Genomic DNA, 53,708 nt, shown 5'->3' on the forward strand with positions numbered 1-53,708 from the left:
GGCGACCCAGGTCCTCACCCTGCCGCCGGCCGCGCCGCCGCCGCCCGCGACGGACGGCCGGATCCGGCCCGGCAAGATCGAGTACGTCACCGTGCCCGGCAGCCCAGCCGTACGGCGTCAGCCGCCGTCTCCCGCCGAGCAGCAGCAGCCGGCCACCGCGGGCTCGCCGACCGCGCGCTACGAAGAGGCGATGACCGCCTCGACGCTCGGGATGGACATGTACTCCTTCGCGCCACCGCCGGACCAGGCCGACCGCACCCCGAACGGCCTGAAGAAGCGAGCACCGCGGGCCCGCAAGGCGACGTCGGCACCCGCCCAGCCCGCCGGCGCGGTCCCCACCCGGACGGCCGAGCGACCCGCGCCCGTCAGCGACTCGCCGGACGAGGTGCGCGCCCGGCTCACCGCCTTCCGCAGCGGCATGCAGCGCGGCAGCAACGACGCCACCGACCGACCATGACCGCCGCCCCTCCCCACCCCCGCGACGAGGCCGAAAGAAGTTCCCATGAGCGTTGACACGTCTGCCGACCGGCACCAGTTCAACTGGCTGCTGGGCAACTTCGTCCACCAGACCGACGGGGTCCGCGACGCGGTCGCGGTGTCCTCCGACGGCCTGCTGATCGCCAGCTCCGACGGGCTGAGCCGGGCCGAGGCCGACCATCTGGCGGCGATCGTGTCGAGCCTGGCCAGCGTCGCGCGCAGCGCCTCCCGGCGCTACGACTTCGACGGGCTCAAGCTCATCATGATCGAGATGCGGCGGGGCTTCCTGCTGGTGTCGGTCATCGCCGGCGGCAGCTGTCTGGGTGTCGTCGCGGGCGGCGACAGCGACGTGGGTCTCGTCGGCTACGAGATATCCCTGTTGGCGGAGAGGTTCGGCGCCCTGCTCACCCCGGCGCTGATCTCCGAATCCCGGCAGTACCTGCCGCGATGAGTCACAGGGGGGAGTGGGGGCCGGACCCTCGCATGATCCCGTACGCGGAGCCGGTCGTGCCCTCCCGGCGGGAGCCCCCGCCCGCGCCGGCCCACGCGGCCGCGGAACCGGGTGACGACCTGGTCGTCCGCCCCTTCATGCTGACCGGCGGGCGCACCCGCCCGCTGCACGACGGGCTGCGGATCGAGACCCTGCTGCACGCGGCCCCGGCCGCGTTGTCGGCTCCGCTGCGTTTCGAATCGCGGCGCATCGTCGAATTGTGTCAGGCACCGATGTCCATCGCGGACCTCTCGGTGGCTCTGCGGGTGCCGCTCGGCGTGGTCCGGGTCATCGTCGCCGACCTGGTGACGGACGGCTACCTGCGGATCGAGGAGCAGCTCGGGGAGCTCCCCATCGCATTGATCGAGAGGATCAGGGATCGTGTTCGGGCGCTCTAGTGAGCCGGCGCCGCTGCCGCCGGTGGCGGTCAAGATCGTCATCAGTGGCGGCTTCGGTGTCGGCAAGACCACCTTCGTCGGTGCCATCTCGGAGATCGAGCCGCTGGTCACCGAGGCCGAGATGACCGAGCGGTCGATCGGCATCGACGACACCTCGGCGGTGTCGGGCAAGACCACCACCACGGTGGCCCTCGACTTCGGCCGCATCACGCTCGACGACGCGCTGCTGCTCTACCTGTTCGGCACGCCCGGGCAGGACCGGTTCGCCTTCCTCTGGGACGACCTGGTCGACGGCGCGCTGGGCGCGATCGTGCTGCTGGACACCCGGCGCATCGAGGACTGCTTCCCGGCGATCGACTACTTCGAGGAGCATGACATCCCCTTCCTGATCGGGGTCAACACCTTCGACCAGTCCCAGCGCTTCGACCTCGAGGAGGTCCGCGACGCGCTGGGCATCGACCCGAGCGTGCCGGTGCTGGAGTGCGACGCGCGCTATCGCGAGTCGGTGAAGCACATCCTGGTCGCCCTGACCGAGGAGGTCCTGGCCAAGCGGCTGAGCCGGGAACGGCCGGTGCCGACGTGGTGAAGCCGCTCATGACTGTGAAACGGAGAACGATGCGCGCACGCACCGCGGCCGCCCTGGTGAGCGTGCTGGCCCTGACCGCCTGCGGCAACTCGTCCGAGGCGATCGTCGCCCCGCCCGGCGTCGAGCGCACCTCCTGCGGCACCGTGTCGATCGCGGTGAACCCCTGGGTCGGGTACGCCGCCAACGTCGCGGTGGTCAGCTACCTGCTCAAGCAGGAACTGGGCTGCACGGTGGTGGAGAAGGACCTCACCGAGGACGCCTCGTGGGAGGGCCTGGCCAGCGGCGAGGTCGACGCCATCCTGGAGAACTGGGGTCACGACGACCTCAAGAAGACCTACATCGACGACAAGAAGGTCGCGGTCGAGCAGGGTCTCACCGGCAACAAGGGCGTCATCGGCTGGTACGTGCCGCCGTGGATGGCCAAGGAGTACCCGGACATCACGAAGTGGAAGAACCTCAACAAGTACGCCGACGAGTTCAAGACGAACAAGTCCGACGGCAAGGGTCAGCTGCTCGGCGGTGACCCGTCGTTCGTCACCAACGACGCCGCGCTGATCAAGAACCTGAAGCTGGACTTCACGGTGGTCTACGCGGGCAGCGAGGACGCGCTCATCGCGGAGTTCCAGCGGGCCGAGAAGGACAAGAAGCCGCTGATCGGCTACTTCTACACGCCGCAGTGGCTGCTGTCGGAGATCAAGCTGGTGCACATCCCGCTGCCGATCTACAAGCCCGGCTGTGACTCCGACCCCAAGACGGTGGCGTGCGACTACCAGCCGTACGACCTCGACAAGATCGCCCGCAAGGCGTTCGTCGACTCGGGCAGCCCGGCGGCCGACCTGATCAAGAACTTCCGGTGGACCAACGACGACCAGAACCAGGTCGCCCGGGACATCACCGTCAAGAAGCTGTCCCGCGACGACGCGGCCAAGCGCTGGCTGGACGCGAACCGTGCCACCTGGCAGGAGTGGCTGCCGGCCCGCTGAGCACCGATCGGCTGAGGGGCGGGATCAGGTGGTGGCCCGGCCGAGGACCAGGACCGTGTGGACGCCGGTGAACAGGCCGCTGTCGTCGGGGTCGGCGCGCGCCCAGTCCACCGGGCGGTCGTCGACGGTCTGAGCGGGATCGACGGCTTGCATGATGCGGTCGATGGCCTGCTGCTGCGGCGGTTCGGCGTACCCGTGGCGGTTGTGGAAGATCGCCAGCGTGCCGCGCGGCACCAGGGCCGCGTGCACCCGCCGGCCGCGGGTCGCCGGACGTCGTCGTACAGGGCAGCGACCTCACCGAAGACTCGCGACATGCCGCCACCCTAGTTGTGCGCCGGTCACCACTGGCCGGGCTCAGGGTGAGGGGCTCGGGGCCGGCCTGGGGGAACCCGGCCGGTCGCAGGCCACGCCGACGGCGAGCAGACCGAGCAGGCTGGTGAGCAGCAGGACAGCGACGGCGAGCTCCACCTTGTCGCGCCGCCGGACGTGGTGTCGCGGCCGGACGGGCTCGGGGTCGTACCATGAGGATTCCGACACCGGTCCAGTCTCGTGGCCGCCGTCGCCGAGGTCGATCGGTGAAAGAACCAAAAAGATCTGACCTCTTTCGGCGCCACTCGGGCGGCCGTTCGCTCGTTGTGCTCTGGTTCCATGGTCGGATGGATCAGACGGCCCTGCTCGCGGCCGCCCGCTCGGGCGACGCCGACGCCTTCGGCAGACTCGTCGGCGGGCACCGCGCCGAGCTGCTCGCGCACTGCTACCGGATGCTCGGCTCGCTGCACGACGCCGAGGACGTCCTGCAGGAGTCGCTCGTGCGGGCGTGGCGCGGGCTGTCCACGTTCCGGGCCGGCGCCCTGCGGCCGTGGCTCTTCCGGATCGCCACCAACCGTTGTCTCACCCTCATCGAGCAGCGGGCCCGCAGAGAACTGCCCGCCGATCTCGGGCCGGGGGCGCCGCTCACCGAGGTGGCCTGGCTGGAGCCGTACCCGGACCGGCGGCTCGGCCCGGCGGCGACCGCCGAGCAGCGGGAGAGCATCGGGCTGGCGTTCGTCGCCGCGCTGCAGCACCTCTCCGGGTCGCAGCGGGCCGCGTTGCTGCTGCGTGAGGTGCTCGGCTTCTCCGCCGCCGAGGTCGCGGCCCAGCTCGGCACGACCGTGGCGGCCGTCAACAGCAGCCTGCAGCGCGCCCGCGCCGCCCTGGCCGAGCGGCGGCCCGCGCCCGGCGATCCGGTCCCGGCCGAGGCCGACATCAAAGACCTGGCTGACCGGTACGCGTCCGCGTGGCAAGCCGCGGACGTCGACACGATCGTGGCCCTGCTGACCGACGACGCCACGTACTCGATGCCGCCGCTGCCCGAGTGGTACCGCGGGCGGGCCGCCATCCGCGAGTTCCTGCTGGCCGGCCCTTTGCAACATCGGTGGCTCTTCCGGCCCGCGCATGCCAACGGTCAGCTCGCCTTCGGCACGTACCTGTGGGACGAGAAACGGCAGGCGTACGTCTGGGCCGGGCTCGATGTGCTGCGCCTCGACGGGACGGGCATCGCCGAGGTGGTCTCGTTCCTCACCGACGGGTTGCACCGCGAATTCGGTCTGCCCGATGAGTTCGCGGCCCAGCCCGGGTTGTAGAGGGGAGAGAGAGAAGGAGACGACACATGATGCTCGACGGCAGAACGGCAATCATCTACGGCGGCGGCGGATCCATCGGTGGCGCGATCGCCCGGGCGTACGCGGCCCAGGGCGCCCGGGTCTTCCTCGCCGGCCGGACCCGCGCCACCCTGGCCGCGGTGGCCGAACCGATCGGTGCGCAGATCGCCGAGGTCGACGCCCTGGACGAGCGAGCGGTCGACGCGCACGCCGACGAGGTGGCGGCGGCCACCGGCGGCATCGACATCTCGGTCAACGTGATCGGCGACAGCGACGTGCAGGGTACGGCCATGGTCGACATGCCGGTCGAGGATTATCTGAGCCCGGTCGTCACCTCCGTACGCTCGAAGTTCCTGACCGCCCGGGCCGCCGCCCGGCACATGAAGCCCCGGCGATCCGGGGTGATCCTGACCTTCGGTGGCTCCGGCGACCGCACCGCGGCGGGCCGGTATCTGCTCGGCGGCCTGGTCACCGGCTTCGAGGCGATCGAGGCGATGCGCCGGCAGCTCGCCACCGAGCTGGGCCCGTACGGGATCCGGGTGCTCACCCTGCAGACCGGCGGCGTGCCGGAGGCGATCCCGGCCGCCTTCGAGGGTCGCGCGGCGATCGAGGCGGAGCTGACGGGGCAGACTCTGCTCGGCCGCACGGCGACCCTCACCGACGTCGGACATGTGGCGGTCTTCGCCGCCTCGGACCGGGCCCGCACGATCACCGGCGCCGCCCTCAACATGACCTGCGGCGCCGTCCTGGATTAGGCCGCCTGGATCAGGGACACCGCGAAGAGGTTCGCCGGGTCGGTCCAGAAATGGCGCAGCGCGAAGCCCGCCGCGGCCAGCTCGGCGGAGAGCCCGTCCCGGCGGAACTTCGCCGAGATCTCGGTGCGCAGTTCCTCGCCGGCGGCGAAGTCCACGGTCAGGTCCAGATCGCGGATGTGTACGCGCTGGGCCGAGCCGGCCCGCAGCCGCATCTCGATCCACTCCTGCTCGGCGTTCCAGAGCGCGACGTGGGCGAACGCGTCCACGTCGAAGTCGGCGCCCAGCCGGTGGTTGACCACCCGCAGCACGTTGCGGTTGAACTCGGCGGTGACCCCGGCCGCGTCGTCGTACGCGGGCACGACGATCGCCGGGTCCTTGACCAGGTCGGTGCCGAGCAGCAGCCATTCCCCGGGTTGCAGCACGGCCCGCAGCCGGGACAGGAACTCGGCACGTTCGGCCGGGACCAGGTTGCCGATGGTGCCGCCGAGGAACGCCACCATCCGGTTGTCGCCGTCCGGGATGTGCGCCAGGTGCCGGGTCAGGTCGCCGACGACACCGCGGACCGCCAGCCCGGGGTAGCGCACGGCGAGCCGGTCGACGGCCTCGCCCAGCGCGGAGGCCGACACGTCGAGCGGGACGAAGGCGCCCAGCGTGCCGTGCGCGAGCAGCGCGTCCAGCAGCAGCACCGTCTTCTCCGAGGAACCCGAGCCCAGCTCGACCAGGGTCTTCGCCTCGGTGATGCGGGCGATCGCGGCGGCGTGCTCGGTGAGGATCGCACGTTCCGTACGAGTCGGGTAGTACTCGGGCAGCCGGGTGATGTCCTCGAACAGCTCGCTGCCCCGGGCGTCGTAGAACCATTTCGGGGGCAGCCACTTCGGGGTCGCGGTCAGCCCGGCGGCCACGTCGCCGCGCAGCGTACGGTCGAGGTCCTGATCGTCGAGATGGATCTCCAGCGCGCTCATGATCTCCCTAAGACGGTGATGTCCAGACCGGACGGGGTGGCGACGAGCAGACTGCCGTCCGGCACGGCTCGCCAGGCCGGGCCGGGATCAAGGGGTTCGGAGCTGACCAGCACGGACGCGGGGCCGGTGCGCACGGACAGGGCGTGGCCGGCGGTGCTGGCGATGATCTGCTGCCCGTCGGTGAGCAGCAGGTTGAGCCGGGAGCCGGGCGCGGCCGCCGAGACCTCCACGACCGTCTCGGCCACCGCCCGCGCGGCCGGCACCCCGGCCCGCAGCCGGTCGCGGACCAGCGCCCAGAGCAGCGCCGCGTCGGTCGGGGCGTCGAGGGTCAGCAGGTCGCGCACCGGCAGCCGGGCGGCCGGCCCGGCCACCGAGTCGGGCCAGCCCCGCACGACACCGTTGTGGCTGAACAACCACGGTCCTTCGGCGAACGGCGCGGCCGCCGTCTCGACCACCGGCATGCCGAGGGTGGCCGAGCGGACCGCCGCCAGCACCCCGCCCGCCACGGTGTGGGCGGCGAGCGCCGGCAGGGCGGCGTCCGACCAGAGCGGGGCCGCGCTGCGGTAGCGCACCGGATCGGCGTTACCGCCCGGATACCAGGCCACGCCGAAGCCGTCGGCGTTGATGGTGCCGCCGCCGCGCATGTCCTGCGGCGCCCACGCCTGCCGGGCGAGGGCGTGCGGCGCCTCGAACAGCAGCTCCGCCAGCGGTACGGGTGATCCGAGATAGGCCAGGTGCCGGCACATCAGTGGGTGCCGGGTCCGGCATCGCGGGCACAGCGGAAGCCGCTGAAGATCTGCCGCCGGATCGGGTGGTCCCAGTTGCGGAAGGTGCCCCGGCAGGCGGCCCGGTCGGTGCCGAACGAGCCACCGCGCAGCACCTGGTAGTCGCCGCCGAAGAACACCTGCGAATACTCCTCGTACGGGAACACAGCGAACCCCGGGTACGGGTGGAAGCCGGAACTCGTCCACTCCCACACGTCGCCGACGAGCTGGTGCACGCCCAGCGGCGAGGCACCGTCCGGATAGGCACCGACGGGCGCGGGCGACAGGTGGCGCTGGCCGAGGTTGGCGTGCCGAGCCTCCGGCGCCTCGTCGCCCCACGGGAATCGCCGGGAGCGGCCGGTCGCCGGGTCGTGCCGGGCCGCCTTCTCCCACTCGGCCTCGGTGGGCAGCCGGCGCCCGGCCCACGCCGCGTACGCCTCCGCCTCGAAGAAGCACACGTGCACGACCGGCTCGTCCGGCACGATCCGCTCGGTACGCCCGAACGCCGTGGCCGCCCAGCCGTCCCCGTCCCGCCGCCAGTGCAGCGGCGCGGTCAGCCCGGCGGTCTGCCGGTGCGCCCAGCCCCGCTCGCTCCACCATTGCGGATCGTCGTAGCCGCCCGCGTTGATGAACTCCGCGTACCGGCCGTTGGTCACCGGGGCCGCGTCGATGAAGAAGGCGGGCACGTCCACGGTGTGCGCGGGCCGTTCGTTGTCCAGCGCCCACGGCTCGGTGTCGGTGCCCATGGCGAACGGGCCGCCCGGGATCAGCACCTCGCCGGCGACGGGCACCCGGGCCGGTGGCGGTGGATCGGCCGTCAGCACCGGCGCGCCGGCCCGCAGCTGGTGGGTGGCCAGCATGGTCTCGTCGTGCTGCTGCTCGTGCTGCACGATCATGCCGAAGGCGAACCCGTCGGCCAGCAACGGCCGGCTCTCGTCCAGCCGGACCCGGTCCAGCACGTCGAGGGCCTTGTCGCGCACCTGCTCCACGTAGGCGCGGGCCTCGGCCGGACCGAGCAGCGGCAACGCGGGCCGGTCGCTGCGCGGGTGCTTGAACGCGTCGTAGAGCTCGTCGATGTCGCGGCGTACCGGCTCGCGGCCGCCGACGTCGCGGACCAGCCAGAGCTCTTCCTGGTTGCCGACGTGGGCCAGGTCCCAGACCAGCGGCGACATGATCGGTGAGTGCTGCCGGACGAGGTCGGCGTCGTCCACGGCGTCGGTCAGCAGCGCCGTGCGGGCGCGGGCGCGCTCCAGCTCGGCGGCGACGGCGAGGCGCAGGTCCTGAGTCATCGGTGCGCGTCCTTCCGGGTGCCGGCGCGGTGCAGGCGCCGGTCGACGATGTCGGTGACCACGTCCCGCAGCGCGGGCGGTAGGCCGGTGCTGTCGAGGTTGCGGCAGGCAAGATCCAGCAGGTCCGTCGCGGTGCGCCGGATGTCGGGGTCGGCCAGCCCGGCGCGGGCGGCGGTCACCCACTGGCCGGCGGTGGCGGCCACGACGGCCCGGGCCGCGTCGGTGGTGGCGTCGTCGGCGAGCAGGGCCGCCACGACCGCGGCCGGGGCGATCCACTCCGTGCCGGGCTGGGTGTCGAGGTAGCGGACCTCGAGATAGCCGCGCGGGCGGACCGGCGGGAACAGCGTGCTGAGGTGATAGTCGAGGTCGTCCACCCGGGGCGGGCCGGGCAGCGCGCCGTCGATCCAGTCGGCGAAGGTCACCCTCGCCGGCACGTCCCACGACTGCTCGCCGCGGCGCACACACAGCACGGGTGCGGCCAGGGCGTAGTCGGCCCAGCCGGTGGCCAGATCGCCGGGGGTGCTGACCGGTCTGGTGCGGCGCGGGTCGATGCCGTACCAGGTGGCCATCCGGGCCGAGGCCCAGCCGGTGTCGCGGCCCGCGTGCCGGCCCGAGGTGGCGAAGGCGGCCAGCAACGCCGGCCCCGCTTCGTGCAGGGCTCCCCAGCGGTGCGGTAGCTGCTGCTCGGTGCCGGCGTCGAGACAGATCTGCAGGCCGGCGGTGCTGCACATCATGGTCCGGCCGTGCCGGCCGCGGGCGTCGAAGCTGCGCTGCATGGCGGCGTACCGCGGGGTCTGCAGCATGCGCCGGGGCGCCCGGTGCGGATCGAGGCCGGTCTCGCCCAGGACCAGGCCCGAACGGGCCAGCAGGGCGGTGAGGTGCGCCTGATCGGCGCTGAGGGATTCGTACAACTCGGTGAGGGAGCCGGCCGGTGCCGAGGAGATCTCGAGCTGGCCGCCGGGCTCGACGGTCACCGCGCCACCGCCGGGTAACAGTGCGCCGGGGTGGGGATTGCCGAGTGCGGTTGGTGCGTACTTGCCTAGGGCTGTGCGGAGGTCCGCGGCTTCCAGATAGGCCGCCGGGGCGTCCGAGCGATGAACGGTCCATTCCAACTCGACGCCGATGCGCCGAGGTGGGCCGGTCTTGAAGCAGATGCCGGAGATGTGATCGGCGGCCTGGGCGAGCTGCCGCAGGACGCCTTCGGACAACGGGCGCTTCGCACTGAAGGTAGCCATGCCCCTCCCCGGAGTAGTCAGTCCATCCGGACATTACCCACAACGGATCAGTCCGGACAGGTGGGCTGCGCCACTTTCACCGATTGTTCAGGGGCGGCCGGCCTGCACCAGGAACCGGTGCGCGGCGGCCGTGTAGTGGCCGTGTGTGCGGATCAGCGCGTCTATCCGGCGCAGGGCCCGCTCGTACCGCTGGGGAGTGAAATCGCGGATCTGCCACGGCACCGCGCGCAGCTGATAGACCAGCGCGCCGACGTCGTGGAAGGTCAGCGGCGGGCGTTCCTCGCGGACGTCGGTCACGATCAGTCCGGCCGCCTCCAGCGCCGCGACCGCCTCCGTCGCCGTCCAGCTCGTCGCGTACGGCGGCGGGGCGCCCAGCTCGGCGTTCAGGTCCCGCAGGTCGTCGCTGCCGACCTGCTGGCTCAGCAGCGTCCCACCGGGCTTGAGCAGGCGGGCGATGTCCTCGGCGGGCAACCGGCCGTGCCGGCTCAGCACCACGTCGAACTCGTTCTCCCCGCCCGGCAGCTCGGTGAGCACCGACACCCCGAACGGCGCCAGCCGGTCCCGCGCGACCGGCACATTCGGCGCCCAGCCCTCCACCGCGACGGTGTGCGGGGGCAGCGGCGCCAGCTCCACGAGCAGCTCACCGCCGCCGGTGTCCAGGTCCAGCAAGCTGCTCGCCTGCCGCAGCAGAGGACGGGCCAATTCGGGGTAGGACCAGGACGGATCCGAGCCGACCGCGCGGCCGTCGAGCCAAGCGAACTCCCACCCGGTGATCGGCACCCCGGCGGCCTCGCCGACGAGGTTGTCGTACTCCGCAGAAGAACGCATGCCCGACGGTAACCGGGTGGCTCCGGCCCGCGCGACCGGGATACGCCCGGTCTACGATCCGGACATGGTGCGCCTCGGCGGTCGGACGGAAGTTGCAGCGATCGATGCGCGACCGTTCCTCGCCGCCCTGCCCGAGCTGCTGGCCGGGTGGCGCGCACTGGTCTTCGTCGACGGCGTGGTCCGGCATCCGGTCACCGAGCGGGCCCACGGCGGGCTGCGGGTGATCGACGGCCGGCATCCGTACCCGGGCGTGGCCTACCGGCTGGTGCTGCGCGAGGACGCGGTGCCGGCACCGACGGCGGAGGAGGCGGCGGTCGCGGCCCGGCTGGTGCACGCCGATGCGATGGCCGCGACCGAGTGGGAGCGCGGGCGGATCGCGGCGGCCCGGGCCACCGGGCGGGTGGCGACAACCTGGCACACGTACGCGATCACGCTCGAAGCCGACGAGCGGGAACGGACATGCTTCACGGTGCACCACACCGACACGGACACCCGGGCGCGGGTCGAGCTGTCCCCCGGGCCGGTCGGCCTGGTGCTGGAGGTGCCGGACTGGCTCGGGGTCCGGGGGCTGCTCAGTGGGGTGGTGACCGTGCGGATGTCGGTCGATGCGAGCCGGCTGCCGCCGTACGGGAAGGAAGAGCCGCAGCTGGTCGCGACGGTGACCCACCCGCGGGCGCTGGCGACCGGGGAGCTGACGGTGGCCGCGGCCTCGCCGGGCCGCTGGTCGGTGACCACCCGGGCGAGTGCTCGCGGGGTGGGGTGGCTGCGGCCGCTCGTCGGGCTGATCGCGCCGCTGGTGAAGGGGCCGGTGCAGCGCGGGCTGGACGATTTTCTGGCGGCGTTGCCGGGGCGGTTCGAGGCTTTGAACAGGGAGATCACGGCGCGCTATCCGACGCCGCCGGATCCGCGGACGCTGGCCGGACAGGTGCTGGCCGACCTCGTCTCCGCTGTCCCGACAACCGTCCCCGCCCCGGCTTGACTCGCCCGCCGCGCCGGCTGACCCGGCCGCGCCAGCTTGACCGCCTGGCCTGATTGCGGCGGCTCAGGTCAGGGCGGGCTCGATTCGGCGGAGCAGGCCCGGCCAGCCGCTGCCCATGCCCTTCAGCGAGATGCTGCCCGGGACAAACCCGGCATGCCGCAGGAACAGCCGGGTCCCGGAGCCCTCGGGTTCGAGCCGCCACGTGATCGTGGTGTCGAGGCTGCCCTCGGCGAACGTGTACACCAGCAGCCGCTCCGGGTCGACCTCCAGCACCTCGCACGGCTGCTGCCCCCAGCTGCCCATGTCCATGGTGAAGCGGTGGCCCACGATCGGCTTGATGTCGCCCGCGGCCCACCACCGGGCCAGCAGCTCCGGCTCGGTCAGCGCACGCCAGACGGCGGCGGGCTCCCGGGCGATGAACTGGTCCAGTTCGATGTCGGTCTTGTCGGTCACCGGTCGTCTCCCTCTTCCTCGACGAGATCACGCAGCGCGACCAGCCGGTCCCGCCAGTAGCGCTCGAACGGGTGCAGCCATTCCTGGACGTCGGCGAGCGGCTCGGCGGCCAGGTGGTAGTAGCGGTGCCGGCCGCGCGGCTCCTCGCGGACGAGGCCGGCGTGGCGCAGGACCGCGAGGTGCTCGGAGACGGCGGGGCGGCTCAGCTCGAAGTGCCCGGCCAGCTCCCCGGCGGCGCGAGGACCGTCCCGGAGGGCGACCAGCAGCCGGCGCCGGACCGGATTGGCCAGCGCCGCGAACACATCACCGTCAGGCATGCCGCCCATGATGCGTCGGAGATCCCCGACATGTCAACAATCCCCGACGCATTTGGGTCGGGGTATGGATCGGGTTTTCGTGCACGGCTCCTGCGTCGAGGACGGCGAGCTGACCGAGGAGCTGTTCCTGCAGGACTGCGACCCCGCGGCCATCGAGGGCCCAGGCCCGGCTGACCCGTCAGTCGGCGGTGGCCACCCCCGTGGCAAGCCATCCCGAGCACCTACCCGGTGTGCGCCGAGGACCGCGCGACCCCGCCGGAGCCGCAGCGCACCCAGGCCGCCCGGGCCCGCCGTACGGTGGAACTGCCCACCGGCCACCACCCGATGCTGTCGCACCCGGACCTGGTGGCGGCCGAGATCCGCACCGCCGCGGGGGTCACTCGCTGATCGTGTCCAGGATCTTGCGGGCGTCGTCGTCCAGGTGGACCCGGCGGGCCGTCATGTTGTCGATCAAGTGGCCCAGCGACGAGGTGCCGGGGATGAGCAGCACGTTCGGGGCCAGCTCGAGCAGCCAGGCCAGCGCCACCTGGGAGGGCTGGGCGTCCAGCCGTTCGGCGACGGCGATCAGGTCCGGGTGGGTGAGCAGCCGGTTGACCCCGCCGAAGGCCGAGCCGAGCGGGAAGAACGGGACGAACGCGATGCCGAGCTCCTGGCACTCGCGCAGCAGCGGCAGCGACTCCCGGGCGAGCAGGTTCAGCGAGTTCTGCACGCACACGATCTCCGTGCGCTGGACCGCGTGCACGAGCTGCTCGCGGGTCACGTTGCTCAGCCCGATGCCGGCGATCAGACCCTCGTCCCGCAGGGCGATCATCGCGTCGAGCTGCTCGTCGAACGCGCCGCCGCCGTCCATCAGCCGCAGGTTGACCGCGTCGAGCCGGTCGACCCCCAGCGAGCGCAGGTTGTCCAGCACGCCGGCCCGCAGCTGCTCCGGCTCCATCGCGGGCAGCCAGCGCCCGGTGCTGTCGCGGGCCGCGCCGACCTTGCTGACCAGGACCAGATCCTCCGGGTACGGCCGCAGCGCCTCCCGGATCAGGTCGTTGACCACGTCCGGCCCGTAGTACTGCGCGGTGTCGATGTGGTTGGCGCCCAGCTCCACAGCCTTGCGGAGGACGTCGAGGGCGGTGTCGCGGTCACGCGGTGGCCCGAAAGCCCCGGGCCCGGCGAGCTGCATCGCGCCGAAGCCGATCCGTCGCACCGAACGGTCGCCGAGCGGAAAGGTGTCGTCAGTCACGACCCTCACTCTACGATTCCCACCCGATTCCGCCAGGCGACGCCGAAATGCCCGACCCCGGCGTCAGCCGCCGAGGCTGACCGGCCGCGACCGCGGAGGTCGACCGGCCGCAACCGCGGGAGCCGGGCCCGGCGTCAGCCGCAGAGGCCGGCCAGGATCTCCGTGATCGTCTCGGGCTTGTGCCGAAGGGTCGCCCGCCCGACGGGCAGCTCGCAGCGCACCACCTCCGGGTCACCGGTCTCGACCGCGTTCGGCCACACCCACAGCCCGGTCTCCTCGGAGATCCGCTTGGCCTTCATCCGGAAACGTTCTGCCGTGGTCGCGAACAGCAGATGCATCATCGGCGTCTGCGGCGGGTCCGGCACGACCCGCACCTCGGGCACCCCGGCCAGCGCCGCCGCGATGGCCCGGGCGTGCGCCAGCCGGGCCGGCATCTCGGCCAGTGTCGCGTCGAGCAGCCCGAGAGCCGACGACGCCGCCGGCCACATCGCGAACAGCGTGCCGCCCAGCCGCCCACGCCACTCGCGCACCTGGGCGATGTCCTCCTCCGGCCCGGCGACGCAGCAGCCCGGCAGCGCCCCGACGCCCTTGTAGAACGAGACGTACACGGTGTCGAACAGCTCGGCGATCTCGGCGGGTGACCGTTCGTAGCCGGCGGCGGCCTCCCAGAGCCGGGCGCCGTCGAGGTGCACGGCCGCGCCCCGGTCGCGGGCCCACGAGGTCTGCGCGACCAGGTCGTCCCACGGTGGCAGCGTCCCGCCGAGATCCCGCTGCGGCAACTCCAGCACGAGCGCCGCCACCGGCTCGGCCACGCTCCGCAGGTCGGTACGCCGGATCAGCCGTTCGAAGTCGCCGACCGGCCGCCCGACGAGCTGGTGCAGCCGCGCATAGGCCTGGCCCTCGTGCCGTTCGAGGTGCGAGTACGGATGCCAGACGACCGTGCGGCTGGTGCGCTGATCGGCGTGCACCCGCAGGACGGCGCCCTGGGCCATCGTGCCGCTGGGCAGGAACACGGCGGCCGGCTTGCCCAGCAGTGCGGCGACATGCTCCTCCAGCTCGGCCACCACGCCACCCTCGCCATACAGGTCCGGGCGGGCGTCGGGGTCGATCGAGGCGAGCAGCTCCGGCGGCCGCACCAGCCCGTTGCCGAGCAGGGAGTCGGTGCAGGCGGCCCGCCTTGCGCTGATGTCGTCATCCACCGGGCCAGTGTGTCGTGTTCCCGTGCTCGTGTCAGGCTGGTTAGCGGCGCACCGGCATGAGGATCGAGAACGTGCCGCTACCGCGCACGGCCAGGGGTTTGATCGGTCCGTCCAGCTCGAGGACGAGCTGGCCCGCGCCGCCGGCGTCGAGGGCCTGGAGCAGGAACTCGCGGTTGACCGCCACGTGCGCCTCCTCGTCGGCGGCCCACTCCGCCTCGGCCGCCACCCGCAGCGAACCGGCCGGGTCCACCGCCAGGACGGTCAGGTCGAACGGCTTGCCGTTGTGCTCACGCGACACGGCCGGCACTTCCTCGACCGCCGCGCGCAGGGCCGCCACGTCGACCGTCACCTGGCGGCTGCCGGCCGCGCCGAGGTCGACCAGCCGGTGGTGGTCGGGGAAGCCCACGTCCAACGGCTTGCCCTCGATGCGCCGGCCGCCGACCTCGGCCCCGAGCAGCTCGGGGGTCAGCAACAGCACCACCTCGTCGTCGCGGGTGAGCAGCCGGCGCAGCTCGTCGACGAACGGAAGGGGAGCGACGAGCCTGGCCGGTGGCCCCGAGACGGCGGCGGCAGCCTCGGCGACGGCCAGCCGGTAGCGGTCCGTCGTCACCACGGTCAGCGCGGCGGGCTCGGTCTCGAACAGCACGCCGCCGAGGATGGGCAGCTCGGGGTCGGTGCAGGCGGCGAAGCGGACCGCGTCGAGCGCGGCGGCCAGGGCGGCGGCAGGCAGGGTGATCCGGGTCATGGTGGTCTCCTCGGGATCCAGCAGGGCGTGGACGCGGGAGAGCTCACGACGGGCATCGGCCAGGCCATCCTCCAGCCGGTGCAGGTGCTCGTCGAGCAGCTTGCGGACCGCCGGGGGATTGCTCAGCTCGGCGACCGCGCGGGTGATCCCGGCGACCGGCATCCCCACCCGGCGCAGGCCGGCCACCAGGCGGGCGGCCCGCAGCTGCTCGTCGCTGTAGCGGCGGTAGCCGGTCAGGGCGTCGACCTCGGCCGGCACCAGGACGCCGGCGCCGTCGTAGAACCGCAGCGCGCTGATGCTCAGCCCGCTGGCCCGCGAGATCTCCCCGATGCCGTACATGTCGTCGCTCTCCACACCTGGAACCCTGCTGCCTCGACCTGCTCGAGGGTCAAGTGCCTGTGCGATCGTGCAGGCATGGCACGTGACGTGGTGATGGTGAACGGTCTGCCGGGATCGGGCAAGAGCAGCCTGGCACCCCGGCTCGCGGCCGCGCTCGACGCCGCCTGCCTCGGCAAGGACCGGATCAAGGAAGCCCTGGCCGACGCGGTGGTGACCGAGGTGCCGCAGCTCGGCGCGGTGGCGATGGACACGGTGTGGACCCTGGCCGCGGCGGTGAGCGGCATGGTGGTCGTGGACTCGTGGTGGTTCCGGCCGCGCGACCTCGAGCAGGCCCGCGCCGGCCTGGCCCGAACGGGAGCGAAGGCGACCGTCGAGATCTGGTGCGACGTGCCCGCCGAGCTGGCCCGTTCCCGCTACATCTCGCGCAAGCGGCACGCGGTGCACGCCGACGCGGAGAAGCTGGCCACCGAGTGGACCGGCTGGGCGGCGGCCGCCGTGCCCCTGGCCCTGGGCCCGGTCATCCGGGTCGACACCGCTCGTACGGTGGACATCCGCGCCCTCGCCGACGACGTACGGGCGGCCTTGTGGACGAGCTGAGCCGCCTGCGCCGCGCCCGCGACCGGATGGACCGTGACTTCGCCCAGCCGCTCGACGTCGCTGCCCTGGCGCGTACGGCACACATGTCACCGAGCCACTTCAGCCGCCGGTTCCGGGCCGCGTACGGCGAGTCCCCGTACGGTTATCTGATGACCCGCCGCATCGAGCGGGCCAAGGCGCTGTTGCGCCGCGGTGACGTCAGCGTCACCGACGCCTGCGTCCGGGTGGGTTGCACCTCGCTGGGCTCCTTCAGTGCCAGCTTCACCGCCCTGGTCGGGGAGACGCCGTCCGCCTACCGAGCCCGCGAGCACCGGGCCGCCGCCGTCATCCCCGGTTGCGTGCTCAAGCGGCTGGGGCAACCTGGTCGGTTTCGAGAAGCGGCCGGTTCGCGATCCTCCTAGCGTGGTCGGCATGACTCTCTCGCTGTCGCACTGCTTCCTCGTCGTGCACGACTACGACGCGGCACTCGCCTTCTATCGCGACGTCGTGGGCCTCGAGGTGCGCAACGACGTGACCTTCGAGGACAACCGCTGGCTCACGCTGGGCGCGCCCGGGCAGCCCGTCGAGATCGGGCTGGAGATCCCGGGCTACTTCCCGCACACCTCCCCGGAGGACCGGCAGGCGACGGCCGATCTGCTGGCCAAGGGGCTGCTACCCGGCATCATCTTCCGTACCGGCAACTGCGACGAGACCTTCGAGAAGGTCCGGGCGGCGGGCGCGGACGTGATCCAGGAGCCGATCGACCAGCCGTACGGGGTCCGCGACTGTGCCTTCCGCGACCCCTCGGGGAACATGGTCAGGTTCTCCGAGGGGTAGCGGAACCAGCGTCAGTCGGTGACTGTTCCGGTCACCGTGCCCAGCTCGGGCGCTTCCTCTTCCCAGCCGAACACCTGCGGGTGGAGCTGCACCACCTCGTCCGGCTCGGCCGCGGAGTCGGTGACGGTCGGGACGGTCAGGTCGGCGGTCAGCTCACCGGCCTGCACCCCGGTCCACGGCATCAGATAGGTCTCCGACAGCGGCCGCGACGGCAGCGGGTCCTCACCCGAGTTGTCGGTGAACCAGGTCGGGTCGACGTCCGTGGTGGACAGCTCGGTCCCGGTGGCCGGCGGCTCGACGTCGCCCTCGACCCAGATCGGGGTCTCGGCCACGGTGGAGAGCCGGATCCGCCAGGTGAGCGTGCCGCCCTCGGCGACCCGGTCGGCGACCGGCTCGACGGTGATCTTCGGCGCGGGGTCGTCGTTGGCGGCGAAGACCGCGCCCTGGTAGTCGCCGATCACCGTGCCGCGGACGGCCTTGGCGTTGAGGGTGGAGGCCTCGCCGGCGCCGAAGAGCGTGTCCCCCGTGACCTTGACCGGGACCTGGATCGTGCTGCTGCCGGGCCGGACCGTGGCCAGCCAGGACTTCGTCTCGAACGTGGCCGAGTCGGTGAGGAACAGCCGCACCTGACCGCTGCCACGCCCGGTCACCTTGACCGGCACCTGGTACGTGCGGCTGCCCGAGTCGCCCTCGACGACGTTCAGCTCGCCGATGTCGATGCGGGGCAGGGCGACGGGCCGCGCCGCCGGAGTGCCCGGCCGCCAGCCCCACGCGTCGATCAGCCAGGCCTCGCCGGTGGCGCTGCGCGGGATCAGCTCCAGCTTCGCCACCTTGCCGCGGACCTGCTTGAGCGGCACCCGTACCTCCTGACCCCAGTACGAGGTCGTGTTCTGGCTGCCGGGCAGGCCGTCGAGGCGTACCTCACCGAGTGCGGTGCGGCGGCCTGCGGTGTCGGTGACGGCCACGCCGAACCGGTTGCCGGTCGTGTTGGGCGGCACCACGAGCCGCATGGCCAGCTCACGTGCGCCGGAGACGCTGACCGGCCGGCTGGGCCGCAGTGTGACCGCCTGGCCCGGGGCGGACCACTTCAGGTCGACGGCGTAGCGGCCCGGCTCACGGGCGAAGCCGAACGGGACGAAGTGCGGCGACGGGCTGAACCAGCTCTCCGTGGTCAGGCACGCCTTGGTGGCGTCGTCGGTGACCTGCTCGCAGAGCCGGCCGCCGGTGACCTTGACGGACTCGTCGGGGATCAGCGCCGCCGTACGTCCGGCGCCGATGGCGTGGCTGAGCACCCGGGCGGGGCCGGCCGACGGGCCGCGTACGCCGGTGCCGTCCAGCAGCGGCCGGACCCGGTCGTCGCCGCCGACGAAGAGCCGCGCGGCAGCCGCGATGTACGTCGCACCGACCGTCTGCTCCTGCTGGGCCGTGAGCCGCGTCGCGGTGCCCGGCGAGCACACCGGATCGGGCTCGTCGCCGGTGAAGAAGTCGTCGAAGGACGGTGCCTGCGACTGTCCCGGCGTCCACTCGGTGTTGAAGAAGTTGTGGTTGGCGCCGATCGCGTACAGGGAGCTGTGCAGTGCCTTGCCTCGGCTGACGCCGCGGGTGGCGTCGACGAAGATCTGTCCCTGCAGGTCGGAGACGTCGCCGTCGCAGCCGGGCAGGATCGTCGCGGACGGCACGTCCGGCACCGGGTTCTGGCCGAAGATGGTCGGGCCGATCAACAGCATGCCGCGGATCGTCCAGCGGACCTTGCCGTGGTAACCGTCGGCGGCTGCCGGCGGCGGGGTCAGGCTGTCCATCGCAGCGCGGCTGACGCCCTCGCCGCCGCGGGAGTGACCCATCAGAAACACCTTGGACAGGTCGGCCCGCGGCGCGGACTTCACGACGGCGGGGGCGTTCGCCCGTCCGGCGCCGGCCCAGTCGGCCCAGCGGGCGAGGTGCTGGCGGACCAGCGAGGAGCGGGCCTGGGCGCCGCCGTCGGGGGCGGCGAAGTCCTGGCCGTTGATGCCGTTCGCCGAGATCGAGACGGTGACGTAGCCCTGCGAGGCCAGCAGCTCCTGGGCCTGGAGGTAGCCGCGGTGGCTGGGCACCGGCTCGGTGCCCGCGCCGCACGGCCAGTCGCCGGTCAACGCTTCCTCGTCGGCGCCCTTGAAGCAGGTGTAGTGCCGTCCGTGCAGGAACAACGCGAGCGGACGGTTGCCGGGCGCTCCCTGCGGGGCGACCACGACACCCTGCATCTCCACGGGCTCCGGGAAGTCCGGCAGCTTGACCCCGGCCAGCGAGTACTCGCCGGTGACAGTCCGGTACGGCCCCTTGACGCCGGGATCGACCTTGTTCGCGGGCAGCGTCCGGGGTGCCGGCACCGCGGCCGCCCGCTTGCGCGCCGCTGCCGGGGCATCGGCGTCGAGCCGCTTGCCACCCGCGCGTACCTGGAGGTCACGCAGGTCCTCGGCGTGCTCCAGCGGCAACCGGAACGTGCGGTCGTCGGCCGCCGCGCGCGGCCGGCCCAGCAGCCGGTCGCCGGCGTAGAACTCGACCGCCGCGTCGCCCATCGGGATCCGTTCACCGGACCGCCAGGTCAGCTGGCCGTCGGTCACGGACCAGCCGTCGCCGGCTGCCGGAGCGGGTGGCGCGGCCCAGGCCTGCCCCGCCCCGCTCACCAGTAGTGCCGCGGCCAGCGCCGCCGATACGAGGAGTCTTCGCATGCGCCGTGTATACCGAATACCTGCAAATGGTTCGATTGATGGCTAAACAAGCAGAGTGGTGGCGACGCCGGCCATCACCACGGCGATCAGGCCGTCCAGCACCCGCCAGGCCGCCGGCCGGGACAGCACGGGGGCCAGCCGGTGCGCACCCAGGCCCAGCGCGGCGAACCACACGCCGCTCGCCACCGCGGCGCCGATCCCGAACAGCCACCGGTGCGGGTGCTGCTGGGCCACCGAGCCGAGCAGCAGCACGGTGTCGAGGTAGACGTGCGGGTTGAGGTAGGTCAGAGCGAGGCAGGTCAGCAGGGTCGCGCGCAGGGTGGCCGGGGCCTGATCGGTCGGCTTCAGTGTGCCGGGCCGCCACGCCCGCTTCGCGGCCAGCGCGGCGTAGGTGAACAGGAACGCGGCGCCGGCCCAGCGGATGACGGTCACGGCCGTCGGCCGCGCGGTCACCACCGCGCCGAGCCCGGCGATCCCGGCCGCGATCAACATCAGGTCCGAGACGGCACAGGTCAAGACCACCGGGAGTACGTGCTCCCGGCGCAGACCCTGGCGCAGGACAAAAGCGTTCTGGGCGCCGATGGCGACGATGAGCACGAGGGAGGCAGCGAAGCCGGCGACGGTGGAGGTGAGCACGCCATCGACGCTAGGGCGGATACGTGATGTACTCCAGCTAAAGATTCTTCACGAACATTAGGGAATGTGTACGTGGACGCGGTGCAGCTGGCGACGTTCCAGGCGGTGATCGAGGGCGGCAGCTTCGAGGCCGCCGCTCGTACGCTGCACGTCACCCCGTCCGCGGTGAGCCAGCGGATCAAGGCCCTCGAGCAGGACGTCGGGCAGGTCCTGGTCCGCCGGGCCAAACCCTGCGAGGCCACCGAGGCGGGGCAGGCGCTGGTCCGGCTGGCCGGCCAGATCGCGCTCCTCGAACGCGAGGCGCTGGCGGCGGCCCGGGGCGTGCCCGGCGGCGACGGCCGGACCCGGATCTCGGTGGTGGTCAACGCCGACTCGCTGCACACCTGGTTCCTGCCCGCGCTGGCCGCGCTGCCGGCCGAGCCGGCGCTGAGCTTCGAACTGCATCAGGACGACCAGGACCACACCGCGGAGCTGCTGCGCGCGGGTACGGCGATGGCCGCCGTGACCGCACAACACGTGGCCGTACAGGGTTGCCGGGTGGAGAAGCTCGGCGCGATGCGCTACCTGGCGGTGGCCGCGCCCGGCCACTTCACCGGTTTCGCCACCACGCCGATGCTCGTCTTCAACCGCAAGGACCGTCTCCAGCACCGCTTCCTGGAGGCGCTGGGCAGCGGCGACCTGGAACCGCCGATCACCTACATCCCGGCGGCGCACGCCTTCGTCGAGGCGATCCGGCTGGGCCTGGGCTGGGGCATGATCCCCGAGCAGACCGCCCGCGAGGACATCGCCGCGGGCCGGGGTGTGGATCTGGCGCCGGGCCGGCACCTGGACATCCCGCTCTACTGGCAGTACTGGCGGATGGAGTCGACGGTGCTGACGGCCCTGACCAACGCGGTCAAGGCCGTCGCGGCCGGGGCGCTGCGTTAGTCGTTGGCGTGCAGGGCGGCGTTGAGCTCGATGCCCGTACCCTTGCGCGGCCGGGCCTCCAGGGCGCCGGTCACCGAGTTGCGCCAGAAGAGCAGGCCGTTGACGCCCGACAGCTCGCGGGCCTTGACCACCCGGCCGTCCGGCAGCGTCAGCTTCGACCCCGCGGTGATGTAGCAACCGGCCTCGACCACGCAGTCGTCACCGAGCGAGATGCCGATGCCGGCGTTGGCCCCGAGCAGGCTGCGCTCACCGATGGACACCTTGTCCTTGCCGCCGCCGGAGAGCGTCCCCATGATCGAGGAGCCGGCACCGACGTCGGAACTGTCACCGACGACGACACCCTGCACGATGCGCCCCTCGACCATCGAGGTGCCGAGCGTGCCGGCGTTGAAGTTGCAGAAGCCCTCGTGCATGACGGTGGTGCCGCTGGCCAGGTGTGCACCGAGGCGCACCCGGTCGGCGTCGGCGATCCGCACCCCGGAAGGTGTCACGTAGTCGGTCATCCGCGGGAACTTGTCGACCCCGTAGACGGCGAGATGCCGGCCGGCGGCGCGCTCGATGAAGCGCAGCTCGTCCACCCGGTCCGGCGGGCACGGCCCGGCCGACGTCCAGGCGACGTTGGCCAGCATGCCGAAGATGCCGTCGAGATTCTGCTCGTTCGGCCGCACCAGCCGGTGCGACAACAGGTGCAACCGCAGGTACGCGTCCGAGGCGTCCTTGATCGGGTCGGCGAGCGAACCCACCTCCACCCGCACCTCGACCGTGGCCAGTCCGGCCAGCGCCTTCGGCCCCGTGAGACCGGCGGGCAGCGTGGGCGCCGCCTCCGGAACGGTGCCGAGACCGAGGAAACCGCTCGGGAACCAGGTGTCGAGCACCTGACCCTCGGCGGCGACGGTGGCGAGGCCGATGCCCCAGGCAGGCGAGGTCGAAATCGCGGTACTCACGCAGCGAACCCTACTAGGACGGGACAGCGCCCGTGGCGCCGGTTCAGTAGGGTCCGGCCGGTGAGAAGGGTGTTGTCGTGGTCGCTCGCCGTAGCGATCCTGCTGGCGGGCGGCACCTGGGCCGCCGTCGCCCTGCAGGAGCGCGCGACCTTCGGCACCAAGATCACTGAAGACGACCTGACCGTCGAGGTCGACGAGGGCGACCGCTTCTCCCTGGCCGTCCCGGACCGCGGCGCCTCCGTCGGCGACAGCTGGACCGCCACCGTCGCGCCCGCCGGCAAGCTGGAGCCGGTGGCGGAGCGCAAGGTGCCGGAAAGCTGGTGGACCCGCCTGGTCGGTCGCGACGGCGACGTGGCCGGCGGTGGCGGCGGCACCACCTACTTCGTCTACGAGGCGAAGGAGTCCGGCACGGCGGTCGTCACGGTCGCCAATTGCTTCCAGGGCTGCGACCAGCAGTCACCGCTGTCGCGCACGGTGATCTGGCAGGTCAGCGTTCGCTGAGGCGGGCGTCGACGATCGCCGCCACGGCGTCGAGCCAGCGTGCGAAGCACCGGTCGGCATCGCCCGCTGCAGCGCGGGCCAGCCATGGCCGGATCAGTGCCGACTGCTCCGCCGTGGGGAGCGGCGAAGGAAGCTGGACCGCGTAGTCGCTGCCGCCGCGGCGGACTATCTCCGCCAGATAACTCAACGAGCGGGGCAGAATGCCCGCCTGATCCGCCTGGATCGCTGCCGGGACCGCGCAGACCGTCATGAGATGTCGTGCGGGATCGGGGCTCCGCAGGGCCTCGGCGATCGCGGTCGCCACGTCCACCGACACCAGCTCTTCGTCGGTGCGCACACCCGGTCTGCTCATCGACCCACCTTCTCCGGCAACCGGACCGTGCTCGGTGTGGAGGGGATCTCGGCGTCGATGCCGTCCACGTGACCGTCGATGAACTCGCGCTCGGTGATCCAGTAGGTGTAGCCCCACGGGTTGTACACCTGCAGCTGATACTCGGAGTGGCCGATCACCATCAGCTGATGGGTCTCACCGTTCTCATGGGTGAAGAAGGGGACCGGATAACCCTCGTCGACCGCTCGCTCGATCGACGCGACCGTGGCCTCCCGGGCCGCGCGATCCTCCAGCCTGACGTTGCTGTACTCAGCTCCGGTCCGGGCGGCGATCTCTTCGTTGGCCACGGTCGCCGACTGCTCGGACGTCATCCCGTCGTCGCCGAAGTGGTCCTGGAACCACGTGCGGCCGCCGTCGTAGACCTGTTCCTGCTCGTCCCGCAGCCGGTGCGCGAACGCCTCCGGATTGTCGAACTCCGGATCCCCGGGATGGCCACCTGTCGTGAGCTGCAGCGCATAGAGCGGGTCGACCGCGGCGCGCGCGGTGACCGTCGACGCGGCCACGCAGGTGGGGCGGTTTCCCTGTTCCCACCGGGCGGACTCGAACGCGTTGTGGTCCTTGCCGGGCGTGGGGTTCTCCACGTCCAGGGACAGCGGACTCAGATGCTCCCGCAGCCACCCCGGATCGTCACCGTGCCCGGCGATCAGCTGGTCGAACCCCGCCACCTCACCCACCGCATACCCCGCCGCCAACGTCTTCAGCAGGTACGCCCGATGCTCCGGCGAGTAAGCCGTCGCCAGCAGCCCGGTCATCCGTTCCCGGTCCTCGTCGTTCAGGGCCGCCAGCGCCTCGGCCGCCCGCTGGTCCATCGCCGGGGTCAGCACCGGCGTCAGCGGCACCATGGTCCGGGTCCAGCCGGCGCCCGCGATCACCACCTCGTCGACCGCCGACAGCGGGGAGTCGCTGAGCCGGCCGGTGCGGGCCTGCGTCTCGATCTCGTGCATGGCCGTGGCGAAGTCCTCCGCGGCGTTGCGCATCGAGATGTGCTTGTCGACGCGGCCGTCGATGTGTGCGATCGCCTGCGCGTGCTGGTCGCGCATGACCTCGCCCTCGTACTCGAGGTTGGGCACCGGGCCCCAGCTCATCGCCCCGACCGTGGTGGCGATCTCGGCCAGCGCGGCCGCGTTGCCGCGGTCGCCGGGCTCCTGCTGAACCAGGTCGGCGTGCTGCCGTACCTGGTCGCTGATCTGCCGGAACGCCGTCAGCGCGCGGAACATGTCGTCGGCGAGCGCCCGCAGCGCGTCGTTCGCGGTGACGTGGGTGTCGCCGGCCCACACGTCGCTGATGCCCTGCTCGCGCAGCACGTCGGCGGCGTCCAGGGCCTTCTCCACCGACTGCGCCACCGTCCGGCAGTCGTCCGCGATCAGGCGCAGCGCGTCCGCGTCACCACCGAAGGCCGGCACGGCCGCGGCGGCGGCGCAGGCCTCCGCGAGCTCGTTCGCGCCCCACACGCCGTGCGCGTCGTGGATGTCGTCCTGCAGGTCCTGCAGCCGGTCCAGTTCGTCGCTCATCGGCTGCCGGCCAGCCGCCCGGCGCCGCGGGCGTCCGACGCGTCGTAGTCGGCGGCGGCCGCGTCGAGCGCGTCGGCCAGCTGCCGGGCCGCCTCGGCCAGGACTTCCGTCTCCTTCTCCCAGGCGGCGATCGCCGACCGGTACGGGCCCGCCGTCGTGTACGTGTCGAAGGCCCCGGCGACCCGGAAGTCCCGTTCGGGCCCGCCGGCCTGGATCCCGGCCCGGCGCAGGTGCTCGGCCACCTCGTCCCGCAGCTTCGTCGCGGCTGCCCGTAGCTGTGTCGTGTCGACCTGCATCGTCCGTGCGCCTCCCCAGGTTCCGGACCCGAAAGCCTAGTGGGAAAACACCGCCCGTGTCGGTCCGGTCTCGCTCCGCGCATCGGCGTACGGCTTCATGTCCGGGCGGTAATGTGCCGCTCATGGCGAACCCGCTTACCCCTGACGTGCTCGTCGACCCCGTCGTGCTCACCCGCACCCTGGTCGACATCGAGTCCGTCTCCCGCGACGAGAAGGTCATCGCCGACTGCGTCGAGGACGTCCTGCGGCAGTCGCCGCACCTGCACACCGAGCGGTACGGCAACACGGTCATGGCCCGCACCGAGCTGGGCCGCGAGCAGCGGGTCATCCTCGCCGGCCACCTGGACACCGTGCCGATCAACGGCAACTTCCCGTCCACCGTGGTCGACGACCTGATCTACGGCTGCGGCACCTCCGACATGAAGTCCGGCGTGGCCCTGGCCCTGCACCTGGCGGCGACCCTGTCCGAGCCCGGCTACGACGTCACCTACCTCTTCTACGAGGCGGAGGAGATCGAGTCGCAGTTCAACGGCCTGCACCTGGTCTCGCAGGAGCATCCGGAGTGGCTGCGGGCCGACTTCGCGGTGCTGCTGGAGCCCACGTACGGCGTGGTCGAGGCGGGCTGCCAGGGCACGTTGCGGGCGCGGATCCGCACCCACGGGCGGCGGGCGCACACCGCGCGGGCGTGGCGCGGAGTGAACGCGATCCACGCGGCCGGGGAGGTGCTGCGCCGGCTCGACGACTACCGGCCGCGCACGGTGACCATCGATGGGTGCACATACCGTGAGGGGCTGAACGCCGTACGGATCTCCGGTGGCGTGGCCGGCAACGTGGTCCCGGACGAGTGTGAGGTCGAGGTCAATCTGCGCTTCGCCCCGGACCGTTCCGAGAAGCAGGCGCTCGATCACGTGCACGAGGTCTTCGCGGATTTCGACATCGAGGTGACCGACTCGGCGCCCGGGGCACTGCCGGGGCTCGGTGCGGCCGCGGCGCGGGAATTCCTCACCGCCGTCGGTGCGGAGCCGGCCGCGAAGCTGGGCTGGACCGACGTGTCGCGGTTCGCGGCGCTGGGCATCCCGGCGCTCAACTACGGGCCCGGTGACCCGGCGCTGGCGCATGCGCCGGACGAGCATGTCGAGATCGGCAAGATCCGCGACGGTGCGGCCACGCTGCACCGATGGCTGACCGCGTACGAGTAGGGGTCAGGCCGGGTCGGCAGCGGGCCGGGGTATCTCCACGGTGGTCTCCGGGTCGAAGGCCGGGTCCGCCCCCGGCGGGGGCAGGGCGAGAGCCATCCGGCGTTCCTCGACCACCAGCCGGATGCGCCGCTGCATGCGGCGCTGCATCTTCATACGCTCGTAACGGGTCATCACGGTGGCTCCTCTGCCCAGATGCCCGGCGGTCAGCCGGGCGCCGTGCCTGCGCCGTGCGGGGTTCGGTAACTGTACAGACGCTCCAGAGCTACCGTCCGTTGCTTCAATCTGGCAAAAAGGCCGCCCCGTCGCAATCCTCTTGCCGAAACCCAACCGGTTATTCACCGGTTACGGACCGTCCGCACTACCGTGGTTGCCATGACGGACAGCACCAACGGTCGCAGGCGCGTACCCCCGGAGCGTCATCGCGGCGCCGTCACGCTCCGGCGTGAATCGATGCCCTTGAGCACCGCCGACGAGAAACTGCTCGACTCGCACCATCGCGGTGAGTGGAAGACCAAGGACGCGTGGCGGGCGCTGCGCATCCTGTCGGAGTTCGTCGAGGGCTTCGACACCCTCGCCGACCTGCCGCCGGCGGTGAGCGTCTTCGGCTCGGCCCGCAGCACCCCGGACAGCCCCGAGTGTGAGCTGGCCGCGGACCTGGGCGCGGCCCTGGCCGAGGCGGGTTATGCGGTGATCACCGGCGGCGGACCGGGCGTGATGGAGGCGGCGAACCGCGGCGCGACCGAGGCCGGTGGCATGTCGGTCGGGCTGGGCATCGAGCTGCCGTTCGAGCAGGGCCTCAACGACTGGGTCGACATCGGCATCGATTTCCGCTACTTCTTCGTGCGCAAGACGATGTTTGTCAAGTACGCGCAGGCGTTCGTCGTGCTGCCCGGCGGCTTCGGCACTCTCGACGAGCTGTTCGAGGCGATCACGCTGGTGCAGACCAAGAAGGTCACCCGCTTCCCGGTGATCCTGATCGGCACCGAGTACTGGGGCGGCCTGCTCGACTGGATCAAGAGCCGGCTGCTCGTCGACGGCAAGGTCAGCCCGGAGGACATGGACCTGCTCATCCTGACCGACGACGTGGAGGAGGCCGTGCAGTTCATCGTGGACGCGGACGCCGCACTGGCCGAGAACGGGACCAGGTGACGTGGCGGCGATCTGCGTCTTCTGCGCCTCGTCCAGCACCCTCGACCAGCAGTGGCTCGACCTCGCGACCCAGCTCGGCAAGTCCCTCGGCCCCCGCGGTCACAGCCTGGTCTCCGGCGGTGGCTGCGTCGGCATGATGGGCGCCGTCGCCGACGGCGCCCGGGCCGGCGGAGCCCACACGCTGGGGGTGATCCCGCAGACGCTGGTCGACCTGGAGGTCGCGGACACCCGGTCGGACGAGCTCGTCGTCACCACGGACATGGGCGCCCGCAAGAACATCATGATCGAACGGTCGGACGCGTTCATCACCCTGCCCGGTGGCCTGGGCACGCTCGACGAGCTCTTCGAGGTCTGGACGACCGCGACCCTCGACCTGCACCGCAAACCGATCGTCCTGCTCGACCCGACGGGCTTCTACGACGGCCTGTGGAGCTGGCTGTCCGGCCTGGCCGACACGGAGTTCGTCCGCCGCCCGGCGCTGGCCCAGGTGACCGTGGTGAGCTCGATCGAAGCCGCGCTGGACACGATCGAGGCAGCCGCCCGGCCGTGACCGGCGGATCGGTGAGACGTCACGCCGGGGCAGGAAGACCCGCCCCGGCGTGACCAGGACCTCGGCAGCCCGCCGGGCGACTCGGGGGCACGCCGAGGCACGCCGCTCGCGCGCGGCGCCCGCGCATCGCCCCGGGGTCCGCGCGGCGACTTCGATGCTGCCGAGGCAGGACCGGTGTTGCCGGGCCCTGCCGGACCGGTGCGACACGGGCTGCCGGTCCGGCAGGGGGCTCCGAGTGGAACCAGCTGCTAGATGGGTTTAGCGTGACGTTGCTCCTCCCGCCGCCGCCCGTCAAGGGTCCCGATTTCGCCAAAGGCGCGCATCGGCGGCCGTCAGTTGGCCGGCGCGTGGAAGACTTCGGTCATGCCGCCGCAACGGGTGACCCTGCTGCAGGTCGCACAACGGGCCGGCGTGTCCCGCAGCACGGCGTCGTTCGTCCTCGCCGGACGCCACGTGGACATGCGCATCTCCGAGGACGCCCGGCAACGGGTGCTGCGGGCAGCCCAGGAGCTGGACTACCGGCCCAACCTGATGGCCCGCAGCCTGCGCACCAAGGTCACCAGGACCATCGCGCTGGTCTCCGACACGCTCGCCTCCGACCCGTACGCCGGCCGGGCCATCCACGGCGCCCTGGCCGCCGCCGTCGCCCACGGCCACCTGCTGTTCATCGGCGAGACCGAGGGCGAGTCCATGATCGAGGAGAGGCTGATCTCCGACTTCCTGGACCGGCAGGTCGACGCCTTCGTGTACGCGAGCATGTTCACCCGCTACGTGCGCGTGCCCAAGCTGCTCAAGGGCCGGCCGGTGGTGCTGCTCAACTGCCTGACCCGGGCCGCGAAACCGGCTCACCACTCGATCATCCCGGACGAGGTCGGGGCCGGCTGGAGTGCTGCCAAGGTGGTCATCGAGTCCGGGCACCGCGAGGGCATCCACCTGGTCGGCAACCTGGCCCACCACGTCTTCGCCGGCCGTGAGCGCCTGGCCGGCATCCGCGAGGGCTTCGGCGCGGCCGGCATCAAGCTGGCCGGGACCATCGACTGCGAGTGGTGGCCGGACTCGGCGTACGAGGCGGTCAGCGCGGCGCTGGCCGGAGGATCGCGGCCGAAGGTGCTGATCTGCCTCAACGACCGGGTGGCGCTGGGTGCGTACCAGGCGCTGCGCGAAGCGGGGCTGAGCATCCCCGGCGACGTCTCGGTGCTCTCCTTCGACGACTCCGACCTGGCCGCCTGGCTGCGTCCCCAGCTGACCAGCATCTCGCTGCCGCACTATCAGCTGGGCTGGCAGGCGGTGGAGACACTGCTGGACGCGGCGGGCCGGACCGAGCCGGAGGTGCGCCGGGTGCCGATGCCGGTCCGGTTCCGGGCGTCGATGGGTCAGCCCTGAGGGGATTCCGTCGTACCCCCGTGGTCTCATTGGTGCCGTGACCTCGACCCCCGCGGCGGTGCGCCGGCCGGCGTACCGGCTCGTCCGCCGGGCCGCCACCCCGGCGGACACGCTGCGCGACGACCCGCTGCAGCGGTATGTCGTCGGCCATACCGACGGCCCGCTGCTGGTGGTCGGCGGCCCCGGCACGGGCAAGACAACAGTGCTGGTCGAGGCGGTCGCGGCCCGCATCGCCGAGGGCGTCGACCCGGAACGCATCCTGGTGCTGACCTTCGGCCGCCGCGGCGCGGGCGCGCTCCGGGACCGGATCGAGGCCCGCATCGCGGGCCCGACCTACCACGAGCCACTGGTACGCACATTCCACGCGTACGCCTTCGGTCTGCTCCGCCGCGCCGCCGCCGACCGCGGAGAACCGTCACCACGCCTGCTCACCGGCCCCGAGCAGGACCTCATCATCCGCGAGCTGCTCGCCGTGGTCGGCGAGGCGGACGCCGAGGACACGGTCCGCTGGCCCGACGCGCTGCGCCCGGCGCTGCCCACCCGCGCCTTCGCCCAGCAGCTCCGCGACCTGATGCAACGCGCGGCGGAACGCGGCGTCGGCCCGGTCGAGCTCGCCCGCCTGGGTGAACGCCTCGGCCGCGACGACTGGCCGGCCGCGGCCCGGTTCATCCGGGAGTACGTCGCGGTGCTGGCCCTGCGCGACGCGACCACCCGCGGCTCGACGGCCTACGACCCGGCGGAGCTGGTCCGGGCCGCATCCGGCCTGCTGACCGAAGACCCGCAGCTATTGGCCGCTGAACGTCGCCGCCTGGCCTACGTGTACGTGGACGAGCTGGCCGACACCGACCCGGCCCAGATAGAACTGCTGTCTCTGGTCGCGGGCGGCGGCACTCCGCTGGTGGCGTTCGGCGACCCGGACTCGTCGGTGTACGGCTTCCGCGGCGCCGACCCGGAGGCGGTGAGCTCCTTCCCGCAGCGCTTCCGGACGGCCTCGGGTGCGTTGGCGGAGGTCATCACGCTGCACACGAGCTACCGGGCCGAGGCGCCGGTGCTGGCGGCGACGGCCCGGGTCTCGCGGCGCATGCGGGGTGCGTCCCGCCATCGCTTCCTGCACCCGCCGCCCCCTGCCGCGCCGGCCCAGCTCGATCCGGGCCGGCTTGGCCCCACTCACGTGGACTCGCCTCCCGGCGACGTGGCCGGCATCGGGCCGGCTGGGTCAGGCGCTGTGCTGCTGCCGCCCGACCCGGGCCGGCACGAGGCCGGGTCGGCCCGCCCCGGTTCGGCCGGCGAGGCCATGGCCGGGGCCGGGGCGGACAGCAAGGGCACGGATCGAGGAGAACCGGCCGACCATGGTTCTGCCGAGACAGGGCCGACCGGAATCGAGCCGACCGGCGTGGACGGTCCCGGGTCGACCGGCGCCGGCGAGGGGGGAGTCGGGCCCGTCGGTGCCGAGCCGGCCGATCGTGAAGCGGCCAACTCCGAGCTCAGCGATTCCCTGGCCGGGAGCGAGAAGGCGGACTCGGCCGATGATCGGGAGCCGAGCAGCGACGACGGTCCGGAGGAGGCCGACGCCGGGCGGCTCATCGAGGGTGCTGTCGTGCGGACGTTCCGGTCGCCGACCAGCGAGACCGCCTACGTCGCCCATGCCCTGCGAGAGGCGCACCTCCTGCACGGTGTGCCCTGGTCCCGGATGGCCGTCGTGTTGCGTTCGACGACCTTGCAGCTGCCGTCCGTCCAGCGCGCCCTCGCCGCCTCCGGCGTGCCGACCGTCACCCATTCTGAAGATCTTCCGCTGCACCTCCAGCCCGCCGTCGCGCCGTTCCTCCTGCTCCTGCGCTGTGCACTCGAGCCCGACGTCCTCGACGAGGAAGCAGCCGTCGCGCTGCTGCACTCGCCGCTCGGTGGCGCCGATCCGCTCGCCGAACGCCGGTTGCGGCAGGGCCTGCGGGCGCTGGCTCTCGCCGCCGGTGACCGCCGGCCGTCCGGTGAGCTGCTGGTCGACGCGCTGCGCGACCAGGCCGGGCTGGACGTCGTGGAACGCCGCTGGGCCGTACCCGCGCAGACCGTGGCCCGGCTGATCGCCGTCGCCCGGGAGGCCGCGGCCGCGCCGGGCGCCACCGCCGAGCAGGTGCTGTGGGCGGTCTGGCGAGCGAGCGGCCTCGCCGAACGCTGGTACGCACTGAGCACCCGCGGCGCCCCGGTGGAGCCTGGCGGCGAGGGCGGCCGGGCCCGGCAGTGGCGCGCGGAAGCCGCCGACCGTGACCTGGACGCGATCGTGGTCCTCTTCGACGCGGCGGCCCGGTTCGTCGACCGGCTGCCCGGCGCCCGCACCGAGGTCTTCCTGGACCACGTCCTCGGCCAGGACCTGCCCGCCGACTCGATCGCCCCGAGCGCCGACCGCGGCGAGGCGGTACGGCTGCTCACCGCCCACGCGGCCAAGGGCCTGGAGTGGGACGTGGTCGTACTGGCCGGCGTCCAGGAAGGCATCTGGCCCGACCTGCGGCTCCGGGGCAGCCTGCTCGGTTCGGAACGACTGGTGGACTTCCTGGCCGGCCGCGCCGCCTCGGGCGCGGCGGCCGTCGTCGGCCAGACCTCGGCCCTGCTCGACGAGGAACGCCGGCTGTTCTATGTGGCTGCCACCCGGGCCCGGCGGCAACTGATCGTGACGGCAGTGGCCTCGGCCAGCGTCGGCGGTTCGGACGGCGAGGAGCAACCGAGCCGATTCCTGGCCGAACTGGCCCTGCCGGACCGCCGCAGCGGCCCCGACCCCGACCAGCCCCCGGATCCCGGCCCGACCGACCCCGACGACCCGGGCCCCGAAGACCCCGGTCCGGACGATCCGGGCCCGGCCGACTTCGACCCGGACGATCCGGGCCCGGCTGGCTTCGGCCCGGATGACGCCGGCCCAGCTGATCCCGGCCCGGCTGACTTCGGCCCGGACGGTAACGGTCGGGGCAGCGGAAACCTGGACGGTGACGGCCGGGACCACGGAGGCCCGGACGGCGACAGCCGAGCCGGCGCCGGCGCCGACATCAGCGGCCGGGCAGACGCCGGCCCGGACAGCCCGGGCCCCGATGATCTCGGCCCGAACGATCCCGGCGGGGGCGACACACCGACGGACAACACCGAGCTCGTAGCCGACGAGCCCGACGTCGAGGTCCCGGTAGGCCGCCCGCCCCGCGCCCTCACCCTGTCCGCGCTCGTCGCTGAGCTCCGTACCGCCGTCGTCGCCCCCGACGCCTCCCCGGCCCGGCGGCATGCCGCCGCGGCCGAGCTCGCCCGCCTCGCCGCCGCCGGCGTCCCCGGCGCCCATCCCGACGAGTGGTGGGGTCTCCGCTCGCTCTCCGACGACCGGCCGCTGGTCGACGAGGGCGAACCGGTCAAGGTCACCCCGTCCTCGATGGAGAGCGCCCTGCGCTGCAGCCTGCGCTGGCTGCTGGAACGCCACGGCGGCGCGGCCCCGGCCGGTCCCGCCCAGCGTGTCGGCAATCTGGTGCACGCCGCCGCCATGCTCGCCGAGGACGCCAACGCCGACCGGGAGCGGCTGGTCGAGTACGTCTCGGCCCGCTTCGACGCGATCGAGCTGGCCGCCCGCTGGCTGGCCGGCCCCGAGCAGGAACGCGCCCAGGGCATGGTGGACAAGCTGCTGCGCTGGCTGGCCAAGAACCCGCGCCGGTTGCTCGCCATCGAGCACGAGTTCACCGTGCGGCTGGACGATCCGAGCCGGCCGATCCAGCTCACCGGGCGGGTCGACCGGCTGGAGGTCGACGAGCAGGGCCGGCTGGTCGTCATCGACCTCAAGACCGGCAAGAGCACCACCGTCACCACCGGCGATGTCGAGGAGCACGCCCAGCTCGCCGGCTATCAGGCCGCCGTCGACGCCGGCGCTTTCGACCAGTTCGGTGATGAGAGCGGCGGGGCTGCCCTGGTCCAGCTCGGCCCGACCAAGGAGGCCCGCGAGCAGATGCAGCTGCCGCTGGCCGAGGCCACCGATCCGAACTGGGCGTACGCGATGGTCCGGCGCACCGCCGACACCATGGCCGCCTCCACCTTCTCGGCCGTGGCCAACAACAAGTGCCGGGTCTGCCCGGTCAAGACCAGTTGTCCCATCTCCGGTCAGGGCCGGCAGGTCGTCGAGCCGTGACCCAGCCCAGCCTCTTCACCGACCTCCCCGCCCGGCCGCGCCGCCGGGCTGATTCCGGGCCGCGTTACACCCCGGTCGAGCTGGCGAAACTCCTGCGGCTGCATGCGCCGACGCCGGAGCAGGCCGCGATCATCGCGGCGCCGGTCGAGCCGGTCCTGGTCGTCGCCGGCGCCGGTTCCGGCAAGACCGAGACGATGGCGTCGCGGGTGGTCTGGCTGGTCGCCAACGGGTACGCCCACCCGGACGAGATCCTCGGCCTCACCTTCACCCGCAAAGCCGCCGGTGAGCTGGCGCACCGCGTCCGCACCCGGCTCGGGCAACTGGTCCGGCGCCTCGGTCAGCAGGATTCCCTGGCCGGCGAGCCGACCGTCTCGACCTACCACTCGTACGCGGCCCGCGTGGTCACCGAGCACGGCCTACGCGCCGGGTACGAGCCGTCGGCCCGGCTGCTCACCGAGGCCGCCCGCTGGCAGATCGTGGATTCGCTGGTGCGGTCGTACACGGGGGAGATGACCGGGCTGAACCGCGCGCCCGGCACCGTCACCGATGACGTGCTGGCGCTCTCCGGTGAGCTGGCCGAGCATCTGGTCACGCCGGATGATCTCGCCGCGTGGACCGGCCGGTTCTTCGCCGAGGTGCAGTCGCTGCCCGGCCGGGTCTACAAGGACGTCAACGACATGCTGCTGCGCCAGCGGCACCGGCTCACCCTGCTGCCCCTGGTACGCCTCTACGACCAGCGCAAACTCGACATCGAGGCGATGGACTTCGGCGATCAGATGGCCCGCGCGGCCCGGGTCGCCCGGGATCATCCCGAGGTCGGGGCGATCGAGCGCGGCCGGTTCAAGATCGTGCTGCTGGACGAGTACCAGGACACCAGCCACGCCCAGGTGGTGCTGCTCAACGCGCTCTTCGGCGGCGGTCACCCGGTCACCGCGGTGGGCGACCCGTGCCAGTCGATCTACGGCTGGCGGGGCGCCTCGGCCGGCACGCTGGACAGGTTCCCCACCGAGTTCACCGGCCCGGGCGGGCGCGAGGCGTGGGTGCTCAACCTGACCCGCAGCTGGCGCAACCGCCCCGAGATCCTCCAGGTCGCGAACGCGTTGTCCCGGCCGCTGCGGGCCGCCGGCGCCCGGGTCGCCGAGCTGATCCCGGCGCAGCGGGTGGCCGACCGGGTGGGTGGGCGCACGGTCGCGTGTGCACTGCTGCCCACGTACGCGGAGGAGGCCGCCTGGATCGCCGACTCCATGCTGGCCGCCTGGCGGGCCGCGGCCCGGCTGCCGGACGCCCTGCCCGGTGACATCCCGCTGGAGAAACGCCCGACCAGCGCGGTGCTGGTCCGGGTCCGCAGCCAGATCGCCGCGATCGAGGAGGCGCTGCGCGCCCGCGGCCTGCCGGTCGAGGTGGTCGGCCTGGGCGGCCTGCTGGACACCCCGGAGGTACGCGACGTCGTCTGCACGCTGCGGGTGCTCGCCGACCCGACGGACGGTGCCGCCCTGTTGCGCCTGCTGACCGGGGCCCGCTGGCGGATCGGCCCGCGTGACCTGGTGGCGTTGCATCGCCGCGCCCGGGCCATCGCCGCTGCCCGGGTGTCCGCGACGACCGGAGACGAGCCCGAGGACATCGTCGCGGACCGGCTCGACGACGCCACCCTGGTCGAGGCGATGGCGGACCTCGGCGCGCCCCAGCAGTACTCGCAGGAGGGATATGCACGGCTGCGGGCGTACAGCAGGGAAATGGCCGAGTTGCGGCACCGCCTGGACCAGCCGCTGCCGGACCTGGTCGCCGACATCGAACGCACCATCGGCCTCGACGTCGAGGTGGCCGTCCGCGGCTGGGGCGCGGGCGACGCGGGCCTGGCCCGCGGCCACCTGGACGCCCTCGGTGACGTGGCAGCCCGGTATGCGGGGGACACGGACGGCGGCACGCTCGCGGGCTTCCTGGCCTTCCTGGCCGCGGCCGAGGAGGAGGAACGCGGGCTCACCCCGGGCCAGGTCGACGTGGTCGAGGGCGCGGTGCAGATCCTGACCGCGCACGCGGCGAAGGGCCTGGAGTGGGACGTGGTGGCGGTCGCGGGCCTGACCAAAGGCGTGTGGCCGGGGATGACCCGAGGCTCCGACCACTTCCTGATGGGCATCGGGGTGCTGCCGTTCCCGCTGCGGGGTGACGCCGACGGCCTGCCGGCGCTGGACCTCTCCGCGGCGGCGGATCAGAAGGACGTGGCCGGGGCGCTGACGACGTTCAGCAAGGCCTGGCGGGAGCACGACGAGCGGGAGGAGCGCCGGCTGGCCTACGTGGCGGTGACCCGGCCCCGGCGGTTGCTGCTCTGCTCCGGCTACTGGTGGGGCGACGGTGTGAAGAAGCCGCGCGGTCCGTCCGTCTTCCTCCAGGAGATCCGGGCGACCTGCCTCGACGGTGCCGGGGTGGTCGAGCAGTGGACCCCGGAGCCGGCGGCCGACGCGACCAACCCGAGCGCTGAGCTGGTGGCCACCGCGGAGTGGCCGTCGGATCCGCTGGGTGCCCGCCGGCCGGCGATGGCAGCGGCCGCGGATCTGATCCGCCGGATGATGGTGAGCCCGGACCCGGCGGCGGCCGAGGCCTTCGTGGAGCTGGCCGAGGGTGACCCGGAGATCGCCGCACGAGCCGGCCTGGCCGCCGACCTGATCGGCCTCCCGGCCCCCGGCGCTCTGCCGGAGGCCGCCGGCCAGGCCTCGGCGGAGGCCGTACCGACCGGCGAGGAAGGCGGCTCGGAGGCGGACAATCCGGACATCGTCCGCTGGCGGCGTGAGGCCAGGATCCTGCTCGCCGAACGCGACGAGCGGGCCCGCCACGACGGTCCGCTCGAGGTCGCCCTGCCGCCGCACATCTCGGTCTCCCAGCTGGTCGTGCTGCGCCGCGACCCGCAGGCCCTGGCGCGGTCGCTGCGGCGCCCGTTGCCGCAACGCCCCACCCCCTACGCCCGGCGGGGCACCGCCTTCCACGCCTGGCTCGAGCAGCGGTTCGGCTCGGCCCGCCTGCTGGACGTGGATGAACTGCCCGGCGCGGCGGACGACGACGCGGCCGCCGACGAGGAGCTCACCGCGTTGCAGGAGGCGTTCCTGGCCGGGGAGTGGGCCGAGCGCACCCCGGTCGAGGTCGAGGTGCCGTTCGCGACCACGGTCGCCGGGGTGGTGGTGCGGGGGCGGATGGACGCGGTCTTCGCCGACCCGGGCGGCCGGTTCGACGTCATCGACTGGAAGACCGGTCGCCGGCCCACTGCCGCGGACGCTGCGGCCGCGGCGGTGCAGCTCGCGGCGTACCGGATCGCCTGGGCCGCCCTGGCCGGGGTGCCGGTGTCGCGGGTCCGGGCCGGCTTCCACTACGTCCGCGACGGGGTGACGGTCCGGCCGGTCGACCTGCTGGACGCGGAGGGCCTGGCCGCGTTGATCGAAGAGGTGCCTGAGCAGGACAGCTGAACGGAGGTTCAGGTCGTGGCGGCGGCCAGCAGGTGCAGCAGAGCGGCCGCATAGGCCTCCTCCGGCGTGGGCGCGGTGAACGTACGGTCCTCGCCCAGCAGGGTGATGTCCACGTTCCAGCCGCGGTCCGTACGGCGCAGGGCCCGCAGCGTCCCGCCGAGCAGCTCCCGGAGCTGGTCCTCGCGGGGCAGCCACAGTGCCTCGTCCAGCTCCACGTCGTCCATCGCCCACTCCGTGGTGCCGTTGAAACCGATCACCCGGCCCTCCGGCAGCGAGTACACCTCGATGGTCATGTTGCTCAGCACGAACACGTCTTCGTCCAGGTCACGGTCGGGGATCGCGAAGCGGTCACCCGGCCCCGGCTTCCAGATCAGACCGGCTTCCCTGAGCTCCTGTGCTACTTGCACGCCGATCACCGGTGCGCTCCCTTCGTCGTGCTAGGCTCCATCGCGTTGTCAGTTTGGTTCCCAAGTACCTAGGAGCGCCTGTGGGGATTCTGCCCCAGGCGCTCTTTGTCGTAACCCGGGTTTCTCCGGTACGGGCGATCAGTACGGCGACACGAGTCCCGCGAAGTGCGGGTCTTACTACCTCGTTCCTGGCCATAATGGACGGGAACGATCGACCGTCGAGGAGACGAGCATGGTTACCGGCGTAGTGAAGTGGTTTAACGCGGACAAGGGCTTCGGGTTCATCACCCCGGACGACGGCGGTGCCGACGTCTTCGCCCACTTCTCCGCCATCCAGACTTCCGGCTACCGCAGCCTGGACGAGAACCAGCGGGTTGAGTTCGAGGTGACCCAGGGCCAGAAGGGCCCGCAGGCCGCGAACATCCGCCCGCTCTGATCTCAGCCACACGCTGACCACCGGCGCCGGTCCCCTCGGGGGTCGGCGCCGGTGACGTTTCCGCCCCGGCGCGGTGGGCTTCAGGCCCCCGCCGGGGTCGCGTCACCGACGCCCTCGGGCCGTGGTGCGGTGCCACCCAGGTGGGCCGGCAGCCACCAGCGGTCGTCCGGCCCGGACGGCTGCTCCGGGTATTCCCGCTGGGCCGCGTCCAGCAGCGCGCTCAGCCGCTGCCGCAGGACCACCGTCGTGGCCTCGGCGGTGGCGCCGACCGCCGCCCGGATCGGCTCACCGATCTTGATGATCACCGGCACGTGCCGCTTGGTCAGATCTTTCGGGTGGCCCTTGGTCCACAGCCGGTGTGGTCCCCACACCGCCATCGGGATCAGCGGCACACCGGCCGCCTGGGCCAGCCGGGCCGCGCCCGACTTGAGCGCCTTCACCGTGAACGACTCGCTGATCGTGGCCTCCGGGAAGACGCCGACCACCTCGCCGTTCTTGAGGGCCTTTTCCGCCTCGTTGAAGGCAGCGGTGCCCGCCCGGCGGTCCACCGGGATGTGGTGCATGCCGCGCATCAGCGGCCCACTGACCTTGTGGGTGAAGACCGACTTCTTGGCCATGAACCGGACCAGCCGCTTGGCCGGCTGGGCGCCGAGGCCGCAGAAGATGAAATCGAGGTAACTGGCATGGTTGCTCGCCAGCACCGCCCCGCCCTTGGCGGGGATGTGCTCCGCCCCTTCGATCTGAATCCGCAGGTCAAGGACACGGAACATCGTCTTGGCGAAGCCGATGACGGGGGGATAAACGATTTCCATCCGATTACGGTACCGGGGTGGGGTGAAGGTTGCCTGGCAGGAATGCAACCGATCCGGCCCCAGCGGCGTCTTAGAGATGACTGTGCCGGATCCCGGGAGGGGTCCGACTTCGCTGGGGAGGCTTTCGCATGCAGACCGTGTCCGCCCGCCGGGAGCTGGGCCTCGTGCTGGCGTTGGCCGTCCTCGGGCTCGCTCTGGTGCTCGTCGTCGCATTCGCCCCGTGGTACGGACCGGTCGTGCCGGGTGATGCCGGGGCCTCCGTGGTGCAGACCCTGCCGCCGGAGGCCGCTGCCGCGCTCGGCCGGTAACCCATGACGCGTCCCGGTGGTGTTCACTGGGATGATGTCCGAGAGCACACAGACCCCCGCCGTCTGGTCGCGGCCGGGTGGTGCGTGGGGTTCGGGCACCGTGACCAGTCCGGGCGTACCCCCGCTGGTGCCGCCGCCAGCCCCGCCGGAGTCGCCGCCCGCCGATGGGCCGCAGCGGCGCCGGCGCCAGATGTTGATCTTCGGCGGCATCGCCGGCGCGATCCTCGCGGTCGGCCTGGCGGTGATCCTGATCGTGGCCCTGAGCTCGGAGGGCAACCCGTTCGACCGGAAAGCCTCCGCCCCCACCGACCTGCGGCCGCCGCTGGCGCAGATGTGTCCCGCGCCGACCGTGGCGCCCAGCGTGGACCCGACCGGGCGGCCCAGTGCCCCGCCGCCGGCGGCTCCCGGGGAACGGACGACCGACCCCGACGCGGGCATCTCCTACAAGAAGTACGGCGCACCGTGGGTCCCGTGGGACACGACCTGGCGGGCCGGCACGCTCGAGGTGCCCTACCGGGTCGGCCAGCACTTCGTGACGGAGCAGTACAGCGGCGGCTCGTACCACGCCTCGATCCTGTCGGCGGCGGTCCCGGCGGCCGACAACGACGCGGTGACGGTTGATCTCAAGTGCGTCGGCCGGCAGGTCGCCGCGGACGTGCGCGCGGAGTACTACCCGCAGCCGAACACGGTCGAGCCGTTGCGGGACGAGATGACCACGCTGGGCGGGCGGCCGGCCTGGGTCAGCGAGTTCCGTCTGCACTTCAAGGCGGCCGGGCTGACCGCCACCGACGAGCTGTCGGCGGTGGCGGTCATCGACGTCGGCAAGCCCACCGCGGCCGTGCTGTACGTCTCGATCCCCGGCACGCACAAGCAGTTCGACTCGGTGATAGACGACGTGCTCGAGTCGGTGCGGCCGCTCTAACTGCCGGTCAGGCCCCAGCGCTTGCGCAGCGCGTTGTCGGCGGCGTTGAAGAGCACGTCGATCAGGATGCCGATCACCAGCACCACGATGATGAACGAGATGACCAGGCTGGACTCGCTGAGGTCGCGCGCCTGCTGCATCCGTACGCCGATGGACAGCGCGCCGGGCACGATCACCAGCAGCTCACCCGCCATCAGGCTGCGCCAGGAGAACGCCCAGCCCTGCTTGAGCCCGGAGATGAACGAGGGCAGCGACGCCGGCAGGATCAGGTGGCGGTACTTGGCGAAGCCCTTCATGCCGAGCACCTGGCCGACCCGCAGCCACGTACGCGGGACGTAGTCGATGCCGCTGATCAGGCCGTTCGCCACCGAGGGGGCGGCGCCGATGATGACCACGAACATGATGGCGCTCTCGCTGATCTGGAACAGCAGGATGGCCAGCGGGAACCACATGATCGACGGCATCGTCTGCAGGCCGGTGATCAGCGAGCCGATGGCCGCCCGCAGCGGCGCGAAGCGCGACACCGCGGCGCCGACGATGGTGCCGATCAGCACGGCCAGCGCGAAGCCGGTCACCGCCCGCAGCATGGTCAGCCGGACGCCGTCCCAGAAGTCGCCGGTGGTGATCAGCGTGCCCAGGTCGCTGAAGACGGTGGCCGGGCCGGGCAGCACGTACTCGGGCTTCCACTGCGCCCAGACGACGATCTGCCAGGCCAGGATGACGATCGCGATGGCCAGCAGCTTGGGCCAGGCGCTGCGCCAGATGCGGCCGCCGAGGGCCGCCTTGCTGCGTCTGGGGCCCAGCTCGAGCGCGTCGAGCCCGGTGAGCCGGTCCGCGGCCGCGGAGTCCGAGGCAGTGCGGTTGTCCTGAACGGGGACCTCAGCTTGCATGGCGGGCGACCTCCGCGCGGAGCCGGTCGGTGATCTCGGCGGCCTGGCCGGAGACCTCGGGGGAGTCGATGCGCCGGGGGCGCTCGTGGGTGATCGGGTAGTCCTCGATGACCCGGCCCGGGCGGCTGCTCAGCAACACGACCCGGTCGCCGAGGCGGACGGCCTCGCGCACGTTGTGGGTCACGAAGAGCACGGTCAGGTTCTGCTCGCGCCAGATCCGCTCCAGCTCGTCGTGCAGGATGTCGCGGGTCATCGCGTCCAGGGCGCCGAACGGCTCGTCCATCAGCAGGACGTCGGCGTTCTGGGCCAGCGACCGGGCGAGGGCCACGCGCTGGCGCATGCCGCCGGAGAGCTCGTGCGGGCGCTTGTGGCCGAAGCCGCCGAGCCGGACGACCTCGAGCAGCTCCTCGGCCCGTTGCCGGCGCTCGGCGCGGCCCATGCCGCGCAGGCGCATGGGCAGCTCCACGTTGCCCAGGACTGACAGCCACGGGAACAGGGCCGCCTCCTGGAACATCAGGGAGACGTGCCGGCCGCCGATGTCGAGAGTGCCGCCGCTGATCTCGTCCAGCCCGGCGACCAGCGAGAGCAGGGTGCTCTTGCCGCAGCCGGACGCGCCCAGCAGACACACGAATTCGCCCTTCGCCACGGTCAGGGAGACCCGGTCGAGGGCGAGCAGGGTGTTGCTGCCGGAGCCGTACTGCTTGGAGACGCTGTCCAGGCGGACCACCACGTCGCGGTCGGTCCGGGTTTCCGTGGCTTGCAGGATGCTCATGGGAACTCCCAGGTCGAGCCGGCCGGGCCCGCGTCGGCGGACCCGGCCGGAGGCGGATCAGGAGGCTGCGGCGTCACTGACCGCGGGCTGGCCGTCGGCCTTGAGCAGCTCGTTGAGCGGGCCGAGGTCGTAGATGCCCTTGAGGTCGACCGGCTTGAGCAGACCGACGTCCTGGGCGTGCTGCGCACTGGTGTAGAGCGACGAGGCGACCGGGTCGTTGGTGAACGTCAGGTTCTTGAACGCCGAGGCCAGGATCTCGTCCTTGAGCGGCTTGCCGGACAGGGCGCCGAGCTGCTCGTTGGCCGCCTTCTGGGCGCCGGCGTTGTCGGTCGCGATGAGCTTCTCCGCGGCGAGGTGACCCTGCAGCAGCTTCTTGACCGTCTCCGGGTACTTCTTCAGGAACTCCTGCTTGACGATCAGGTGGGTGGTCACGAACTGCCCGTTCGGCCACAGATCCTTCTCGTTGACCAGCAGCTTGCCCTTGGACTCCAGGATCATCCGGCTCAGGTTGGGCTCGGGCACCCAGGCGCCGTCGATCGCGCCCTGGGCGAAGGCCTGCAGGGCCGTCGCGTTGTCCTGCGGGAGCACGGAGACGTCGCCGCCGCCCTGCTGGTCGGCGTTGAGCCCGTTGGACTTCAGCCAGGCGCGCAGCGCGACGTCCTGGGTGTTGCCCAGCTGCGGGGTGGCGATCTTCTTGCCCTTGAGGTCGGCCGGGGCGTTGATGCCCTCCTTGACCACCAGGCCGGCGCCGCCCGAGGTGCTGCCCGCGATGATCTTGATCGCGGTGCCCTTGGAGGTGGCCCAGGCGTTGATGGCCGGGTTCGGGCCGATGTAGGTGGCGTCGATCGCCCCGGAGAACAGCGCCTCGACCGCGGCCGGGCCGGCGTTGAAGGTCTTCGATTCCAGCTTCGTGCTGCCCAACGACTGCTGGAACAGCCCGTTCTTCACCCCGATCAGGGCGGGCGCGTGGGTGATGTTCGGGAAGTACCCGAGCCGCAGCGCCGGGGCCTCGCCCGACGCGGAGGCGGCGTCGTCACTCTTGCCGCAGGCGGCCAGGGCGGTGGCGGACAACAGGGCGGTGGCGGCCAGGGCAAGCGCACGGACTGTGCGGGAGCTCATGCTCACTCCTAGTTCGTTCTCAAGGTGGTGGGAATCGCGGAAACAGTGAGTTCGGCGAGCGTGCGGTGGTTCACGACACCCTCGATGGCTTCTTCCACCGCGAGCCAGACGTCTTTGAGCCCGGTGGCGACACCGTGGTACGTCGTGGTCGTGGTGGGCAGGCCGCGCACCGTGGTGAGGGCGCCGCCGACGGAGCGGACCACGTCCCCGACCGTGATGTCCTCGGCCGGGCGGGCCAGGGAATAGCCGCCGTCGACACCGCGGTGGCTGTGCAGCAGGCCGGCGCGGCGCAGGTCGAGCAGGATGCCCTGGAGAAAGCTGAGCGGGATGTCCTGAGCCGCGGCCAGCGCGGCGGCCTTGACCAGGTGGGGGTGGTCGGCGGCGATCGCCAGCATGGCCCGGACGGCGTAGTCGGTGCGTGCCGAGACGTACACGGGGCATGTCCTCTCGGTCCGGCGGAGCGCAAACTCTGCTTTCTCTATCTGATGGATGGGAATAGTGGACGAGGTAGGGGACGGTCGTCAAGCCCCATCCGGATGGTGAGAAGCCGGTGACCGGGTATCGTCCCGGCCGTGGGTGACCAACCGACGACGGCGATCCGGATCGGGCTGCACGAGGTGGCTGGTCTGCGCTGGCCGCAGCAGGTGCTCGCCGGCGACGGCCGGCGGCAGACGGCCGCCGTCCCGCTGCCCCGGTTGCCCTGGTCGAAAGCCGCGATCGAGGTGCCGATGGGCGAGAGCGCGGCGCGGGCGGTCGCCCGGGTGACCCGGCTGCGCAAGATCTTCGGGTACGGCGTGGCGCCGACCGTGATCCTGCTCTTCCTGATCGCCGACGGTCTGCTGCTGTGGGGCCGGTTCGGCGACCTCAAGCCGCCCACGGTGGTCTTCGCGGTGCTGGGTGTGGTCGGCCTCCTGCTGATCCTGAGCGGCTTCGTGCCCGACGCGGTCTCCCGGGCCACCGGTGCGCCGTACGTGGCGCGGGACCAGTTGCGCTTTCCGAAGGCACGCCCGGAGGCGGTGGCCCAGCTGGTCAAGCTGAACTCGAAGGTGACGATCGACCGGGTGCCGGCCGCCCGGTAGCAGCTCGGCACTGCGCGCCGACGTGACGGTGCGGCGAAACATGAACGACTACTGAGTGTGGCAATATCGCCCCGTGTTCGTCCTGTCCGAGCGCCGCCGAACGTCCACGACCGTCCGCCTGGCGCCCGGCGTACGGGTGCGGGACTCCATCGCGTACGTCCCCCGCCGCGACCATTTCTTCGCGCTCGACCCGGCCCATCTGCATGCCCTGCGCCGGGTCCGGGCCGGCCGGGCCGGCGGCGACGCCGAGACCCGGGCGCTGGCCGAGCTGGGCATCTGCGAGACCGACCCGGACACCCCGCGCCGCGCGTTCTTCGGCCGGTCGGTGGTCGGGCAGCTCGACGTCCTCCCGCGGATCACCGCGCCGCTGGTGGTGAACTGCTTCGCCACCGCCCACTGCCCGCTGCGCTGCCTCTACTGCCACGCCGACGACCTCATGACCGGCTACCGCGAGCAGGAGAACGAGGCCTGGTTCGCCCGGGTGCTGCGCGCTGCCGCGGCGACCCCGGCGATGGTCGGGGTGGTCACCGGCGGGGAGCCGCTGGCCCGGGTCGAGCGGGCCGAGCGGCTCATCGCCCGGCTGGCCGAGACCGGCAAGGCGGTGGTGCTGGACACCTCCGGCGTGGGCGACTTCAGCCGGCTGGTGCCCACCCTCCGGCGCCACCAGGTGCACGTCCGGGTGTCACTGGACAGCGCCGACCCGGCCGGCAACGACGCGCTGCGCCCGGCCAACCGGCAGCACCTGCCCCCGGGCGCCAGCTCGGCGGTCTACGCCGTGGACGCGATCCGGCGCGCGGTCCGCGCGGACGTGCCGTGCAGCGTCCAGACGGTCGTCACTGCGCGCAACGGCAATCTCCCGACGTTGCTTGCGCTGCGTGATCAACTCGTGGGTCTCGGGGTCACCACCTGGGTGCTGCACGTCGTCGTGCCGGTCGGCAAGGCTGCGCACCCGCAACGGGCCGCGCTGCTCGCACCGGCCGGCGTCCAGGACGTCCTGGACGACCTGGTCCGGCGGACCGCGGCGGAGGGTGTGGCGATCGACATCCGGCTGACCAGCACCCACCGGGCGCCGAACTCGACGCTGCTGATCAGCGCCAAGGGCGAACTCGCGGTGGAGAACGTGGCGGACGGCGGGAAGAGTCTCTTCGCGTTGCCCCGGATCGGGGTCCGCGGTGCCGTGCTCAAGCACTTCCGGGCCCACGTGGACCTGGCCGGGCACGCCGGCCGCTACCTCAACGGATCACAGGCGCCGTGGGCCGAGGCGATCGGCGCTACTCTGCCGCGGGCGTGAGGGCCCAGATGGCGGCCGCTTCGAGCAGCGACTTCACACTCGCCTCGTCGCCCTCGGAGATCCTCAGCACCCGGGCCGGGACGTACCCGGTCGGATCCAGCTCGCGCAACCAGGCCGCGGCCAGCGCGCTCTGGTTGGCGGCCTCGAAGACGTTGACCAGCTCGGCCGCGGCGGCCAGCCGGCGCCGGACCGGCCAGGCCGGGCGCTGACCACGGGCGAACCAGGACTCGAACTCCGCGACGGAGGCCGCTCCGGCCACGTACGCCGTCAGCTCCACGCCCAGAGCGGTGACGCACAGTGCGGCGTCGTCCTCGACGGACGAGGGGACGGAGGTGTGCCCGACGCGCTCCACAACTGTGGCAGTCATACCTGAGACGCTAACTCGGCCGCGCCAAGACCGCGACCTCCGAACGGGCAACCGTGCTCATGGCCGCAGAAACAGCTCGGTCACCCGGGCCGCCAGCAGGTCCAGCACCGGGCGCCCGTCCTCGATCGCCGCGACGAACGCCGCCCACGAGTCCAGCGGGAAGTCCTCGGTCTCCGGCACCGGCTCGTTGTTGAGGTAGCCGGGCAGCAGCAACGCGTTCTGGAACAGCCACGGCACATAACTGCCCTCCGCGTCCCAGCCCGGCAGCTCCCGGGTCCGGAGCAGGTGCCGGCGCAGCTCCTCCTCGGACGACCAGCGCAGCATGTGCGCGTCGTGCTTCAGGCTCTTGATGTACGGGTTGTAGAGATGCCCCGGCCCGAAGCCGAACGTCTGCCGCCACTGTGCCCACAGGATCGCCTCGTCGCGCCCGCCGAGCGTCATGACGTCGTTGGTCGCGCTCTCCAGCAGCATGCTGTTCAGGTACGGCCACAGCGTCAACGGCGTGAGCAGCCTGTTCGCGTCAGTCCGCAGCACCGACTGCACGATCGGCCAGGCGTTCTTCTCCAGCTCGTCCCACGAGGTCAGGTTGGGCACCGCCTTGACCGCCGCGAGCAGGCTGTACAGCGACGGGTTGTGCTCGCCGTAGAAGGTGCGCGCCACCGACCAGGGGTCCGTCGGGCGCAACAGGGACTCCGGCGAGGTGTCCGCCGGCTGCCGCTGCACCTGGTCGAGGAACTCCGACAGGCTGACGAACTCGCGGACCGCGCCGTGCCCGGTGTGGTCGATCCAGCGGTCCAGGTCGGCCCGGAACGCGGCCGCCGCGTCGATGTCCCGCGAGCCCACGTCGTCGATGCAGACCCGGACCTCGACACCGAGCCGGGCCAGCGCGCCCGCCACGAACGCCTGGACCATGTGGATCACCGAGGCGCGCGGGCGCAGCCGGACCGGCCAGAGCAGCCGGATCGGGCCGACCGTGCCGCGCTGCTGGTTGATCCAGCCGAACCGGCGTTCGAGCTGCAGCAGCAGGCCGGGCACGTCGCGCGGGGGCTGGGTGCCGGGCTGGGAGACGAGCTGGCGTTCCCAGCTGTGGTGCCGTACCCGGTGCCGCAGGCCGGTCGCCCGCGGCGGCACGGGAACCTGCGCGCGTTCGGCCAGGGCCGGGAACAGCCGCTCGGAGTCGACGCCGGGGAAGCACTCGACCGGCAGGCCGGTCGCCTCGCGCAGGCGCTCGGCGGTGCTCAGCGCGCCGGCCGCGTCGGGGTCGTTGAGGGCCCAGAGCACGCGTACGGGCCGGGTGCGGGCGGCCGCGGCGATGGCGGCGGTCAGCGTGCCGGACCAGTCGCTGCTGCCGATCACGCAGACGGTGTCGCCGCGGATCAGGTCGGCGGTCGCGGCGATGAGCAGCTTGTTCTCCGCGATGCGGGCCGGGTCGTGCAGCAGTTGCGGGCCCCGGACGTGCAGCGTCGGGCGCCAGAAGCCGTGCAGGTGGAAGACCCGGACAGCGCCGTCGGCACCGCGGGTCGTCCCGGTCGTGCCGCGCTGGTCCAGCGGCAGGCTCACCGCGCGGCCGCCCGCCGAGCGGATCGCGATCTCCAGCAGCGGGTCGAAGTTCGTGGTCAGCACCCGGTGATCGAAGGCCTCCGGGACCTGAGCGAGCAGGTGCCCGAGCGCCTCCACGCCGCGGGGCAGCTGCCACGAGAACCGGTCGTTCTCCACGCCCTCGCCGACGCCGCGTTCCAGCCGCTGGCCCAGGCCGTGGGTGGCCAGCGGGGACTCCATCGGGTCCGGGGCCGCGTACGCCTTCAGCACCGCCTGCTGCGCGATCACGTCGAACGCCCCAGCCGACACCCAGTCGGTGAACACCCGCCGGTAGGCGCGGTACACGTCGATCGGGCGCGCCCCGACCAGCTCCGAGCGCGCCTGCTCCAGGGCCCGTTCCAGGGCGCCGTCGTCGTTGCGCCCGGCCGCGAAGCTGTCCGCGATGTCCAGGACGCCCTGCACCCGCGGGATGACGCCGGCCGTCACGCCGGAGCCGAGCAGCAGGGTGATCTGGTCGACGTCCCGCAGCCCGGCGGTGAGCCGGTCCAGCAGCAGCACCTCACCCGCGCTGAGTCCTTCGCCCGGGTCGGTCATCGGGCCGCCTGCAGGGACTGCCACAGCTCGCCGGGTCGTTCGGTGAAGACCTGCCGGGCGGTGTGCCGGCTGGCGATCAGCGCCCCGCGGTCGAGGAACTCCTCCAGCTCGCCGGCGCGCCAGCCGAGGTAGCCGACGAAGACGCGCATCGTGTCGACCGTGTCGGCGACGTCCTCCGGCACCGCCGACAACGCCAGGGTGCCGAGCCGCTCGCGGATCGGGGTGAACCGCAGGGGCTTGGGTGCGCCGGCCCGCAGCAGTGTCACCACGATGTAGCCGTCGCGGGCCACCGGACCGCCGTGGAACAGCATCGCCGGGTTGCGCAGCAGCGGGCGCCAGGCGTCCGGGAACTCGTCCGGGATGTCACCGGCGGGCTGGGTGATGCACACGCCGAGGGCGCCGGTCTGGTTGTGCCGCAGCACCAGGATCGCGCGCTGGCCGAGGTCCTCGTCGACGAACCAGGGCGCCGCGTAGAGCACACTGCCGGCCAGGTTGTGCCGGGGCGCGGCCGGGTTGTGCACCAGGGCGATCTCGCCGCCGGAGTCCCGGGCCCGCAGCTCGGGACGCTCGAAGCCGCGGCGGAGCATCGCCCGGCGGATCGTGCGCCAGACGGTGTGGACAGTCAGCGTGGCCGGCACCGCCTCGGGCGGCGGAGGCCGCAGACCGTCGCGCAGCAGCCGGATCAGCTCGCCGGTGAACGCGGTGTGCACCTCGCCGCGCGGCGCCATGGCCGGGCGGTTGGCCGGCGCGGAGACCAGCAGGCAGGTGCCCTCGGTCTCGGCCTTGTCGGCGACCGCGTCCGTGCCGCTGCCGTCGCCGCCGAGCTCGGACCCGGCCCGGCCCGAGTAGCAGCAGTCGAGGATCACGATCCGGCGGCGGGCCCGGGTGTCGGCGACGGCCCGGCGGATCCAGTCGTACGGGACGCCCCGCTCGTAGGGCGCCTCGGGGTCACAGCCGGGCAGCCCGAGGATCAGGTTGTCGTCGTCCACGTCGACCAGCCCGTGGCCGGCGAAGTAGACCAGCAGCAGCCCGTTGCTGCCGGCCGCCGCCGCGGCCCGCCGGATCGCGCGGCTCACCTCGGCCGGGGACTCCGGGTCGAGCAGCACGTGACAGTTCTCCGGCGGCACTCCCCACAGATCCTCGTGCTGGAAGAGGTCGCGCAGATCCGTCACGTTGCGCCGGGCGGCGGGCAGCTCGAAGAGCCGCCGGTAGGCCGAGACCCCGATGAGGACGAGCTGGGCCGCGGCCGGGTCTGTGACGTCAGTCATGCGACTACTTCTGCTCGCGCTGCTCGAGCTCGGTCAGCGCGATCGCCAGCGACGTGCGGTCGGCCACGTCGATCCGGGTGACCGTGCCGTCGGCCGCGGTGTGGGTGATCGTCACCTTGGGCGCCGGCCGGCGGGAGTCGCGCCAGCTGGCCACGGCCAGGGCCAGCTGGCCGGCGGACAGCCCGCTGCCGATGATCAGGGTCAGCACGTCGAGCAGCGTGCCCATCAGCTCGGGATCGTCGCCGCCGCCCAGTGCCAGCCCGCCGTCGACGCGGACCGCCTGCTCCCGGCGCAACCAACGATGCAGCGACTCCGCGTCGGCGGTCGAATCGCACTCCAGGCGCAGCCGTACCGGCACTGGTCTGTCTCCCCGTCGTGGTGGTGGATCGGACGCGACAGGATATCGAAGCATTTACCTCGCGTCACGGACTCACTACGCGAAAGCTAGCACCGCCGATCGAGGGCGCCGGACCACGGATCGGACACGCGCCGCTCCGGGGGGTTAGATTCTCTGGTGTGGCGCGCAAAATGAAGATTCCCGCGACGAAGTATCCGGTGGAACGCTTCACCCTCGACAACGGTCTGCGGGTGGTCCTCACACCCGACCGCAGCGCCCCGGTGGTCGGTGTGGCGGTCGTCTACGACGTCGGTATCCGCTCCGAACCGGAGGGACGCACCGGCTTCGCCCATCTCTTCGAGCACCTGATGTTCCAGGGCTCGGAGAATTTGGAGAAGCTGGCGCACTTCCGGCACGTGCAGGGAGCCGGCGGCAGCTTCAACGGCTCGACCCACCTCGACTACACCGACTACTTCGAGGTGCTGCCCTCCGGCGCCCTCGAACGGGCGCTGTTCCTGGAGGCCGACCGCATGCGCGGCCCCCGCCTGACCGAGGAGAACCTGCGCAACCAGGTCGACGTGGTCAAGGAGGAGATCCGGGTCAACGTCATGAACCGGCCGTACGGCGGTTTCCCGTGGCTACGGCTGCCTCCGGTGATGTTCTCCACATTCGCCAACGCGCACGACGGCTACGGCTCGTTCGGCGACCTGGACCACGCGACCGTGGCCGACGCCGAGGAGTTCTTCGACAAGTACTACGCCAGCGGCAACGCGGTGCTCGCGGTCGCCGGTGACTTCGACGTGGCCCAGGCGACCACGCTGATCGAGCGGCACTTCGGCGACGTGCCGGCCCGGGGCAAGCCCGACCTGCCCGACTTCGCCGAGCCCGACATCGACGGCGAGCGCCGGGAGGCTTACACCGACCGGCTCGCCCCGCTGCCGGCGGTGGCCAGCGGCTGGCGGCTGCCGGACCCGATCGCCGAGTTCGAGGCCTACCTGCCGTACGTGGTGCTGGCCGAGGTGCTGACCGACGGCGACGCGTCCCGGCTGGTCGAGCGGCTGGTGCAGCGCGACCGTACGGTCACCAGCGTCGGCGGCTACATCGGCTTCATGGGCGACGAGTACCAGGTCCGCAACCCCACCGCGATGCTGCTGCAGGCGCACATGCCTCCCGGCGGCGACGCGGACAAGGTGCTGCGCACGATCGACGAGGAGCTGGACCGGCTCGCCACCGGCGGCATGGCCCCCGGCGAGCTGGCCCGCACCCAGGCCCGGATGGCCACCCACCTGCTGCGCGACACCGACGCCGTGCTCGGCCGGGCGCTGCCGATGGCCGTCCTGGAGACCCAGCGCGGCCGCCCGCAGCTGCTCAACGAGCTGCCCCGGCTGGTCGGTGAGGTCACCGAGGCGCAGATCGTCGCCGCCGCGGCCACCCTGCGGCCGGAGCGCCGTTCCACCATCGAGGTCCTCCCGGGAGCCAACCAGTGACTGCGCGAGAACTGCCGGAGCTGATTCCGGACACCAAGCTCAAGCTGCCCAAGCAGGCCGAACGCAGGCTCAGCAGCGGCCTGACGGTCATCGCGATCCGGCGCCAGGCGGTGCCGCTGATCGAGATGCGGCTGCGAGTGCCGTTCGGCCGGGCGCCGCTGGCCCGCGCCACCCTGCTGTCCCAGGCGCTGTTCACCGGCACGGCCACGATGTCCAGCATCGACATCGCCGCCGAGCTCCAGGCCGTCGGCGGCGGACTGTCGGCCGGACTGGACCCGGACCGGCTGCTGGTCACCGGCAACTCGCTGGCCGCCGGTCTCGACCGGATGCTGGAGATCCTGGCGGCGGTGCTGACCGACCCGACGTACCCGGCCGAGGAGGTGGCCACCGAGCGGGACCGCCTGGTCGACCACATCCAGGTCGCCCAGAGCCAGCCGGCCCACCTGGCCCGTACGGCGCTGCTGCACCGGATGTACGGCCGGCACCCGTACGCGGTGCAGACGCCGGAGCCGGAGCAGGTCAAGGGTGTCCGCCCGGCGCAGCTGCGGGCCCTGCACGCCGACCGGGTCCGCCCGGACGGCGCGGTGCTGGTGCTGGTCGGCGACCTCAACCCGGAGAAGGCGATCGACGCCGCCGAGAAGGCGCTGGGCGGCTGGATCGGCCCGAGCCGCGACGGCAACGTGCCGCCTACGCCCGAGCTGGAGCCCGGCCCGCTGCTGCTGGTCGACCGGCCCGGCGCGGTGCAGTCGTCGCTGCGGATGGCCCTGCCGGCGGTGTCCCGCACCGACCCGGAGTATGCGGCGCTGCAGCTGGCGAACATGGTTTTCGGCGGCTACTTCTCGTCGCGCTGGGTGGAGAACATCCGCGAGGACAAGGGCTACACGTACGGTCCGCACAGCTCGATCGAGCACTTCGTCGCCGGCTCCGCGCTGGTGGTGGCGGCCGAGGTGGCCACCGAGGTGACCGGCCCGGCGATGCTCGAGACCCTGTACGAGCTGGGCCGGGTGGCCAGCCTGCCACCGGGCGAGGAGGAGCTGGAGCAGGCCCGCCGCTATGCCCTGGGCACCCTGCGGCTGGGCATGTCCACCCAGGCCGGCCTGGCCGGGCTGGCCAGCATCTACGCGAGTTTCGGACTGCGGCTGGACTACCTGAGCGAGCATTCGGCGGCGCTGGCCGCGGCCACCCGTGAGCAGGTCACCGAGGCGGCGGCCAAGTATCTGGCGCCCTCGCAGGCCGTCACGGTGGTGCTCGGCGACGCCGACAAGGTCGAGGCACCGCTGGCCGCCCTGACCCCGGTGGAACGCGGGGCCGCGTGAGCGAGCCCGTGGCAGCGTCCGGCACCGGTGAGCAACCCGACGTGGGGGAGCAGCCGGGGCCGGCCGTCCCGCCGCTCGCCCGGACCAGCCTGGACCGGGCGGCGCACCACCGCACCGACGACGACTGGCTGGCCGAGGCCTGGAAGACCGGGCTGGTGCTGGTCATCGACATCGCCAAGGGCGGCCGGGCGCTGATCACCGAGCGCCCGGACGGCACCCCGACGCTGGTGCTCGTCGGCGCCGACGCGTCGCCCGAGGGCGAGCGCCTGTTCCTCGGGGTGGATCCGGCCGGCGTGCCGATCTTCGCGATCGACGCCCCGTTGCCCGCGGCCGACGACGCCGAGGCGCGCACCCTGCGCGACATCGGTGACCGCCTCGACCCGCGGGACGCCGGCATCCTGACCACCGCCGCGGCCCTGGGCAACTGGCATGCCAGCCACCGTTTCTCGCCGCGCAACGGCCAGCCCACCACGGTCATCGAGGCGGGCTGGTCCCGGGTGGACGCCGAGGGCCGGGCCATGTGGCCGCGTACCGACCCGGCGATGATCGTGCTGGTGCACGACGGTGTGCCGGGAGCGCAGGGCCGCTGCCTGCTGGGCCACAACGCGGCCTGGCCCGAGACCGGGGGCGTCCGCCGGTTCTCCTGCCTGGCCGGTTACGTCGAGCCGGGCGAGTCCGCGGAGGCCGCCGTGGTGCGGGAGGTCCAGGAGGAGGTCGGCGTCCGGCTGCGGTCCTGGCAGTACGAGGGCAGCCAGTCCTGGCCGTACCCGGGTTCGTTGATGCTGGGCTACACCGCGGTGGCGGACCGGGAGCAGCCCATCACGGTCGATCCCGAGGAGATCGACGAGGCGCGCTGGTTCACCCGCGAGGACATCACCCGGATGATCGCCGGCGACTACGTGGAGCCGGAGAGCGGCGTACGGATGAATCTGCCCATGCGGTCGTCGATAGCGTTTTATCTCGTTGAGCGATGGTTGGGCGATTTCCCCCGTTAAGGGATTCACGTTTCTCTAATCAAAGAATTCTTCACACTCACTTAGCAACGGGCGGGGGACACTCCAGCGTCTGGTAAAGCAGACACACGGAGGAAGAGGTAGATAGATGTCCCTGCTTGCTGAGCAGACCTGGACGCCCATGACGGCCGAGGAACGTGCGCGCTTCGACCGCGACGGTTTCCTGGTCATCCCGGCGGTGCTGACCGAGGACGAGGTCGCGATCGCGCGGACCGCGATCCTGCGGACCAAGGAGAAGGTGGCCCGCGAGGGCGGCCTCGGCGCGAACGGCGCGCTGCACCAGCTCTCCGCGGTGACCAACAACCCGGAGCTGGCGTTCCTGCTGGATCACCCCAAGGCGTTCAAGTACATCTGGTCGATCCTCGGCTGGAACGTGCACGTCTACCACTCGCACGTCGATGTGCACCCGCAGATCCACGAGCAGCAGAAGGAATGGTGGCACTGGCACCAGGACGGCGGCCGGCAGAACCGTGAGCTGGAGACCGACCCACGCCCGCGGATGTCGGTGAAGCTGGCCTACTGGCTGTCCGACGTGAGCGAGACCGGCCGGGGCAACTTCACCGTCCTGCCGGGCAGCCACCTGACCAACTGGCTGCCGGGCCCGCCGTCGCGCGGCGTCCCGTGGCCGCAGCCCGAGGGCGCGCTGCAGATCACCGCCAACCCGGGCGACCTGGTCGTCTTCGACCGGCGGCTGTGGCACGCGCGCTCGGACAACTACTCGCCGATCACCCGGGTGGGCGCCTTCTTCGGCTACACCTACCGCTGGGTGGCCGGCCGCGACGAGGTCGCGGACCTGCCCGACACGCCCGAGTGGGCGTCGTTCACGCCGGTGCAGAAGCAGCTGCTCGGCGGGGCCGGCGACGGCAGTGGCGACCACGCC

The 53,708-nt window shown here is 72.3% G+C and carries 57 protein-coding genes and 1 pseudogene (2 of these 58 only partly in view); 29 read left to right on the plus strand and 29 right to left on the minus strand.

The window, feature by feature from the left end; genetic code table 11:
* The 5 genes in view from ACZ6S4_RS13920 to ACZ6S4_RS13940 are tightly spaced (at most 45 nt apart) and all read left to right on the plus strand, a layout consistent with a single transcriptional unit that may run on beyond the window.
* Positions 1-457, plus strand: the end of a protein-coding gene (locus ACZ6S4_RS13920) for a sensor histidine kinase (RefSeq protein WP_465475277.1). Its footprint begins 2,045 nt before the window's first position; only the last 457 of its 2,502 coding nucleotides appear in the window; its start codon lies beyond the left edge, outside the window; it ends in the stop codon at positions 455-457.
* A 45-nt stretch (positions 458-502) separates the two neighbouring features.
* Positions 503-928 carry a roadblock/LC7 domain-containing protein gene (locus tag ACZ6S4_RS13925; protein ID WP_125804641.1) on the plus strand — a complete coding sequence of 142 codons (426 nt, stop codon included), beginning with the start codon at positions 503-505 and terminating at the stop codon, positions 926-928.
* 32 nt (positions 929-960) lie between these two features.
* Positions 961-1,365: a DUF742 domain-containing protein gene (locus ACZ6S4_RS13930; RefSeq protein ID WP_246595443.1), complete on the plus strand. Its 405-nt coding sequence runs from the start codon at positions 961-963 to the stop codon at positions 1,363-1,365.
* Positions 1,346-1,951, plus strand: a complete 606-nt coding sequence (locus tag ACZ6S4_RS13935) for a GTP-binding protein (protein WP_360547038.1) — start codon at positions 1,346-1,348, stop codon at positions 1,949-1,951. Before ACZ6S4_RS13930 ends, ACZ6S4_RS13935 begins: the two co-directional genes overlap by 20 nt.
* Before the next feature lie 29 nt (positions 1,952-1,980).
* Positions 1,981-2,934 carry an ABC transporter substrate-binding protein gene (locus ACZ6S4_RS13940; protein WP_465475278.1) on the plus strand — a complete coding sequence of 318 codons (954 nt, stop codon included), beginning with the start codon at positions 1,981-1,983 and terminating at the stop codon, positions 2,932-2,934.
* 24 nt (positions 2,935-2,958) lie between these two features.
* On the opposite strand, the gene ACZ6S4_RS13945 is transcribed toward ACZ6S4_RS13940, so the two are convergent.
* Both ACZ6S4_RS13945 and ACZ6S4_RS13950 read right to left on the minus strand, forming a co-directional pair.
* Positions 2,959-3,183, minus strand: coding sequence for a hypothetical protein (locus tag ACZ6S4_RS13945; RefSeq protein ID WP_465475279.1), 225 nt, complete (start codon positions 3,181-3,183; stop codon positions 2,959-2,961).
* Between the two features lie 105 nt (positions 3,184-3,288).
* A complete protein-coding gene (locus ACZ6S4_RS13950) occupies positions 3,289-3,471 on the minus strand; it encodes a hypothetical protein (RefSeq protein WP_360824957.1) in 183 nt (60 codons plus the stop codon).
* Between the two features lie 119 nt (positions 3,472-3,590).
* On the opposite strand from ACZ6S4_RS13950, the gene ACZ6S4_RS13955 reads away from it, so the two are divergent.
* The gene (locus tag ACZ6S4_RS13955) at positions 3,591-4,556 is read left to right on the plus strand and encodes an RNA polymerase subunit sigma-70 (protein ID WP_465475280.1); all 966 of its coding nucleotides are present in this window, start codon (positions 3,591-3,593) and stop codon (positions 4,554-4,556) included.
* A 26-nt stretch (positions 4,557-4,582) separates the two neighbouring features.
* Positions 4,583-5,329, plus strand: a complete 747-nt coding sequence (locus ACZ6S4_RS13960; protein ID WP_465475281.1) for an SDR family oxidoreductase — start codon at positions 4,583-4,585, stop codon at positions 5,327-5,329.
* Here ACZ6S4_RS13960 and egtD read toward each other — a convergent pair.
* From egtD to ACZ6S4_RS13985, 5 genes are all read right to left on the minus strand, one after another.
* Entirely contained in the window at positions 5,326-6,291 is a 966-nt protein-coding gene (egtD, locus tag ACZ6S4_RS13965; protein ID WP_465475282.1) for an L-histidine N(alpha)-methyltransferase, read from the minus strand. The genes ACZ6S4_RS13960 and egtD overlap by 4 nt on opposite strands.
* On the minus strand, positions 6,288-7,037 hold the full coding sequence (gene egtC, locus ACZ6S4_RS13970) for an ergothioneine biosynthesis protein EgtC (protein WP_465475283.1): 750 nt from the start codon (positions 7,035-7,037) through the stop codon (positions 6,288-6,290). Before egtC ends, egtD begins: the two co-directional genes overlap by 4 nt.
* On the minus strand, positions 7,037-8,344 hold the full coding sequence (egtB, locus tag ACZ6S4_RS13975) for an ergothioneine biosynthesis protein EgtB (protein WP_465475284.1): 1,308 nt from the start codon (positions 8,342-8,344) through the stop codon (positions 7,037-7,039). Before egtB ends, egtC begins: the two co-directional genes overlap by 1 nt.
* Positions 8,341-9,579 carry an ergothioneine biosynthesis glutamate--cysteine ligase EgtA gene (gene egtA / locus ACZ6S4_RS13980; protein ID WP_465475285.1) on the minus strand — a complete coding sequence of 413 codons (1,239 nt, stop codon included), beginning with the start codon at positions 9,577-9,579 and terminating at the stop codon, positions 8,341-8,343. Before egtA ends, egtB begins: the two co-directional genes overlap by 4 nt.
* Positions 9,580-9,666: 87 nt before the next feature.
* A complete protein-coding gene (locus ACZ6S4_RS13985; RefSeq protein ID WP_465475286.1) occupies positions 9,667-10,407 on the minus strand; it encodes a class I SAM-dependent methyltransferase in 741 nt (246 codons plus the stop codon).
* On the opposite strand from ACZ6S4_RS13985, the gene ACZ6S4_RS13990 reads away from it, so the two are divergent.
* Positions 10,406-11,386: a hypothetical protein gene (locus ACZ6S4_RS13990; RefSeq protein WP_465475287.1), complete on the plus strand. Its 981-nt coding sequence runs from the start codon at positions 10,406-10,408 to the stop codon at positions 11,384-11,386. The two genes, ACZ6S4_RS13985 and ACZ6S4_RS13990, sit on opposite strands and share 2 nt — an antisense overlap.
* A gap of 63 nt (positions 11,387-11,449) precedes the next feature.
* On the opposite strand, the gene ACZ6S4_RS13995 is transcribed toward ACZ6S4_RS13990, so the two are convergent.
* The gene (locus tag ACZ6S4_RS13995; RefSeq protein ID WP_465475288.1) at positions 11,450-11,839 is read right to left on the minus strand and encodes an SRPBCC family protein; all 390 of its coding nucleotides are present in this window, start codon (positions 11,837-11,839) and stop codon (positions 11,450-11,452) included.
* Positions 11,836-12,156: a metalloregulator ArsR/SmtB family transcription factor gene (locus tag ACZ6S4_RS14000; RefSeq protein WP_465475289.1), complete on the minus strand. Its 321-nt coding sequence runs from the start codon at positions 12,154-12,156 to the stop codon at positions 11,836-11,838. The genes ACZ6S4_RS13995 and ACZ6S4_RS14000 overlap by 4 nt, the downstream gene beginning before the upstream one ends.
* A 204-nt stretch (positions 12,157-12,360) precedes the next feature.
* Between ACZ6S4_RS14000 and ACZ6S4_RS14005 the strand changes: the two are divergent.
* Positions 12,361-12,543 (plus strand): annotated as a pseudogene (locus ACZ6S4_RS14005) (alpha/beta fold hydrolase); the annotation flags it as partial.
* Here the strand turns inward: ACZ6S4_RS14005 and ACZ6S4_RS14010 are convergent.
* The 3 genes from ACZ6S4_RS14010 to ACZ6S4_RS14020 form a co-directional block, all read right to left on the minus strand.
* The gene (locus ACZ6S4_RS14010; protein WP_465475290.1) at positions 12,533-13,387 is read right to left on the minus strand and encodes an oxidoreductase; all 855 of its coding nucleotides are present in this window, start codon (positions 13,385-13,387) and stop codon (positions 12,533-12,535) included. The pseudogene ACZ6S4_RS14005 and the gene ACZ6S4_RS14010 overlap by 11 nt on opposite strands.
* 134 nt (positions 13,388-13,521) lie before the next feature.
* Positions 13,522-14,586, minus strand: a complete 1,065-nt coding sequence (locus ACZ6S4_RS14015) for a threonine aldolase family protein (RefSeq protein ID WP_465475291.1) — start codon at positions 14,584-14,586, stop codon at positions 13,522-13,524.
* Positions 14,587-14,626: 40 nt separating this feature from the next.
* Positions 14,627-15,670, minus strand: a complete 1,044-nt coding sequence (locus ACZ6S4_RS14020; protein ID WP_465475405.1) for a DNA polymerase III subunit beta family protein — start codon at positions 15,668-15,670, stop codon at positions 14,627-14,629.
* 75 nt (positions 15,671-15,745) lie between these two features.
* On the opposite strand from ACZ6S4_RS14020, the gene ACZ6S4_RS14025 reads away from it, so the two are divergent.
* The 3 genes from ACZ6S4_RS14025 to ACZ6S4_RS14035 are packed head-to-tail and all read left to right on the plus strand — an operon-like array spanning position 15,746 to position 17,083.
* The gene (locus ACZ6S4_RS14025; RefSeq protein WP_465475292.1) at positions 15,746-16,267 is read left to right on the plus strand and encodes a P-loop nucleotide/nucleoside kinase family protein; all 522 of its coding nucleotides are present in this window, start codon (positions 15,746-15,748) and stop codon (positions 16,265-16,267) included.
* A gap of 26 nt (positions 16,268-16,293) precedes the next feature.
* On the plus strand, positions 16,294-16,668 hold the full coding sequence (locus ACZ6S4_RS14030) for a helix-turn-helix transcriptional regulator (protein WP_465475406.1): 375 nt from the start codon (positions 16,294-16,296) through the stop codon (positions 16,666-16,668).
* A gap of 10 nt (positions 16,669-16,678) precedes the next feature.
* Positions 16,679-17,083 (plus strand): VOC family protein, encoded by a 405-nt coding sequence (locus tag ACZ6S4_RS14035; protein ID WP_465475293.1) that lies wholly within the window; start codon positions 16,679-16,681, stop codon positions 17,081-17,083.
* A gap of 11 nt (positions 17,084-17,094) precedes the next feature.
* Here the strand turns inward: ACZ6S4_RS14035 and ACZ6S4_RS14040 are convergent, their stop codons facing one another.
* Together ACZ6S4_RS14040 and ACZ6S4_RS14045 are read right to left on the minus strand one after the other, a co-directional pair.
* Positions 17,095-19,788, minus strand: coding sequence for an alpha/beta hydrolase (locus tag ACZ6S4_RS14040; RefSeq protein ID WP_465475294.1), 2,694 nt, complete (start codon positions 19,786-19,788; stop codon positions 17,095-17,097).
* Positions 19,789-19,830: 42 nt separating this feature from the next.
* A complete protein-coding gene (locus ACZ6S4_RS14045; RefSeq protein WP_465475295.1) occupies positions 19,831-20,424 on the minus strand; it encodes a LysE/ArgO family amino acid transporter in 594 nt (197 codons plus the stop codon).
* 72 nt (positions 20,425-20,496) lie between these two features.
* On the opposite strand from ACZ6S4_RS14045, the gene ACZ6S4_RS14050 reads away from it, so the two are divergent.
* Positions 20,497-21,351, plus strand: a complete 855-nt coding sequence (locus tag ACZ6S4_RS14050) for a LysR family transcriptional regulator ArgP (RefSeq protein WP_465475296.1) — start codon at positions 20,497-20,499, stop codon at positions 21,349-21,351.
* Here ACZ6S4_RS14050 and dapD read toward each other — a convergent pair.
* The gene (dapD, locus tag ACZ6S4_RS14055) at positions 21,348-22,295 is read right to left on the minus strand and encodes a 2,3,4,5-tetrahydropyridine-2,6-dicarboxylate N-succinyltransferase (RefSeq protein ID WP_465475297.1); all 948 of its coding nucleotides are present in this window, start codon (positions 22,293-22,295) and stop codon (positions 21,348-21,350) included. The genes ACZ6S4_RS14050 and dapD overlap by 4 nt on opposite strands.
* A gap of 60 nt (positions 22,296-22,355) precedes the next feature.
* On the opposite strand from dapD, the gene ACZ6S4_RS14060 reads away from it, so the two are divergent.
* Entirely contained in the window at positions 22,356-22,796 is a 441-nt protein-coding gene (locus ACZ6S4_RS14060) for a hypothetical protein (protein ID WP_465475298.1), read from the plus strand.
* Here the strand turns inward: ACZ6S4_RS14060 and ACZ6S4_RS14065 are convergent.
* The 3 genes from ACZ6S4_RS14065 to ACZ6S4_RS14075 are packed head-to-tail and all read right to left on the minus strand — an operon-like array spanning position 22,783 to position 24,994.
* Positions 22,783-23,148 (minus strand): hypothetical protein, encoded by a 366-nt coding sequence (locus tag ACZ6S4_RS14065; RefSeq protein ID WP_465475299.1) that lies wholly within the window; start codon positions 23,146-23,148, stop codon positions 22,783-22,785. The genes ACZ6S4_RS14060 and ACZ6S4_RS14065 overlap by 14 nt on opposite strands.
* Positions 23,145-24,698: a WXG100 family type VII secretion target gene (locus ACZ6S4_RS14070; RefSeq protein ID WP_465475300.1), complete on the minus strand. Its 1,554-nt coding sequence runs from the start codon at positions 24,696-24,698 to the stop codon at positions 23,145-23,147. Before ACZ6S4_RS14070 ends, ACZ6S4_RS14065 begins: the two co-directional genes overlap by 4 nt.
* The gene (locus tag ACZ6S4_RS14075) at positions 24,695-24,994 is read right to left on the minus strand and encodes a type VII secretion target (RefSeq protein ID WP_465475301.1); all 300 of its coding nucleotides are present in this window, start codon (positions 24,992-24,994) and stop codon (positions 24,695-24,697) included. The genes ACZ6S4_RS14070 and ACZ6S4_RS14075 overlap by 4 nt, the downstream gene beginning before the upstream one ends.
* A gap of 122 nt (positions 24,995-25,116) precedes the next feature.
* Here ACZ6S4_RS14075 and dapE point away from each other — a divergent pair, with 122 nt between their 5' ends.
* On the plus strand, positions 25,117-26,193 hold the full coding sequence (gene dapE / locus ACZ6S4_RS14080; RefSeq protein ID WP_465475302.1) for a succinyl-diaminopimelate desuccinylase: 1,077 nt from the start codon (positions 25,117-25,119) through the stop codon (positions 26,191-26,193).
* A 3-nt stretch (positions 26,194-26,196) separates the two neighbouring features.
* Here dapE and ACZ6S4_RS14085 read toward each other — a convergent pair whose 3' ends face one another.
* Positions 26,197-26,364, minus strand: a complete 168-nt coding sequence (locus ACZ6S4_RS14085) for a hypothetical protein (RefSeq protein ID WP_212991198.1) — start codon at positions 26,362-26,364, stop codon at positions 26,197-26,199.
* 201 nt (positions 26,365-26,565) lie between these two features.
* Between ACZ6S4_RS14085 and ACZ6S4_RS14090 the strand changes: the two genes are divergently transcribed.
* The 5 genes from ACZ6S4_RS14090 (at position 26,566) to ACZ6S4_RS14110 (ending at position 36,871) form a co-directional block, all read left to right on the plus strand.
* Positions 26,566-27,342 (plus strand): LOG family protein, encoded by a 777-nt coding sequence (locus tag ACZ6S4_RS14090; protein WP_465475303.1) that lies wholly within the window; start codon positions 26,566-26,568, stop codon positions 27,340-27,342.
* Between the two features lies 1 nt (position 27,343).
* Entirely contained in the window at positions 27,344-27,892 is a 549-nt protein-coding gene (locus tag ACZ6S4_RS14095) for an LOG family protein (RefSeq protein WP_465475304.1), read from the plus strand.
* A 363-nt stretch (positions 27,893-28,255) separates the two neighbouring features.
* On the plus strand, positions 28,256-29,275 hold the full coding sequence (locus tag ACZ6S4_RS14100) for a LacI family DNA-binding transcriptional regulator (RefSeq protein WP_465475305.1): 1,020 nt from the start codon (positions 28,256-28,258) through the stop codon (positions 29,273-29,275).
* A gap of 37 nt (positions 29,276-29,312) precedes the next feature.
* The gene (locus tag ACZ6S4_RS14105; protein WP_465475306.1) at positions 29,313-33,419 is read left to right on the plus strand and encodes an ATP-dependent helicase; all 4,107 of its coding nucleotides are present in this window, start codon (positions 29,313-29,315) and stop codon (positions 33,417-33,419) included.
* Positions 33,416-36,871 carry an ATP-dependent helicase gene (locus ACZ6S4_RS14110; RefSeq protein WP_465475307.1) on the plus strand — a complete coding sequence of 1,152 codons (3,456 nt, stop codon included), beginning with the start codon at positions 33,416-33,418 and terminating at the stop codon, positions 36,869-36,871. Before ACZ6S4_RS14105 ends, ACZ6S4_RS14110 begins: the two co-directional genes overlap by 4 nt.
* An 8-nt stretch (positions 36,872-36,879) precedes the next feature.
* Here ACZ6S4_RS14110 and ACZ6S4_RS14115 read toward each other — a convergent pair whose 3' ends face one another.
* On the minus strand, positions 36,880-37,278 hold the full coding sequence (locus ACZ6S4_RS14115; protein WP_465475308.1) for a pilus assembly protein CpaE: 399 nt from the start codon (positions 37,276-37,278) through the stop codon (positions 36,880-36,882).
* Positions 37,279-37,510: 232 nt separating this feature from the next.
* Between ACZ6S4_RS14115 and cspE the strand changes: the two genes are divergently transcribed.
* Positions 37,511-37,714 carry a transcription antiterminator/RNA stability regulator CspE gene (cspE, locus tag ACZ6S4_RS14120; RefSeq protein WP_015625344.1) on the plus strand — a complete coding sequence of 68 codons (204 nt, stop codon included), beginning with the start codon at positions 37,511-37,513 and terminating at the stop codon, positions 37,712-37,714.
* 80 nt (positions 37,715-37,794) lie between these two features.
* Here the strand turns inward: cspE and ACZ6S4_RS14125 are convergent, their stop codons facing one another.
* On the minus strand, positions 37,795-38,526 hold the full coding sequence (locus tag ACZ6S4_RS14125; protein WP_465475309.1) for a lysophospholipid acyltransferase family protein: 732 nt from the start codon (positions 38,524-38,526) through the stop codon (positions 37,795-37,797).
* Between the two features lie 128 nt (positions 38,527-38,654).
* On the opposite strand from ACZ6S4_RS14125, the gene ACZ6S4_RS14130 reads away from it, so the two are divergent.
* Together ACZ6S4_RS14130 and ACZ6S4_RS14135 are read left to right on the plus strand one after the other, a co-directional pair.
* On the plus strand, positions 38,655-38,834 hold the full coding sequence (locus ACZ6S4_RS14130; RefSeq protein ID WP_465475310.1) for a hypothetical protein: 180 nt from the start codon (positions 38,655-38,657) through the stop codon (positions 38,832-38,834).
* Positions 38,835-38,868: 34 nt separating this feature from the next.
* Positions 38,869-39,756, plus strand: a complete 888-nt coding sequence (locus ACZ6S4_RS14135; RefSeq protein ID WP_465475311.1) for a hypothetical protein — start codon at positions 38,869-38,871, stop codon at positions 39,754-39,756.
* Here ACZ6S4_RS14135 and ACZ6S4_RS14140 read toward each other — a convergent pair.
* The 4 genes from ACZ6S4_RS14140 to ACZ6S4_RS14155 are packed head-to-tail and all read right to left on the minus strand — an operon-like array spanning position 39,753 to position 42,971.
* Entirely contained in the window at positions 39,753-40,646 is an 894-nt protein-coding gene (locus ACZ6S4_RS14140; RefSeq protein WP_465475312.1) for an ABC transporter permease, read from the minus strand. The two genes, ACZ6S4_RS14135 and ACZ6S4_RS14140, sit on opposite strands and share 4 nt — an antisense overlap.
* Positions 40,636-41,418: an ABC transporter ATP-binding protein gene (locus ACZ6S4_RS14145; RefSeq protein ID WP_465475313.1), complete on the minus strand. Its 783-nt coding sequence runs from the start codon at positions 41,416-41,418 to the stop codon at positions 40,636-40,638. Before ACZ6S4_RS14145 ends, ACZ6S4_RS14140 begins: the two co-directional genes overlap by 11 nt.
* Before the next feature lie 57 nt (positions 41,419-41,475).
* Complete coding sequence (locus ACZ6S4_RS14150; protein WP_465475314.1) at positions 41,476-42,537, minus strand: ABC transporter substrate-binding protein; 1,062 nt, start codon at positions 42,535-42,537, stop codon at positions 41,476-41,478.
* Positions 42,538-42,545: 8 nt separating this feature from the next.
* Positions 42,546-42,971 (minus strand): RrF2 family transcriptional regulator, encoded by a 426-nt coding sequence (locus ACZ6S4_RS14155; protein ID WP_360545049.1) that lies wholly within the window; start codon positions 42,969-42,971, stop codon positions 42,546-42,548.
* Between the two features lie 138 nt (positions 42,972-43,109).
* Here ACZ6S4_RS14155 and ACZ6S4_RS14160 point away from each other — a divergent pair, with 138 nt between their 5' ends.
* On the plus strand, positions 43,110-43,616 hold the full coding sequence (locus ACZ6S4_RS14160) for a hypothetical protein (protein WP_465475315.1): 507 nt from the start codon (positions 43,110-43,112) through the stop codon (positions 43,614-43,616).
* Positions 43,617-43,689: 73 nt separating this feature from the next.
* Positions 43,690-44,907, plus strand: coding sequence for a radical SAM protein (locus ACZ6S4_RS14165; protein ID WP_465475316.1), 1,218 nt, complete (start codon positions 43,690-43,692; stop codon positions 44,905-44,907).
* Here the strand turns inward: ACZ6S4_RS14165 and ACZ6S4_RS14170 are convergent.
* The 4 genes from ACZ6S4_RS14170 to ACZ6S4_RS14185 are packed head-to-tail and all read right to left on the minus strand — an operon-like array spanning position 44,888 to position 49,033.
* On the minus strand, positions 44,888-45,274 hold the full coding sequence (locus tag ACZ6S4_RS14170; protein ID WP_465475317.1) for a hypothetical protein: 387 nt from the start codon (positions 45,272-45,274) through the stop codon (positions 44,888-44,890). The two genes, ACZ6S4_RS14165 and ACZ6S4_RS14170, sit on opposite strands and share 20 nt — an antisense overlap.
* 57 nt (positions 45,275-45,331) lie before the next feature.
* Complete coding sequence (locus ACZ6S4_RS14175) at positions 45,332-47,407, minus strand: SIR2 family protein (protein ID WP_433721877.1); 2,076 nt, start codon at positions 47,405-47,407, stop codon at positions 45,332-45,334.
* Positions 47,404-48,675, minus strand: coding sequence for a YqgE/AlgH family protein (locus tag ACZ6S4_RS14180; protein ID WP_465475318.1), 1,272 nt, complete (start codon positions 48,673-48,675; stop codon positions 47,404-47,406). Before ACZ6S4_RS14180 ends, ACZ6S4_RS14175 begins: the two co-directional genes overlap by 4 nt.
* Before the next feature lie 4 nt (positions 48,676-48,679).
* Positions 48,680-49,033, minus strand: coding sequence for an effector-associated constant component EACC1 (locus ACZ6S4_RS14185; protein ID WP_465475319.1), 354 nt, complete (start codon positions 49,031-49,033; stop codon positions 48,680-48,682).
* A 170-nt stretch (positions 49,034-49,203) separates the two neighbouring features.
* Between ACZ6S4_RS14185 and ACZ6S4_RS14190 the strand changes: the two genes are divergently transcribed.
* The 4 genes from ACZ6S4_RS14190 to ACZ6S4_RS14205 all read left to right on the plus strand — a co-directional run.
* Positions 49,204-50,499 (plus strand): M16 family metallopeptidase, encoded by a 1,296-nt coding sequence (locus ACZ6S4_RS14190; RefSeq protein ID WP_465475407.1) that lies wholly within the window; start codon positions 49,204-49,206, stop codon positions 50,497-50,499.
* The gene (locus ACZ6S4_RS14195) at positions 50,496-51,815 is read left to right on the plus strand and encodes a M16 family metallopeptidase (RefSeq protein WP_465475320.1); all 1,320 of its coding nucleotides are present in this window, start codon (positions 50,496-50,498) and stop codon (positions 51,813-51,815) included. The genes ACZ6S4_RS14190 and ACZ6S4_RS14195 overlap by 4 nt, the downstream gene beginning before the upstream one ends.
* A complete protein-coding gene (nudC, locus tag ACZ6S4_RS14200) occupies positions 51,812-52,810 on the plus strand; it encodes an NAD(+) diphosphatase (RefSeq protein ID WP_465475321.1) in 999 nt (332 codons plus the stop codon). Before ACZ6S4_RS14195 ends, nudC begins: the two co-directional genes overlap by 4 nt.
* A 106-nt stretch (positions 52,811-52,916) precedes the next feature.
* Positions 52,917-53,708, plus strand: partial view of a phytanoyl-CoA dioxygenase family protein gene (locus ACZ6S4_RS14205; protein WP_465475322.1) — the 5' portion only. Its footprint extends 90 nt past the window's final position; the window shows 792 of its 882 coding nt (coding positions 1-792); it begins with the start codon at positions 52,917-52,919; its stop codon lies off the right edge, out of view.

The organism is Actinoplanes sp. NPDC051405, from assembly GCF_055586185.1.

What these genes read in the sequence shown, in the direction of transcription:
- ACZ6S4_RS13925 (WP_125804641.1), top strand. Translation starts at nt 503, where the DNA reads ATGAGCGTTGACACGTCTGCCGACCGGCACCAGTTCAACTGGCTGCTG.
- ACZ6S4_RS13930 (WP_246595443.1), top strand. Translation starts at nt 961, where the DNA reads ATGATCCCGTACGCGGAGCCGGTCGTGCCCTCCCGGCGGGAGCCCCCG.
- ACZ6S4_RS13940 (WP_465475278.1), top strand. Translation starts at nt 1,981, where the DNA reads ATGCGCGCACGCACCGCGGCCGCCCTGGTGAGCGTGCTGGCCCTGACC.
- ACZ6S4_RS13955 (WP_465475280.1), top strand. Translation starts at nt 3,591, where the DNA reads ATGGATCAGACGGCCCTGCTCGCGGCCGCCCGCTCGGGCGACGCCGAC.
- ACZ6S4_RS13960 (WP_465475281.1), top strand. Translation starts at nt 4,583, where the DNA reads ATGATGCTCGACGGCAGAACGGCAATCATCTACGGCGGCGGCGGATCC.
- egtD (WP_465475282.1), bottom strand. Translation starts at nt 6,291, where the DNA reads ATGAGCGCGCTGGAGATCCATCTCGACGATCAGGACCTCGACCGTACG.
- egtC (WP_465475283.1), bottom strand. Translation starts at nt 7,037, where the DNA reads ATGTGCCGGCACCTGGCCTATCTCGGATCACCCGTACCGCTGGCGGAG.
- egtB (WP_465475284.1), bottom strand. Translation starts at nt 8,344, where the DNA reads ATGACTCAGGACCTGCGCCTCGCCGTCGCCGCCGAGCTGGAGCGCGCC.
- egtA (WP_465475285.1), bottom strand. Translation starts at nt 9,579, where the DNA reads ATGGCTACCTTCAGTGCGAAGCGCCCGTTGTCCGAAGGCGTCCTGCGG.
- ACZ6S4_RS13990 (WP_465475287.1), top strand. Translation starts at nt 10,406, where the DNA reads ATGCCCGACGGTAACCGGGTGGCTCCGGCCCGCGCGACCGGGATACGC.
- ACZ6S4_RS13985 (WP_465475286.1), bottom strand. Translation starts at nt 10,407, where the DNA reads ATGCGTTCTTCTGCGGAGTACGACAACCTCGTCGGCGAGGCCGCCGGG.
- ACZ6S4_RS14000 (WP_465475289.1), bottom strand. Translation starts at nt 12,156, where the DNA reads ATGCCTGACGGTGATGTGTTCGCGGCGCTGGCCAATCCGGTCCGGCGC.
- ACZ6S4_RS14020 (WP_465475405.1), bottom strand. Translation starts at nt 15,670, where the DNA reads ATGTACGGCATCGGGGAGATCTCGCGGGCCAGCGGGCTGAGCATCAGC.
- ACZ6S4_RS14025 (WP_465475292.1), top strand. Translation starts at nt 15,746, where the DNA reads ATGGCACGTGACGTGGTGATGGTGAACGGTCTGCCGGGATCGGGCAAG.
- ACZ6S4_RS14030 (WP_465475406.1), top strand. Translation starts at nt 16,294, where the DNA reads ATGGACCGTGACTTCGCCCAGCCGCTCGACGTCGCTGCCCTGGCGCGT.
- ACZ6S4_RS14035 (WP_465475293.1), top strand. Translation starts at nt 16,679, where the DNA reads ATGACTCTCTCGCTGTCGCACTGCTTCCTCGTCGTGCACGACTACGAC.
- ACZ6S4_RS14040 (WP_465475294.1), bottom strand. Translation starts at nt 19,788, where the DNA reads ATGCGAAGACTCCTCGTATCGGCGGCGCTGGCCGCGGCACTACTGGTG.
- ACZ6S4_RS14065 (WP_465475299.1), bottom strand. Translation starts at nt 23,148, where the DNA reads ATGAGCAGACCGGGTGTGCGCACCGACGAAGAGCTGGTGTCGGTGGAC.
- ACZ6S4_RS14070 (WP_465475300.1), bottom strand. Translation starts at nt 24,698, where the DNA reads ATGAGCGACGAACTGGACCGGCTGCAGGACCTGCAGGACGACATCCAC.
- ACZ6S4_RS14075 (WP_465475301.1), bottom strand. Translation starts at nt 24,994, where the DNA reads ATGCAGGTCGACACGACACAGCTACGGGCAGCCGCGACGAAGCTGCGG.
- dapE (WP_465475302.1), top strand. Translation starts at nt 25,117, where the DNA reads ATGGCGAACCCGCTTACCCCTGACGTGCTCGTCGACCCCGTCGTGCTC.
- ACZ6S4_RS14085 (WP_212991198.1), bottom strand. Translation starts at nt 26,364, where the DNA reads ATGACCCGTTACGAGCGTATGAAGATGCAGCGCCGCATGCAGCGGCGC.
- ACZ6S4_RS14090 (WP_465475303.1), top strand. Translation starts at nt 26,566, where the DNA reads ATGACGGACAGCACCAACGGTCGCAGGCGCGTACCCCCGGAGCGTCAT.
- ACZ6S4_RS14100 (WP_465475305.1), top strand. Translation starts at nt 28,256, where the DNA reads ATGCCGCCGCAACGGGTGACCCTGCTGCAGGTCGCACAACGGGCCGGC.
- cspE (WP_015625344.1), top strand. Translation starts at nt 37,511, where the DNA reads ATGGTTACCGGCGTAGTGAAGTGGTTTAACGCGGACAAGGGCTTCGGG.
- ACZ6S4_RS14125 (WP_465475309.1), bottom strand. Translation starts at nt 38,526, where the DNA reads ATGGAAATCGTTTATCCCCCCGTCATCGGCTTCGCCAAGACGATGTTC.
- ACZ6S4_RS14130 (WP_465475310.1), top strand. Translation starts at nt 38,655, where the DNA reads ATGCAGACCGTGTCCGCCCGCCGGGAGCTGGGCCTCGTGCTGGCGTTG.
- ACZ6S4_RS14135 (WP_465475311.1), top strand. Translation starts at nt 38,869, where the DNA reads ATGTCCGAGAGCACACAGACCCCCGCCGTCTGGTCGCGGCCGGGTGGT.
- ACZ6S4_RS14140 (WP_465475312.1), bottom strand. Translation starts at nt 40,646, where the DNA reads ATGCAAGCTGAGGTCCCCGTTCAGGACAACCGCACTGCCTCGGACTCC.
- ACZ6S4_RS14145 (WP_465475313.1), bottom strand. Translation starts at nt 41,418, where the DNA reads ATGAGCATCCTGCAAGCCACGGAAACCCGGACCGACCGCGACGTGGTG.
- ACZ6S4_RS14150 (WP_465475314.1), bottom strand. Translation starts at nt 42,537, where the DNA reads ATGAGCTCCCGCACAGTCCGTGCGCTTGCCCTGGCCGCCACCGCCCTG.
- ACZ6S4_RS14170 (WP_465475317.1), bottom strand. Translation starts at nt 45,274, where the DNA reads ATGACTGCCACAGTTGTGGAGCGCGTCGGGCACACCTCCGTCCCCTCG.
- ACZ6S4_RS14175 (WP_433721877.1), bottom strand. Translation starts at nt 47,407, where the DNA reads ATGACCGACCCGGGCGAAGGACTCAGCGCGGGTGAGGTGCTGCTGCTG.
- ACZ6S4_RS14180 (WP_465475318.1), bottom strand. Translation starts at nt 48,675, where the DNA reads ATGACTGACGTCACAGACCCGGCCGCGGCCCAGCTCGTCCTCATCGGG.
- ACZ6S4_RS14190 (WP_465475407.1), top strand. Translation starts at nt 49,204, where the DNA reads ATGAAGATTCCCGCGACGAAGTATCCGGTGGAACGCTTCACCCTCGAC.